We start from the raw sequence: 56,135 nt of genomic DNA on the forward strand, positions 1-56,135 counted from the left end.
TTGGAATGTCGAAGTTGGTCGACAGGCCTCCGGTAACGGTTATCGGGCCTTCTGTAATGCGACTCTTACCCGCCAGGTCATAGGCAATGGACACTTTGGTGGTATAGGTGGCAAAGGAGCTGGCCTTGCTGTCCACAGCCAGTTGCAGGCTGCCGATTTTCCGGACCCAGATCGGAATGATCAGCCTGTCGGGGCCAAAGGATGCAAAGCTGTAGGCTACGGGCAGGGGGATGGTTGCAATCTGGCCATCCTTTGCAGGCAGCGTATGCGATTCCACCGATGACGTATCGCGGTTGGAAATGAACGTTGCCCCGCCTTTGCCGGAAATGCCGTTTTCGCCCAGCAACGTGTTCATGCCACTGGCCGAGCCTGAAAGGGAAAACTTGGCGTTCTTGCTCTTTGCTCCGGCGTTCACGCCGCTGTCGGCCAGGATGACGCTGGTCACCACGCCGAATCCTTCTGCAATCCTTCCATTACTGGCCATGCCGACCTTTTCGGCCTGGGTGTACAGCCAGTCGTATTGGTCATGGATCAGGGCCAGGTCGCTTAACCGCTGTTCGCCATTGAGGGCAAACTCCGAAGCGATCGATTCTTCCTTGCCGAAGGTCCACTCCAGCGTCATATCTGGCTTGACCTGAACGCCCGAGGCGGGGTCCATTACCGTTCCGGATACATTCGCCTTGGTTTCCTTGCGGGAAACGTCTTTGGAACTGATGGCCCAGCGGCGTCCATGCTGAACGTTGGTGACTTGCACGTTCGGGAGTGTTTCGCTGACCAGGGTGAAGTCTCCGGAAGCTGGGTCGATGATGCCTACCGCTCCTGGTTTGATAACCGGATTGAGTGCCCAGTTGCCCCATAGCGTAGAACGGCTGCCGCGTAGCAGGTCGGTATAAAGCCTGTTCCATTTGATGCTCATAGAATCTTCCTCGCCTATCAAGGGAAAGCCTCCGAACGAAGGCGGGAAGAATCTATCCGTGCGCGGTACAGCAGATCAGTTGGAGCCCGTTCCCAATGGTCAGGCCGATTGGCCAAGCTCCACGCCCAGTTGGCGCGACAGGCACGGCCAGCGCTTCCATGCCTCGCCGGTCTGCGGGCTGCTGAGGGTTTCGCGATAGGCCTCCACCGACTCCACGGCGAAACTTTCGTCGTCCAGCATCTCATCCACCGAGTGGTGCACCACCTCATCCAGCTGGTTGGCGAAGGTTTCGCCGATCAAGTGGTGGGCGATCAGGTTGGCCACCGTGGTGTCCACCGGGATCAGAGGCTGCTGGAAGTGGCGGATGTACAAGTCGTTGACCTCCTCTACCAGGCGATGCGCCAGGTAAGCCTCATCCAGCAGGCAGTCGAGGCCCACATGCCCCTGCATCACACTCGGCGGCTGCAGGAAATAGGCCTCGGCAATTTTCAGCACAGGTTTGATCTGGGATTCGATTCCCGCTTCGCGGGCCACGGTGTGAGCGGCCTCCAGCATTTCCGGAACCTGTTCGATATAAGCGCTGACGAAGCGCGCCAAAGTACCCTGGGCGTCCTGCTCAGGCAGTTGGATCGAGGGGTGCAGGTGGGGCAGTTGCAGCTCGAGACGCTCTTTCAGTTGGCCGGTGCGGCTTTCGTGATCGTGGGCTTGGCTTATTTGCTCGCGTACAGCAGCGATGTTCATGACAACTCCAGGGACAAGACGTTTCAAACGGAAGACACTAAATTAGCTCGGTATACCGAATACCTAAGACTCATTTGTTATAAACCACGCAAACGTGTGCGCTCTTGGCTATATTGAAGTGCCATTATTATGCCAGACCCTATCTAGCATGCGCTTTGCGCGGTATTTCACGAATTCGCCCAGTTCATTTCTCCCCTCGCATTGCGTGCCATTGGTCGGTGTCTATACTCGGGTTGAACGTGATTCGTTGATGAGGCCCGTCTGCTTTCGCAGGGGCTCGGTCGTCGAAGCCAGGCAGTCTTGACCGCCGTTCCCGCTTGCCGCAGGCCATGCCTTCGGGACAACAAGAATTAGAAGGGGAACCCGCAATGATGCGACATCCACATGTCTGGATGGGCCTTCTGTTGTGGTCGGTTTTCGGTCAGGCCAACGCCGCCTGGACCGTGAACATGGCGCCAGGGGCGACGGAAGTCTCCAACGCCGTGTTCGACCTGCACATGACCATCTTCTGGATCTGCGTGATCATCGGCATCGTGGTGTTCGGCGCGATGTTCTGGTCGATGGTCCTCCACCGCCGCTCCACCGGCCAGCAGGCCGCGCATTTCCACGAGCACACCTGGGTGGAAATTCTCTGGACCGTGGTCCCGTTCCTAATTCTGGTGGCTATGGCCATCCCCGCCACCAAGACCCTGATCGACATCTACGACGCCAGTGAGTCGGACATCGACATCCAGGTCACAGGCTACCAGTGGAAGTGGCATTACAAGTACCTGGGCCAGGACGTGGAATTCTTCAGCAACCTGGCCACGCCCGCCGACCAGATTCACAACAAGTCACCCAAGGACGAGCACTACCTTCTGGAGGTCGACCAGCCGCTGGTGCTGCCGGTGGGGGCGAAGGTGCGCTTCCTGGTGACTGCCGCCGACGTGATCCATTCCTGGTGGGTGCCAGCCTTTGCGGTCAAGCGTGACGCCATCCCCGGGTTCGTCAACGAAGCCTGGACGCGCATCGAGAAACCCGGCATCTACCGCGGCCAGTGCACCGAGTTGTGTGGCAAGGACCACGGCTTCATGCCGGTGGTGGTCGAGGTCAAGTCCAAGGCCGACTACGACACCTGGCTCGGTGAACGCAAGGCAGAGGCGGCCAAGCTCAAGGAGCTGACCAGCAAAGAATGGACCCTGCAGGAACTGGTCGAGCGTGGCGACAAGGTCTACCACACCACCTGTGTGGCCTGTCACCAAGCCGAAGGCCAGGGCCTGCCGCCGATGTTCCCAGCGCTCAAAGGCTCGAAGGTGGCGACCGGGCCGAAGGAAGAGCATTTGAGCGTGGTCTTCCATGGCCGCCCGGGCACGGCGATGGCCGCGTTCGGCAAGCAGCTCTCGGAAGTGGACATCGCCGCGGTGGTCACCTACGAGCGCAACGCCTGGGGCAACAACAAGGGCGACATGGTGACGCCGAAGGATGTGCTGGCGCTCAAGCAGGCAGAAGCGAAATGAGCCGGGCCATTCGCCGCAGTCAGTGGATTGCAGGAGACAGGACATGAGTGCAGTGATCGACGACCACGCCCACGGCCATGAGCATGCGCATGGCCCCGCCAAAGGCCTGATGCGCTGGGTGCTGACCACCAACCACAAGGACATCGGCACGATGTACCTGTGGTTCAGCTTCATGATGTTCCTGCTCGGCGGCTCGTTCGCCATGGTGATACGCGCCGAGCTGTTCCAGCCCGGGCTGCAGATCGTGGAGCCGGCGTTCTTCAACCAGATGACCACCATGCATGGCCTGATCATGGTGTTCGGTGCGGTGATGCCGGCCTTCGTCGGCCTGGCCAACTGGATGATCCCGCTGATGATCGGGGCACCGGACATGGCCTTGCCGCGGATGAACAACTTCAGCTTCTGGCTATTGCCGGCGGCGTTTCTGCTGCTGGTCTCGACCCTGTTCACCCCGGGCGGCGGGCCGAACTTCGGTTGGACCTTCTACGCCCCGCTGTCGACCACCTACGCCCCGGCCAGCGTGACCTTCTTCATCTTCGCCATCCACCTCATGGGCATCAGCTCGATCATGGGTGCGATCAACGTGATCGCTACCATCCTCAACCTGCGCGCGCCCGGCATGACCCTGATGAAAATGCCCCTGTTCGTCTGGACCTGGCTGATTACCGCATTCCTGCTGATTGCGGTGATGCCGGTGCTGGCGGGCGTGGTGACCATGATGCTGATGGACATCCACTTCGGCACCAGCTTCTTCAGCGCCGCCGGGGGCGGTGACCCGGTACTGTTCCAGCACGTGTTCTGGTTCTTCGGCCATCCCGAGGTGTACATCATGATCCTGCCGGCCTTCGGTGCGGTCAGTTCGATCATCCCGGCGTTCTCGCGCAAGCCGCTGTTCGGCTACACCTCGATGGTCTATGCCACCGGAGCGATTGCCTTCCTGTCGTTCATCGTCTGGGCTCACCACATGTTCGTGGTCGGCATCCCGGTGGTCGGCGAACTGTTCTTCATGTATGCCACCATGCTGATCGCCGTACCCACTGGGGTGAAGGTGTTCAACTGGGTCAGCACCATGTGGGAAGGTTCGCTGACCTTCGAGACGCCGATGCTGTTCGCCATCGCCTTCGTCATCCTGTTCACCATCGGTGGCTTCTCGGGGCTGATGCTGGCAATCGCTCCGGCCGACTTCCAGTACCACGACACCTACTTCGTGGTGGCGCATTTCCACTACGTGCTGGTGCCGGGGGCGATCTTCGGCATCTTCGCCTCGGCCTATTACTGGCTGCCGAAGTGGACCGGGCACATGTATGACGAAACCCTTGGCAAGCTGCACTTCTGGCTGTCGTTCATCGGTATGAACATGGCCTTCTTCCCCATGCATTTCGTTGGCCTGGCCGGCATGCCGCGGCGGATTCCGGACTATAACCTGCAGTTCGCCGACTTCAACATGGTGTCGTCGATCGGTGCCTTCATGTTCGGCGCCACGCAGATCTTCTTCCTGTTCATCGTCATCAAGTGCATCCGCGGTGGCGCGCCGGCACCCGCCAAGCCCTGGGATGGCGCCGAGGGCCTGGAGTGGTCGATCCCCTCGCCTGCGCCTTACCACACCTTCCAGACACCCCCGGAAGTGAAATAGGTATCCGCCCATGAACGGCCAACCGCTAAAACGTCTGGTTCTGCGCCTTCTGATGCTGACGGTAGTGATGTTCGCCTTCGGCTTCGCCCTGGTGCCGATCTACGACGTGATGTGCAAGGCCTTCGGCATCAATGGCAAGACCGGCGGGCAGTACGAGGGCAGCCAGGTCAGCGACATCACGCGTTCGGTGCGGGTGCAGTTCATGTCGACCAATGCCAGCGACATGGTCTGGGACTTCTACTCCACCGCCGACCAGCTCGAGGTCAACCCGGGTGCGGTCAATCAGATGATCTTCATCGCCCACAACCCGACCGACCGGCCCATGAGCGCCCAGGCCATCCCCAGCATCACCCCGGCCGAGGCGGCAGCGTACTTTCACAAGACCGAGTGCTTCTGCTTTACCCAGCAGGTGCTGCAGCCCGGCGAACGCATCGAGATGCCGGTGCGCTTCATCGTCGACCGCGACCTGCCGGCCAGCGTGAAGCACCTGACACTGGCCTACACCTTGTTCGACATCACCGCTCGCCACCCGCCGGTCGCCCACATCGCGGCGCAGGACGTCCAGGGCGCCCGTTAAGGGAAGGAGAACAGCAATGGCAAGTCATGAGCACTACTATGTTCCGGCGCAGAGCAAGTGGCCGATCATCGCCACCATCGGCATGTTCATCACGGTGTTCGGCCTGGGCACCTGGTTCAATGACCTCAAGGCGGGCCACCCCGACTCCCACGGGCCGCTTATCTTCTTCGTCGGCGCGCTGTTCCTGGCCTATATGCTGTTCGGCTGGTTCGGCTCGGTGGTCCGGGAAAGCCGTGCTGGGCTCTATAGCCCGCAGCTGGATCGATCGTTCCGCTGGGGCATGAGCTGGTTCATCTTTTCCGAAGTGATGTTCTTCATGGCCTTTTTCGGCGCGCTGTTCTATGTGCGCGTGCTGGCCGGGCCGTGGCTCGGTGGCGAGGGTGCCAAGGGGGTCGCGCACATGCTCTGGCCCAGCTTCGAGTTCACCTGGCCGTTGCTGCACACCCCAGACCCGAAACTGTTCCCGCCGCCCAAGGAAGTCATCGACCCCTGGCACCTGCCGCTGATCAACACCATCCTGCTGGTCAGTTCGAGCGTGACCATCACCATCGCCCACCATGCCCTGCGGCGTGACCATCGCGGTGCCTTGAAGCTGTGGATGGCGCTGACCATTGTGCTGGGTATCAGCTTCATCATCCTGCAGGCCTACGAGTACCACGAGGCCTACACCAAGCTGGGGCTGACTCTGGGTTCGGGGATCTATGGCGCGACCTTCTTCATGCTCACCGGCTTCCACGGTGCCCACGTGACGCTGGGCACCATCATCCTGATCGTCATGTTCGTGCGCATCCTGCGCGGGCATTTCAACCCTGAGAAACACTTCGGCTTCGAAGCGGCAAGCTGGTACTGGCACTTCGTCGATGTGGTGTGGGTGGGGCTGTTCATCTTTGTATATGTGCTCTAGGGCCCTATCGCCTTTGTGGGAGCCGGCTTGCCGGCGATGAGGCCGGTACAGAGTCAGAAGGGAGCATGAGATACAAGCTGGCCACTGATGAACCCATATGCCACCAGCCCGATGGTCAGGCTGGCCAGGGTGACCCGCACGGTCAATGCCTTGAGTAGGCGGGTCGAGTTTTCATCGTCCTTGACCAGAAACACCAGGCCACTGAACAGGCTGGCAACCGTGGCCAACAGCATCAGGACAATCGCGGCCTTGAGCATGGCGACAACTCCAGGGAGATGCAGAGATGTGGATAAGTATAGCGTTTGACCTGGCGAGCCTCCGATGAGGCCTTTTCGCCCCGGCTGGATACCAACCCTGGTGGTGCTTGCGCTGCTGCCGGGGTTGATTGCACTGGGCTGCTGGCAACTCGGCCGGGCCGAAGAAAAGCGCGCACTTCTGGATACCTATGCCCAGCGCAATGCTGATGCGCCGCTGGCCACCTCCATGCTGCTGCAAGGTGACGACACAGCCTTTCGCCGGGTCCACCTCTACGGCCGCTTCGATGCCGAGCACAGCCTACTGCTGGACAACCGCATGCGTGACGGCCAGGCCGGTGTCGAGCTGCTGCAACCCTTCCACGATCAGCCGAGCGGCTTGTGGCTGCTGATCAACCGCGGCTGGCTGGCATGGCCGGACCGCCGCGTGCCGGTGCATTTCGACACCCCGGCCCAGGCACTGGCCCTGGATGCCTCGGTGTACGTGGAGCCCGGCCGTACCTTCCAGCTACGGCCCGACCCGGAGGGCGGGCAGTGGCCGCACCTGCTGACGGCCATCCACCCTGAACAGCTATGGCAACAGCTGGGCCGCGAAGGTTTTGCCCATGAACTTCGCCTGGAACCTGGCCCGGCCAGCTATCGCCTGGACTGGCCGGTAGTTGCCTTGGGCCCGGAGAAACACCTGGGCTATGCCGTGCAGTGGTTCGCCCTGGCCACGGCGCTGGTGCTGCTCTACCTCTACTTCGGCTGGCACAACAGGAAAAAGGAGAATCACCATGGCCGCCGCCACCACTCCACTGGAAGTGCCTGAACGTCGCAAACCCAAGGCCCGCGGGCGCTTGCAGCTGATCTTGATCCTGCTGGTGGTGCTCGGCCCGATGATCCTGGCCACCAGCATGTACAAGCTCAAGTTCTGGGTGCCGGACGGTCGCAGCTATCACGGTGCGATGATCGGTAACGGTCAGACCCGGGCCGATATCGGCATTGCTGGCGAGGATGCGCGCTGGCAATTGCTGGTCAGCGCACCTGCAACCTGCGCCGAGGACTGCCAGCAACTGGTGTACCTGGCCCGGCAGATCCAGGTCGGCCTGGGCCGTGATGCAAGCCGTGCCAGCCATGCCCTGGCGGCTGCCCAGCCATTGAGTGCGGATTACCAGGCGCTGCTGGGGCGTGAGTATCCGCAGTTGCAGCGCTACACCCTGGATGCCCAGCGATATGAGCAAAAGGTCGGCGAGCCTGGCCCGCAGCTGTGGATTGTCGACCCGCACGGCAACCTGGTGCTGCGCTACGACGCCAAGGTCAACGGCAAGCATGTGCTGGACGACCTGCGCCACCTGCTCAAGCTGTCCAACATCGGCTAGGAGCCTGTCATGGCCAGACCTGGATTTCGCCTCGCTGTGTTCGCCACCCTGCTGGCCCTGCTGGTCGTCTTGCTCGGGGCCTACACCCGCCTGACCCACGCTGGCCTTGGCTGCCCCGACTGGCCGGGTTGCTATGGCTTCATCAGCGTACCCAAGACCGACGCCCAGCTGGCCCATGCCGAATTGCACTTCCCCGAGCACCCGGTGGAAGAAGCCAAGGGCTGGGCCGAGATGGTCCATCGCTACTTCGCCGGCACGCTTGCCGTGGTGATCGCCCTGCTGGCCTTCCAGGCGTTGCGGCGCCATGCCCGTGAAGGCCAGCCATATCGACTGCCGGTGCTGTTGCTGGGGGTGGTACTGGCCCAGGCGGCTTTCGGCATGTGGACGGTGACGCTGAAGCTGTGGCCGCAGGTGGTGACCGCCCACCTGCTCGGCGGCTTCACCACCCTGAGCCTCTTGTTCCTGCTATCGCTACGTCTATCCCGGGCCTTTGCGCCTTTGCCGAAACTGCCCTTGAGCTTGCGGCGAATAGCAGCCCTGGCACTGCTGGTGGTGATCGGCCAGATCGCCCTGGGCGGTTGGGTCAGCGCCAACTACGCGGCCGTTGCCTGCATCGACCTGCCCACCTGTCATGGCCAGTGGTGGCCGGCGGCAGACTTCAGCAACGGCTTTCACCTGACCCAGCACGTCGGCCCCAACTACCTGGGCGGGCAACTGGACAGCGACGCGCGCACAGCCATCCATATCAGCCACCGCCTGGGCGCGTTGATAGTCACCACCGTGCTGCTGATGCTCAGTTGGAAGCTGCACCGCTGTGGCCTGCCAGGCCTTTCGCGGCTGGTGCTGTGTGCCCTGGCGGTGCAGGTGGGGCTGGGCATCAGCAACGTGCTGTTGCACCTGCCGTTGGCCGTGGCCGTGGCGCACAACGCAGGGGGTGCGCTGCTTCTGTTGAGCATGGTGCTGGTCAACTACCGCATCCGCGTGGTCGACAAGGTGCGCGTCGGCATCGGCCAGGGCTGGCGCCTTCGGCCTGTCGCTGGCGTGGCCATCTCCCAACACATGAGGAATGGCTCGTGGCGACGCTTCTGAGTGCGCAACGTGCGGGCTGGCGCGATTACCTCGAGCTGACCAAGCCCAAGGTCGTGGTGCTGATGCTGATCACCTCGCTGGTGGGGATGTTGCTGGCAACGCGCGCGGGCGTCAGCTGGAGCGTGCTGTTGTACGGCAACCTCGGGATCGGCCTGTGCGCGGGCGGCGCGGCAGTGGTCAATCATGTGGTGGACCGGCGCATCGATGCGCTGATGGCGCGCACCCACAAGCGCCCCTTGGCCGAGGGCCGTGTCGAGCCGCTGCCGGCACTGCTGTTCGCCTTGGCTCTGTCGCTGCTGGGCATGACCTTGCTGATGGTGTTCACCAATGCCCTTACCGCCTGGCTCACCCTGGCCTCGCTGCTCGGTTATGCAGTGCTCTACACCGGCTTTCTCAAGCGCGCCACACCGCAGAACATCGTCATCGGCGGCCTGGCCGGCGCGGCGCCGCCCCTGCTTGGCTGGGTGGCGGTAAGTGGCCACATCAGTGCCGAGCCGTTGTTGCTGGTGTTGATCATCTTCGCCTGGACGCCCCCGCACTTCTGGGCCCTGGCCATCCACCGCAAGGCGGAGTACGCCAAGGCCGATATCCCGATGCTGCCGGTGACCCACGGCGAGCGCTACACCAAACTGCACATCCTGCTCTACAGCCTGATTCTGCTGGCGGTGACCCTGCTGCCCTATGCCATCCACATGAGCGGCCCGCTGTACCTGGCCTGTGCCCTCGCACTGGGCCTGCGCTTCCTGCATTGGGCCTGGGTGTTGTACCGTGGCAGCCGGCCGCACGCGGCGATCGGCACCTTCAAGTACTCTATCGGCTACCTGTTCGCGCTGTTCATCGCGTTGCTCGTTGACCACTACCTGTTGCTGAGCTTATGACCCGAACCCAGAAAACCGTCTTCATCCTCGTTGCCGTGGTCGCGCTGATCATGGGCCTGACCGTCAACAAGGTACTCAATGGCCGTAACCAGCCAAACCCTGCCGAGCTGATCGATGCCGGTATCATCCTGCTCCCCCAAAGCCGCACGGTGGCCGATGTGACCATGACCAACCAGGACGGCCAGCCGGTGAAGCTGGACGATCTCAAGGGTAAATGGTCGCTGCTGTTCTTCGGCTATACCTACTGCCCGGACATCTGCCCGACCACCCTGGCCCAGTTGCGCCAGGTGAAGAGCGAGCTGCCCAAAGAGGCTGTGGACCGCTTGCAGGTGGTGCTGGTGAGCGTGGATCCGAACCGCGATACGCCTAACCAGCTCAAGCAGTACCTGGGCTACTTCGACAAGGATTTCGTGGGGGTGGCGGGGTCGATCGAGGATACCCAGAAGCTCGCCAATGCCTTGAGCATTCCGTTCATTCCGGCGGATACCAGCAAGCCGGGGTATACCGTGGATCACAGCGGCAACCTGGCCATCGTCGGGCCAGATGGGCGTCAGCGTGGGTTCATTCGTGCGCCGTTCAACAACCAGAAGCTGGTGGCGCAGCTGCCGGGGCTGGTCAAGCGGGATTGATGTCGTGCCCAAAAGCATCGCCGGCAAGCCGGCTCCCACAGAGAGCGCGCATAGCCAGAGGCTCGCGCTGTACCTGTGGGAGCCGGCTTGCCGGCGATTGGGGGCAACGAATTACTAAGACTTAGAACGCCGGAACCACTGCGCCTTTGTACTTCTCGTTGATGAACTGCTTCACCTCAGGCGAGTGCAGCGCAGCCGCCAGTTTCTTCATGTCTTCCGAGTCCTTGTTGTCCGGGCGGGCAACCAGGATGTTCACGTAAGGCGAGTCGCTGCCTTCGATGGCCAGCGCGTCCTTCTCCGGGTTCAGCTTGGCTTCCAGCGCGTAGTTGGTGTTGATCAGGGCGGCATCGACCTGGGTCAGCACGCGCGGGATGGTGGCTGCTTCCAGCTCGCGGAATTTCACGTTCTTCGGGTTTTCGACAACATCCTTCACGGTCGACAGGATCTTGCTGTTGTCCTTGAGCTTGATCACGCCCTCCTTGTCCAGCAGCAGCAGGGCACGGCCGCCGTTGGTGGCGTCATTGGGAATGACCACGGTAGCGCCCGAAGGCAGCTCGTCGAGCTTCTTGAGCTTGGAGGAGTAAACGCCCAGCGGCTCGATGTGCACGCCGGTCACGCTGACCAGCTGGGTGTGCTTGGCCTTGTTGAACTCATCCAGGTACGGCTGGTGCTGGAAGAAGTTGGCGTCCAGGCGCTTTTCGGCCACTTGCACGTTCGGCTGGATGTAGTCGGTGAATTCCTTCACCTTGAGGTTTACACCTTCCTTTTCCAGCTGAGGTTTGACGAAGTTCAGGATCTCGGCGTGCGGCACCGGGGTGGCGGCAACGGTGAGGTCACCGGCATGGACCGAGAAGGCCGCAACGGCGGCAGCAACAGCAAGCAGCTTCTTCATGAATCACTCCTTGTGAGGGCCGCGACGGCCCCCGAACGGGTCGGCCGGGCCGACCCCATTGGGGTTACTTACGGGAAAAATGCACCACCAGTTTGTCGCCCACGCTCTGCAGGACTTGAACCAGTACCAGCAACAACACCACGGTGACCACCATGACGTCGGTCTGGAAGCGCTGGTAGCCGAAGCGGATGGCCAGGTCGCCCAGGCCGCCGGCGCCGACCACACCGGCCATTGCGGTGTACGACACCAGAGTGATGGCGGTGACGGTGATGGCGGCAAAGATGCCCGGCCGGGCCTCTGGCAGCAGTGCGTTGGTGATGATCTGGCGGGTGGTGGCACCCATCGACTGGGTGGCCTCGATGATGCCGCGGTCCACTTCACGCAGGGCGGTTTCCACCAGGCGTGCGAAGAACGGCGTGGCACCTACCACCAGCGGCGGAATGGCGCCGGCCACGCCCAGCGAGGTGCCGGTGATCAGTACGGTGATCGGGATCATCACGATCAGCAGGATGATGAACGGCAGCGAGCGCAGGATGTTGACCACCAGCGACAGCAGCGCGTACACGCCCTTCTGCTCGAACATCTGGCGTGGGCCGCAGAGGAACAGCAGCACGCCCAGCGGCAGGCCCAGCAGCACGGTGAAGAACAGCGAGCCGAACAGCATGATCATGGTGTCGATGGTGGCCAGCCAGATTTCGGCCCAGTCGACGTTGGCAAAGAAATTCAGGGCATCCATCAACGCAGTACCTCCATATGTACGTCAGCTGCCTTGAAGCGGTCGAACGCCGCTTCCATGTCGCCGCCAGTGACGGCCAGGGTCAGCTGCCCATAGGGCACATCCTTGATACGGTCGATACGCCCGGCGAGGATGCTGTAGTCCACACCGGTTTCGCGGGCCACGGTGCCCAGCAGCGGCGCATAGGTGGCGTCGCCCTGGAAGGTCAGGCGAATGATGCGGCCCGGTACGTGGGCGAAGTCGTCGCGCTGTTCGCTTTCGTCGACCTGCTCGTCTTCCTGGACGAAGCGCTTGGTGGTCGGGTGTTGCGGGTGCAGGAACACCTCCGCTACCGAGCCCTGCTCGACAATCTGCCCGGCATCCATCACTGCCACGCGGTCGCAGACCCGGCGAATCACGTCCATTTCATGGGTGATCAGCACGATGGTCAGTTTCAGCTCACGGTTGATCTCCGCCAGCAGTTGCAGCACCGACGCCGTGGTCTGCGGGTCGAGGGCACTGGTGGCCTCGTCGCACAGCAGGATTTTCGGGTTGGTGGACAGGGCACGGGCGATGCCGACGCGCTGCTTCTGGCCGCCGGACAGCTGCGCCGGATACTTCCTGGCGTGGTCCTGCAGGCCGACGCGGGCGAGCAGTTCGCTGACGCGCTTGTCGATTTCGCTGCGCGACAACTCACCGGCCAGGGTCAGCGGCAGGGCGACGTTGTCGGCGACAGTCTTGGAGGCCAGCAGGTTGAAGTGCTGGAAGATCATGCCCACCTGCTGGCGGAAGCCGCGCAGCTGATTGGCGTTGAACGCGGTGACGTCTTCGCCGTCGACAATGATCTTGCCGCCGGAAGGCTCTTCCAGGCGGTTGATCAGGCGCAGCAGGGTGCTTTTGCCCGCGCCGGAATGGCCGATCAGGCCGAACACCTGGCCGTCTTCGATGGTCAGGCTGGTCGGGTTCAGTGCGGGGATTTCCCTACCGGCGACGCGGTAGGTCTTGTGTACATGTTGGAACTCGATCACGTAGCGAACCTTGTGGGGCGCATGGAATTTGGGGTCAGCGGTTAGCTGGGGTGGCGCATTTTAGCCTTTTCCCATAGTTGTTCTTAGCATTTATTTCGTAATGGACCAATCCATCCGGCATAACGCGACAACCGGTAAAGCTAATTGAACGTAGCCAAAGGCCCTCCAGTCACTACTAGACAAGCCCGAATGGGCACCGCCTGAAGACTGACGAGGAGAGCCGACCATGCCCAGCAAGAAAACGGACGCGCCCAAGCACAGCGAGGCTGGCACCCAGACCCCTGACCGGGCCAACACCAACGCCAAGTTGCAGAGCCTGGAAACCTTTCGCAGCGATGCCACTGGCCAGGCCTTGCGTACCAACCAGGGGGTAAAGGTTGCCGACAATCAGAACAGCCTCAAGGCTGGGGCACGCGGGCCATCGTTGCTCGAAGACTTCATCATGCGCGAGAAGATCACCCACTTCGACCACGAGCGCATCCCTGAACGCATCGTTCACGCCCGTGGTACCGGGGCCCATGGCTATTTCCAGAGCTACGGCAACCATGCTGAGCTGACCAAGGCCGGTTTCCTGCAAGACCCAGAAAAGATCACCCCGGTATTCGTGCGTTTTTCCACTGTGCAGGGGCCGCGTGGCTCGGGTGACACAGTGCGCGATGTGCGTGGCTTTGCCGTGAAGTTTTACACCGATGAAGGCAATTTCGACCTGGTAGGCAACAACATGCCGGTGTTCTTCATCCAGGATGCGATCAAGTTTCCCGACTTCGTGCACGCGGTAAAGCCCGAACCGCACAACGAGATGCCCACAGGCGGCTCGGCACACGATACGTTCTGGGACTTCGTATCGCTGGTGCCGGAGTCGGCGCACATGGTCATCTGGGCCATGTCCGACCGGGCCATCCCGCGTAGCCTGCGGATGATGGAAGGTTTCGGCGTGCACACTTTCCGCATGATCAATGCCGAAGGCGTGGCCAGCTTCGTCAAGTTCCACTGGAAGCCTCGTCAGGGCGTGCATTCGGTGCTGTGGGACGAAGCCCAGAAGCTGGCCGGCAAGGACACCGACTACCACCGCCGTGACCTGTGGGACGCGATCGAGACCGGCGACTACCCGGAATGGGAGCTCGGCGTGCAAATCGTCCCTGAGGCCGACGAGCACAAGTTCGATTTCGACCTGCTCGACCCCACCAAGCTGATTCCTGAAGAGCTGGTCCCGGTGACGCCGCTGGGCAAAATGGTGCTCAACCGTAACCCGGACAACTTCTTCGCCGAAACCGAGCAGGTGGCCTTCTGCCCCGGGCATATCGTGCCGGGCATCGACTTCAGCAACGACCCGCTGCTGCAAGGGCGGCTGTTCTCCTACACCGACACGCAGATCAGCCGGCTGGGTGGGCCGAATTTCCACGAAATCCCGATCAACCGGCCCGTGGCGCCGAACCACAGCAGCCAGCGCGATGCCATGCACCGCATGACCATCGACAAGGGCCGAGCGTCCTACGAACCCAACTCGATCGACGGTGGCTGGCCCAGGGAGACGCCACCCGCCGCGCAGGATGGTGGCTTCGAGAGTTATCAAGAGCGCATCGAGGCACATAAGATCCGCCAGCGCAGTGAGTCGTTCGGCGATCACTTCTCCCAGGCGCGGCTGTTCTTCCAGAGCATGAGCCCGACCGAACAGCAGCACATCATCAAGGCCTACAGTTTCGAACTGGGCAAGGTGGAGCGCGAGGAGATCCGCATCCGTGAGGTGAACGAGATCCTGGCCAACATCGACCTGAAGCTGGCAGCGGCAGTGGCAAGCAACCTCGGGTTACCGGCGCCCAAGCAGGGCACGGTCCAGGTGAAAGGTAGCAAACCCGCGCAATCCAAGGCCTTGAGCCAGATGAACCATCCCGGGGATGTGGGCATCAAGGGGCGCAAGATCGCCGTGCTGGTGGCTGATGGTGTGGATGCTGCGAGTGTGGACAAGTTGGTCAAGGCGCTCGAAGCGCACAGTGCCCGGCCGATGCTGCTGGGGCCGACTTCGGCACCGGTGAAGACGGCTGATGGCAAGCCGCTGAAGGTGGATGCCTCGGTCGAAGGCATGCCATCGATCATGTTTGACGGGTTCGTCGTCCCGGGGGGAAAGGTTCGTTCGATGCGCTGGGTGCCAGTGGCGTGGCCAAGCACTTCCTGCTCGAGGGCTACAAGCATCTGAAGGCGATGGCGCTGGCCAAGGAGGCCAAGGCATTGCTGAGTAGCTTGGGGTTGAAGGAGGACAAGGGGTTGCTGCTGGGAGATGACCAGAAGACGGTGGATGCCTTTGTCAAAGCCGTGGAAGGGCATCGGGTCTGGGAGCGGGAAGCGGCTGCGGAGGGGGTTCCTGCCTGATCGGTGTCGTCTTCATCGCCGGCAAGTCGGCTCCCACAGGGTCACCACAGGTTTGAGGGCCTGTGGGGCTCCCTGTGGGAGCCGGCTTCCGGCGATGGGGCTTTGAACATCACTGCTGATGCGGAACCAGTACCACCTGCGCCGGCATCTTGCGCTGAATCTCGTGCTTCTGTTTCAGCTCGAAACCACTGTCGATCTTGTGCACCCGCTTCTCCAGCAGGTTCTTCAACCAAGGTGCGTCATCGGTACGCGGCACCTGGAACACCACCTCGCACTGGTAATTCACCACGTCCTTGGCAATTTCATCGAGCTGGCGGCGCATGGCGGCAATGTCCGTGGTCTTCAGCGCAATCACCGTGCTCGGTGCAGTCGGGTCGATCACCCGCGCCTTGGGCTTGGCCTCGGCAGCTTTCAAGGCCGCTTCGGCTTTCTCCAGTTCAGCCTTGCGCGCCTGGGTCACGGCGTCACCGCCCGTGACGGCCGGCGCCTGCGGCATCAGCGCACGGGCACGGGCCAGCGCGGTCGCGGCGGCGTTGACATCGCCCTTTTGCAACACGATCTGACTGCGTTTGAGGTAGGCCTCGGCCAATTGGCGCTGGTATTGCTCCAGGCGCGCGTCATCGGGCGACTGGGCCTGCAAGGCGGCCAGCTGGTCTTCGGCGGTAGCCAGCTCATTGCTGGCGATATTTTGTTGCAGCTGCTGCCAGGCATCGGCTTGGGCAGGTGCATCGGCCTGCTCGACCGGCGCGCTGGAACACGCGGCCAGGAACAGGGAAAACGCGGCAACAAGCAGATAACGGGATGCGAACGGCTTCATTCCTGCGACTCTCTATTTGCGCAAAAAGCGAGCAAGTCTACACCCAGGTGCGCACGCTCGAAAACAGGTCTTACAGACCCTTTACCCGTGAAAAGGTTGCAGGGCACGCCGCTGCGTACCCCACTTTTCAGCGTTTTGGCAGGGCCAGGCTCAGCAAGAATAGCACTGCCGCGCAGACCACGATCGATGGGCCGGCAGGGGTGTCCTTGAACCAGGACATGGCCAGGCCACTGCAAACGGCAGTCACGCCGAGCAGGCTGGCGCCCAGCGCCATCTGCTCGGGCGAGCGAGCGTGGCGCTGCGCCGCAGCGGCCGGAATGATCAACAGCGAAGTGATCAACAATACGCCGACAATCTTCATGGCCACCGCGATGACCACGGCAATCAGTAGCATCAACGCCATGCGCAGGGCGGCCACGGGCAAGCCTTCGACCATGGCCAGCTCTTCGTGCACGGTGATCGCCAGTAGCGGCCGCCACAATGCTGCCAGCAGCAGCAACACCAGCGCACTGCCGCCGAGGATCCAGCCCAGGTCACCAGGGCTGATAGCCAGCAGGTCACCGAACAGGTAGGCCATGAGGTCGATGCGCACGTCCTTCATGAAGCTCAGTACCACCAGGCCCAGCGACAGGGTGCTTGGCGCGAGGATACCGAGCAAGGTGTCCGAGGCCAGCGGCTGGCGCTGCTGCAGAGTGACTAGGAGTATGGCCAGCAGCAGACAGCCGACGGTGACCGCCAGCGCCGGGCTAACATCCAGCACGAAGCCGAGGGCCACGCCGAGCAAGGCGGCGTGGGACAGGGTATCGCCAAAATAGGCCATGCGCCGCCACACCACGAAGGAGCCCAGCGGGCCCGCTACCAGCGCCAGTGAAAGGCCCGCAAGCAAGGCGTAGAGAAGAAAATCAGCCATGCTTGCAGTGCTCTCCGTGAACATGGGGGCCAGGGGCAACCACCGAACCGTGCAGGTCGTGGCTGTGATCGTGGTGGTGGTGATAGATGGCCAGGCTCGGGGCGTTCTGGCCGAACAGCTCGACGAAGGCCGGGTCGTTGCTGACCTGCTCGGGGTGGCCCGAGCAACACACGTGGCGGTTGAGGCAGACCACCTGGTCGGTGGCGCTCATCACCAGATGCAGGTCGTGCGAAACCATCAGCACGCCACACCCGTGGCGGTCGCGCAGGCGGGTAATGAGGTTGTACAGCTCGGTCTGGCCGACCACGTCGACGCCCTGCACGGGCTCGTCCAGCACCAGCAGCTGCGGTTCGCGCAGCAGCGCCCGGGCCAGCAGCACGCGCTGCATCTCGCCACCGGATATGGTCTGGATCGGGCTGTCGATCACCTGCTCGGCGCCGACTTCCTGTAGTGCCGAGAGGGCTGCCGCGCGGTCTACACCGGGTACCAGACGGAGGAAGCGCAGCACCGAAAGCGGCAGCGTGGCATCTACCTGGATCTTCTGAGGCATGTAGCCGATGCGCAGCTTCGGTTTGCGCCACACCTTACCGCGGTGTGGCTTGAGCAAACCGAGCACGGCGCGCACCAGCGTGGTCTTGCCGGCGCCGTTGGGGCCGATCAGTGTCACGATTTGGCCGGGCGCTACCGACAGGTCGATGCTGTCGAGCACCGCCTCGCCGCCGAAGTTGACGCCGACCTGCTCGAGCCGGATCAGGGCGTCGCTCATGCCGCCCCCCGGCAGTTGCCGCACAGGCCGACGATTTCCACCGTCTGCGTCTCGACAGTGAAGCCCACGCCCTTGGCGCTGTTGACGATGGCGTCGCTGATGCTGTCCTGCTCAAGCTCGATGGCCACGTGGCACACGCGGCAGATCAGGAACTGGCCATGGTGGGCGTGTTCCGGGTGGCTGCAACCAATGAAGGCGTTGAGCGAGGCGATGCGGTGCACCAGGCCGTTTTCCAGGAGAAAGTCCAGGGCACGGTACACGGTAGGCGGCGCGGCGCGGCGGCCATCCTGCTCGCTGAGCACGGCGAGGATATCGTAGGCGCCCAGCGGCTTGTGGCTCTGCCAAACCAGTTCCAGCACGCGGCGGCGCAGTGCGGTAAGGCGCAGGCCTTGGCGCGCGCACAGGGTGTCGGCTTCGGCCAACGCGCTGTGCACGCAATGGGAGTGGTCGTGGGGACGGTGAGCCAGCGGCGTGATGGACATGGGCAGCGACGGTTCTGGATGGAGACGTTATTATGTTACCTGTTTCTGACGACTCGAGTATTCACCGTGTCCCGATTCCTAGTGCTTTTTGTCGCTTTCATCGCCTGCTCGGCCCAGGCCGATGTACGCGTGCTCACCAGTATCAAGCCTCTGCAGCAAATTGCTGCTGCCGTACAGGACGGCGTGGGCAGCCCTGACGTGCTGCTGCCTCCCGGTGCCTCGCCACACCACTATGCCCTGCGCCCGTCCGATGTGCGGCGGGTGGGTGATGCCGACCTGCTGTACTGGATCGGCCCCGACATGGAGAACTTCCTGCCGCGGGTGCTAGGCAGCCGCAGCAAGCCCACGGTCGCCGTGCAGTCGTTGCAGGGGCTGCAGTTGCGTCACTTCGCAGAGGACAGTCACTCCCACGAGGAAGACGACCACGACGAGCATGACCACGATCACCGCCCGGGTAGCCTGGACGCGCACCTGTGGCTGTCGTCGGCCAATGCGCGGGTCATCGCGGCGAAGATGGCGGCGGACCTGGCGGCGGCGGACCCGGCCAATGCGGCGCGCTACCAGAGCAACCTGAAGGCATTCAGCGAGCGTCTGGATGGACTGGATGCACGCATCAAGGCGCGTGTGGCGGGTATCGCCGACAAGCCCTACTTCGTCTTCCACGAGGCGTTCGACTACTTCGAGTCGGCCTATGGGCTGAAGCACACCGGTGTGTTCAGTGTGGCCTCGGAGGTGCAGCCGGGGGCGCAGCATGTAGCCGCCATGCGCAAGCGCCTGCAGGAAGTGGGCAAGACCTGTGTGTTCAGCGAGCCGCCGCTGCGGCCGCGGTTGGCGGAGACGCTGACGGCGGGGTTGCCGGTGCGGTTGGCCGAGCTGGATGCCCTGGGGGGTAGCGACCCGGTGGATGCCAAGGGGTACGAACGCTTGCTGGAGAAGCTGGGCAGTGACCTGGTGGGGTGCCTGGAGCAGTTGTGATGGCTGGGCTGGCCCTATCGCCGGCAAGCCGGCTCCCACAGGTACCCCACTGTCTGTAGGAGCCGGCTTGCCGGCGATGGGGCCTCTGCGGTCAGAGCGCGAACGGCAAGTGCAACGCCACTTGCTGACGCTGCGCCAAGCGCACCTCGAACTCGCTCGGGTCATGGATCATCACATCCATCCCGGCAAACGATTCGGCCGCGATCAAGCGCGACAGCCAGAAACGCACGCACCCGACCCGCAACATTTCCGGCCACAGCTCGGCCTCGGCTGCGGTGAATGGCCGCAGCGCCGCGTAGGCCGCCAGCAGCGCCTGGGCGCGTGGCACATCGATCGCACCGTGATCATCCAGGCACCAGTCGTTCACGGTGATGGCGATGTCATAGAGCATCGGCCCGGAGCAGGCATTGTAGAAGTCGATCACACCGGTCAGGTGAGTGCCTTCGAACATCACGTTGTCACGGAACAGGTCGGCATGCAGGTTGGCACGCGGCAAGGCCAGGATCTGCGTCTTGTGCGCGGTGATCTCGTCCAGTGCTGGCTGCAGCAGCGCCACCTGTTCGGCGGTGAGGCGTGGCATCAGCTCGGCGCCGGAGGCCAGCATCCAGTCCAGGCCACGGTCAGTCTTGCGTTCGATGACATGGTCACGGGTAGCCAAGTGAATGTGCGCCAGCAGTTCGCCGACCTGGGCGCAGTGCTGGGCGTTCGGCGCCTTGATGTGCTTGCCCGACAGCCGCGGCTGCAGCAGGGCAGGCTTGCCGCACAGCTCGCGCAGGCCGTTACCGTCGCGGTCACGCACGGCATAGGGCACCGGCATGTCGGCGGCGTGCAGGGTGTCGAGCAGCTCGATGAAGAACGGCATGTCTTCGCTAGGGCCGCGTTCGATCAGTGTCAGGACGAACTCCCCCTGTTCGAGGCTGACGAAGAAATTGCTGTTCTCGGTGCCGGCGGCAATGCCCTGGAAGTCGAGCAGACGGCCCAGCTCGTACGGCGCCAGAAAGGTTTCCAGCTCAGGCCGGGTCACGGGGGTGAAGACTGACATGATGAAAAAATGCCCATACGGGCACTTCCGCCGGGAAGTGCCGGGTTGATGTGAACGATACGCGTCAGATTACCACTCGAAGATCTTCCAGGACGGGATCAGCATGTCCGGCTGGTCGGAACGAATGAAATTGCCATCAGAGCCATCAGCGCGTACCAGAAAGTAAGGCTTGCCGTTTTTCGGCGTGATCTTGATCGCATACAGGAAGCCGTTCTGCCGGTATTCCTGGATGGTTTTATCGCCTTCCGTGCGAATGGTCACCTCGGGATCTGCCGAGGGGGCGTCTTCCGCCGCCAGGGTGACGACTGGCATGGTTGCCAACAGGCCGAGCAGTAACAGGCGATTGAGTGTACGCATGATAACCTTGTCCCTTTGTCGTCATTGATCCGGCTATTCTAGCTCCGGACCCGCCGAAAAGGTTGATTCTGCTCATGAGCCAAGCGCCCCTCGTCCTGGTGGACGGTTCCTCCTACCTCTACCGCGCTTTCCACGCACTGCCGCCGCTGACCACTTCCAAGGGCATGCCCACCGGCGCGGTCAAGGGTGTGCTGAACATGCTCAAGAGCCTGCGCAAACAGTACCCGGACAGCCCGTTTGCCGTGGTGTTCGACGCCAAGGGTGGCACCTTCCGCGATGCCATGTTCGCTGAATACAAGGCCAACCGCCCGAGCATGCCAGACGACTTGCGCGTTCAGGTCGAGCCGCTGCACGCCAGCGTCAAGGCACTGGGTTACCCGCTGCTGTGCGTCGAAGGTGTGGAGGCTGACGACGTGATCGGTACCCTGGCGCGCAGCAGCGCGGCCCTGGGCCGGCCGGTGATCATCTCGACCGGTGACAAGGACATGGCGCAGTTGGTGGACGGCCACATTACCCTGGTCAACACCATGACCGGCAGCGTGCTGGACGTGGCCGGCGTGCACGAGAAGTTCGGTGTCGGCCCGGAGCACATCATCGATTTCCTCGCCCTGATGGGCGACAAGGTCGACAACATACCCGGTGTACCTGGCGTTGGCGAGAAGACGGCCGTTGGCCTGTTGACTGGTATCGGCGGTGGTCTCAGCGACCTGTACGCCAACCTGGACAAGGTACCGGCCCTGGCCATCCGTGGCGCCAAGACCCTGCCCGCCAAGTTGGAAGAGCACCGCGACGCGGCGTTCCTGTCCTATGAGCTGGCGACCATCAAGGTCGATGTGCCGCTGGATGTCGAAGTGGACGCGCTGCTGTGCGGCGAGCCGGACCGCGAAGCCCTGCTGGCGTTGTACACCGAGATGGAATTCAAGAGCTGGATCGCTGACATCCAGCGCGAAGCGGCCAAGGCCGGCGATGACATCGCTCAGGTCGAGGAGCCTGCGGCCAAGGTAGAGCCGAAGTACGAGACCATCCTTGACCAGGCCCGCTTCGACGCTTGGGTCGAAAAACTGCGCCAGGCGCCGCTGTTCGCGTTCGATACCGAAACCACCAGCCTCGATGCGCAACAGGCCCAACTGGTCGGCCTGTCGTTCGCGGTCCAAGCGCATGAAGCAGCCTACGTTCCGCTGGCCCATGACTATGAAGGCGCACCTGTTCAACTGGACCGCGAGGCCGTATTGCTGGCCCTGAAGCCATTGCTGGAAGACCCGGCCAAGGCCAAGGTCGGGCAGAACGCCAAGTACGACATCAACATCCTGGCCAATGGCACGCCGGCCATCGAGATGCGTGGCGTCGCCTACGACACGATGCTCGAATCCTACGTGCTCAATTCCACCGCCACCCGCCACGACATGGACAGCCTGGCGCAGAAGTACCTCGACCACACCACCATTGCCTTCGAGGATATCGCTGGCAAGGGCGCCAAGCAGCTCACCTTCAACCAGATCGACCTGGATAAGGCCGGCCCCTATGCCGCCGAGGACGCCGACATCACCCTGCGCCTGCACCAGGCCCTGCAAGTGCGCCTGGCCAAGACCCCGAGCGTGCAGCCGGTACTGATGGACATCGAGATGCCGCTGGTGCCGGTACTGGCCAAGATCGAGCGCCAGGGTGCGCTGGTCGATGCCGCACTGCTGCAAGTGCAGAGCGGTGAGCTGGGGGTGAAGATGGCGGAGCTGGAACAGCGCGCTTATGCCCTGGCCGGTGAGGAATTCAACCTGGGTTCGCCCAAGCAGTTGGGCTCGATCCTCTACGACAAGCTGGGCATGCCGGTATTGAGCAAGACTGCCAAGGGCCAGCCATCCACTGCCGAAGCCGTGCTCGACGAGCTGGCCGAACAAGGCTACCCGCTGCCTGAGGTACTGATGCAGTACCGCAGCCTGAGCAAGCTCAAGAGCACCTACACCGACAAGCTGCCGGGGCAGATCAACCCGCGTACCGGGCGTATCCACACCTCGTACCAGCAGGCGGTGGCCGCCACCGGGCGCCTGTCGTCGAGCGACCCGAACTTGCAGAACATTCCGATCCGTACCGCCGAAGGCCGACGCATCCGCCAGGCCTTCGTTGCCAGCCCGGGCTACACGTTGCTGGCGGCGGACTATTCGCAGATCGAGCTGCGCATCATGGCGCACCTGGCCAAGGATGAAGGCCTGCTGCATGCCTTCCGCAATAACCTGGATGTGCACCGCGCCACTGCTGCCGAAGTCTTCGGCGTCGCCCTGGAGGCGGTCACCACCGACCAGCGTCGCAGTGCCAAGGCCATCAACTTCGGGCTGATCTACGGCATGAGCGCCTTCGGCCTGGCCAAGCAGATAGGCGTCGACCGCAAGCAGTCCCAGGATTACATCGACCGCTACTTCGCACGCTACCCGGGTGTACTGGCCTACATGGAGCGCACCCGCGCCCAGGCTGCCGAACAAGGATTCGTCGAAACCCTGTTCGGCCGTCGCCTGTACCTGCCAGACATCAACGCCAAGAACCCTGCGCTGCGCAAAGGTGCCGAGCGTACGGCGATCAACGCGCCGATGCAGGGGACCGCGGCCGACATCATCAAGCGGGCCATGGTCAACGTCGACAACTGGCTCAGCCAGAGCGGCCTGGATGCGCGTGTCATCCTCCAGGTGCACGATGAACTCGTGCTAGAGGTGCGTGAAGATCTGGTCGATCAGGTGAAAGATGAAATTCGCGGGCACATGAGCAGCGCCGCGCAACTGGATGTGCCGCTGCTGGTCGAAGTAGGTATTGGCGCAAATTGGGACGAAGCTCACTGATTGAGCTTGGAAAGCTGTGTAGGATCTGCGGCGAGATGACGCGGATCCTGGCATGGCTCGATGCCATTAGTTCGGGAGTTTCATGAAACTATCGCAAATAGTTTTCAGGGCTTCGGAACTAAAGTGGTGAAGCGGGACTCAGAGTAACTGAATGGCTGGTGAAGCCTTTCGATGCTCCTATGTTGTGTTAAGTGTTGGCAGATACCCGGACCCCGCCCTAGCGGTCCGGACTTGAACCCCGAACTTCCCCCTCCCCATACGAAGTCCGGGGTTTTTTTTGCCTGGAATTCATGGGCTGGTGCTCATGGCCCAATCGCCGGCAAGCCGGCTCCCACAGGGTCAGATTGCGCACCCGTGGGAGCCAACTTGCTTCAGGCCACCGGCTTGTCTTCCAGCTCCATCCAGTCGGCCAGTACCTTGTAGGCCTCTTCCAACCCCAGCCGCTTGGGTGCAGAGAACAACTGGATGGTCACGCCATCACCCCAGCCCTTGCGAATTTCCGACTGCACCTTGAGCAGGGTGTTCTTGCCCGCGCCGTGGGTCAGCTTGTCGGCCTTGGTCAACAGGATGTGCATCGGCATGCCGCTGGCCTTGGCCCAGTCGAGCATCATCTTGTCGAAGTCGGTCATCGGATGGCGCACGTCCATCATGAGGATTACACCGCGCAGGCACTCGCGGCTGCCCAGGTAGGCTTCCAGGTGACGCTGCCAGTGCTGCTTGAGCGGAATCGGGACTTTTGCATATCCGTAGCCCGGCAGGTCGACCAAACGCCGTTCATCGTCCAGACTGAAGAAATTCAACAGCTGGGTGCGCCCTGGAGTTTTCGAAGTACGCGCCAGGCTGGCATGAGTCAGGGTATTGAGGGCGCTGGATTTGCCGGCGTTGGAACGGCCGGCGAAAGCCACCTCGTAACCCTGGTCGTCTGGGCATTGTTCGACCTTGGCTGCGCTGAGGGCGAATTTGGCTTTCTGGCAGAGGCCGAGGATGGGGTTCTTGACTTGCATGGGATATCCGATGTGGGTGTTGCCAAAGCCTAGGCCGGCAAGCGGTGTCGTTTCCGTTTGGATGGCGGAAGTATATAATGCCCCAGTTTTTGTGTGCTCATTCTCCCAGCGAAGGAGAACGGGCATGGGGTGTCGAACAATAGCTCGCGCATCAGAACGCAGCGCGTCCCCCAACCCTGTCAGGTCGTTCCGCATGGCGAAATGGCTGCTTGCTGTCGGTATGTTCCTGCCGTTTTTCAGCGCACAGGCTACACAGGATCCCGAGGCGTTGTACAACCGCACATGTGCGGCCTGTCACGCCGGGCAGTTGCCACAGGCACCCAAACGGGGTGACCGGGCAGCGTGGGAGCCAAGGCTGGCGAAAGGCATGGAGGTACTCCAGACGCATGTTACCCAGGGTTTCAAGGCTATGCCGCCGCGTGGATTGTGCATGGACTGCAGTGCCGAGGACTACCGTTTGGTCATCCTTTGGATGAGCGGCAGTCCCGATACATAACATTTCACCCTTAGCCGTGTTGGATTAGCTGATGAACAAACTAGTCGTGAGTCTGCTGTTGACCATGGGTGTCGCCGGTGCAGCCACTGCTGCTGACCCCATCAAAGGCGATGCCGCCGCCGGCCAGGCCAAAACGGCCGTTTGTGGGGCCTGCCACAACCCCGACGGCAACAGCCTGGCGCCGAACTTCCCGAAACTGGCCGGCCAGGGCCAGCGCTACCTGGAGAAACAGCTGCACGACATCAAGTCGGGCAAGCGAACCGTGCTGGAAATGACCGGCATGCTGGCCAATTTCAGCGACCAGGACCTGGCCGACATTGCCGCCTACTTCTCCAGCCAGAAAGGCAGCGTGGGGGCCGCCGATCCCAAACTGGTCGAGCGAGGCCGCGCGCTATTCAACGGCGGTGACCTGTCCAAGGGCATGCCGGCCTGCATCGGTTGCCATTCGCCCAACGGCGCAGGGATCGCCCTTGCCGGCTTCCCGCACCTGGGCGGCCAGCATTCGCAGTACGTGGCCAAGCAGCTCACCGACTTCCGGGAAGGCGACCGCACCAACGATGGCGATGCGGCCATCATGCGCAGCATCTCCAGCAAGCTGAGCAACCATGACATTCAGGCGCTGTCGAGCTACATCCAGGGCCTGCATTAACATTCGGTTAATGCATCGTCGGTAATGATGAAAGGGCGGCGCGGACCGCCCTTTTTTCTGTCCGCAGCCGGTACACTACAGAACTCGGGCCCTTCCCGACCTGTCTGAAACACAGGTCGCGTCGAGGCGACCAATGACTGCTCAGGAGTAAAGCATGCGTAAACTGATTCTCAGCGCTGCGCTGGTCGCTGCCAGCGTATTCGGTATGACTGCCGCCCAGGCCGCGGAGCCTGCCACTGCCGGCAAGGAATACATCGAGCTGAGCAACCCTGTTGCGGTATCCAAACCCGGCAAGATCGAAGTGGTCGAGCTGTTCTGGTACGGCTGCCCTCACTGCTACCATTTCGAGCCGACCATCAACCCATGGGTGGATAAACTGCCTGAGGACGTCAACTTCAAACGCGTACCCGCCATGTTCGGCGGCCCGTGGGATGCCCACGGCCAGATGTTCCTGACCCTCGAAGCCATGGGCGTTGAGCACAGCGTTCACGCAGCCGTCTTCGATGCCATCCAGAACCAGCACAAGCGCTTGATCAAACCTGACGAAATGGCCGATTTCCTCGCCACCCAAGGCGTCGACAAGGACAAGTTCCTCGCTACCTTCAATTCGTTCGCCATCAAAGGCCAGGTCATCCAGGCCAAGGAACTGGCCAAAAAGTATGAAGTCACCGGCGTACCGAGCATGGTGGTCAACGGCAAGTACCGCTTCGACCTGGGCACCGCCGGTGGCCCGGACGGCGTGCTGAACGTAGCCGACCAACTGATCGCCAAGGAGCGCGCCGCTAAGTAAGCGGCGAACCCCATGCGCCGTTTCCGATCCGCGCGTGGCATTGGCCTGCACCAGCCGCAGGTCAACGAGCATCACCTGCAGGCCCCTGGCCTGCCTGAGGATGGTCGCCTGCGGCTGCTCAGCTTCAATATCCAGGTCGGCATCAGCACCGAGCGCTACCGCCATTACCTGACCCGCAGCTGGCAGCACCTGCTGCCGCACATTGGGCGCGCAGGCAACCTGCAGAAGATTGGCGACCTGCTCAGCGACTTCGACCTGGTAGCCCTGCAGGAAGCCGATGGCGGCAGCCTGCGTTCTGGCTACGTCAACCAGGTGGAACACCTCGCCCACCTGGGCGCATTCCCCTACTGGTACCAGCAGCTCAACCGCAACCTGGGGCGCTTCGCCCAGCACAGCAACGGTGTGCTCAGCCGCCTCAAGCCACAACTTCTCGAGGATCACCCCCTGCCCGGCCCCGCCGGCCGCGGTGCGATCCTGGTACGTTTCGGCGAAGGTGAAGACGCGCTGATCGTGGTCATGATGCACCTGGCATTGGGTGCCAAGACCCGTGCCCGGCAACTGGCCTATATCCGTGAGCTGATCGGTGGGTACCGCCATCAGGTGCTCATGGGCGACATGAACACCCATGCGACCGACCTGCTTGACCACTCCCCCCTGCGCGACCTGGGCCTGATCGCCCCTCAGGTCGAAGCGACGTTCCCCAGCTGGCGCCCCCAGCGCTGCCTGGACCATATCTTGCTCAGCTCGAGCCTGACCCTGGAGCGGGTCGAGGTGCTGGCGCAGCCGATTTCCGACCACCTTCCGGTCGCTGTAGAGATCCGATTGCCTGATGCACTGACTGTGGATACGCTGCCGGTCTTGCGCTAGATCAGCTAACGCCTCTTGCACCCTCAAGTGTTCGAGGTGCGCGCCGACAGCGTTTACTCACGTCCCACAGATGCATCACCCGTCGCGGATCCAGGCATGACCGAAGAAGCCGAGCGCTGGAAAGAAAAGTACCTGAAAAGCATCGAGCAGCAGGAAAAGCTCGAGCGTCGCTGGGCAGCGCGCCTCGACTTGCTGCGTCGAGGCCTGGTGCGCAGTTCCCTTGCCGCAGAAGGCAGCGACAAGGTCGTCGACCAATGCATGAAGGAAATGCGCGAGGTCATCCGGACCGACAACATGGACGCCGGCCTCGCCGGGCTGATCCCGCGCCTGGAAAAGGCTGTGCTCGACTCCGAGCAGCGCCGCGAAACGCGCATGAACCAGGTCAGCGATGCACTGACCGCGCTGGTGACCCAGCTACAAGGCCTGCCGCTGCCCGGTGAGGTTTCCCGCCCGCTGAAGAAGCTGGCAAAGAAACTCGATAGCGGTGTCAGCCAGTCGCGCGAACTGCCCCCGTTGCTGGGTGAGCTCAGCGGGCTGCAGGGGCGTGCACTGTCATCGCTGGGCAAAGCGGATGAACATGCCAGGCCAGGTCTGCTGCAACGCTTGTTCGGTAACCGTGAGGGCGAGCCTCAGGAACCGAGCGATTCCGATCCTGCGCCTATCACCGTCGACGCAGAGGTTGAAACAGCGCAGAAGCCCTTGCCGGACGGCCCTGTTCTGGTGGACCTGCCGCCCCGAGATGTCGATGAGTTAAGCCCGCTTGCTGGTCCTGCGTCGGATGAAACTGCCCTGCCTGCGCCCGAGCCGGCGGTTGTGGAGCCACCCGCGAAAGCCGAGCCTGAGCCAGAGGTACAGGCGCCTGGCTCGGAAGCGGAGCCAATCGCACTATCGCCAACGCTGCCTGAGGCCCCGACAGCCGAAACTCAAGCGTTGGCGAACCTTGAGGAAGCCTTTGGCGAAGACGGCCCCTATTCCCTCCCGGACGCCGTCGAGCCGCCCTACAGCCAAGTTGCGGCGCACATTGAGCAGACACTGATCGGCCTGCTTGATGACCTCAGCCTGCCCGAGCGCCACAAGGCGCAGGCAATGGCGATGCGCGAGCGGGTGGCGCGCGGGCTGAACTGGTACGAACTGATACCGGTGCTCGATGACCTGGCTGTGCTCATGCTTGCCATCACCGACAGTGGCCAGCACGAGTTCGAAACCTACTTACAGCAGCTCAATGAACGTCTGGAAAGCTTCCAGAGCCATCTGCACGAGGCCAGTGCCGGCCATGCCGACAACAGTTCCGCCGCCCGCGAGTTGGACAGCCAGTTGCGCGAGCAGGTGGACGGCCTGCAGAGCAGCGTGCAGGGCGCGGTCGATGTGGACAGCCTCAAGCACATTCTGGAAAACCGCCTGGAAGGCCTGTTGGTCACGATGGACGACCACCAGCAGGAGCGCGACCGCCGCGAACAGGAGCTGGCCGGGCGTCTGCAAGGCCTGGCTGAACGTGTCGCGAGCATGGAGCAAGAAGCTTTGGGCTATCGCGAGCATCTGGAAGAACAGCGGCAGAAAGCCCTGATCGACCCGCTGACCGGCCTGCCCAATCGCGCCGCCTGGAGCGAGCAGGTCGAGCGCGAGATGCTCGACTGGCAGGAACATGGCGGCCACCTGGCGATGGCGATTCTCGACCTGGACCACTTCAAGCGCATCAACGATGGATATGGCCACCTGGCCGGCGACAAGGTGCTGAAGATTGTCGCCGACCAGCTGCGCAAACGCCTGCGGGCGCGGGATTTCATCGCTCGTTTCGGCGGTGAAGAGTTCGTCGTGTTGCTGCCGCAGACCTCACCTGCGGCCGCAGCCCAGGTTGCCGAAGGACTGCGCGCCGCGATCGAGGCCTGCCCGTTCCACTTCAAAGGCGAGCGCGTGGTCATCACCACGTCAATCGGCCTGAGCACATTCCGCGCTGGCGAGCGCGGCGATCAGGTGCTCAAGCGTGCCGACGCGGCGCTCTACCGGGCCAAGGACCAGGGCCGTAACCGGGTGGAACAAAGCTGATCGGGTGGGCCGGCTGCGCATAAGTTATGCTATTGCGTTACTGGCTCATCACCTTGGCTTCCCCCCAATGAAAGCGCTGTTTTCCGCATTGTTGCTGATCGTTCTAGCCGGCTGTTCAACAGGCCTGCGGATCGATCGCAGCCATCCCTCGGCCAACCAGGATGAACGTATCCAGTTCGTTGTCCTGCATTACACCAACGCTTCGCTTGAGCGATCGCTGGCGCTGCTTACCCACGGTGAAGTCAGCGCCCATTACCTGATTGGCGACGGCCCTGCCACGGTCTATCAACTGGTCGACGAAAACCGCCGTGCCTGGCATGCCGGTGACAGCCAGTGGCAGGGCCGCACGTGGCTGAACTCTAGCTCCATCGGCATCGAGATCGTCAACCCTGGGTTCGACGATACCCCCAATGGCCGTGTGTGGTACCCCTACACCGAGGCGCAGATCCAGTCGCTGATCGCCTTGCTCAAGGACATCGTCAAGCGCAACCACATCGAGCCCCGGCATATTATCGGCCACAGTGACATCGCACCGTTGCGCAAGCTCGATCCAGGGCCATTGTTCCCGTGGAAGCGCCTGGCCGAAGCCGGGCTTGGTGTGTGGCCTGAAGCCAACGCCGTTGCCCGGCAGCAGGCCTATTTCAGCGCCAACCCGCCGAGCATCGGCTGGTATCAGCAGGAGCTGGCACGCTTTGGCTACGCTATAGAACAGACGGGGCAGCTCGATGTTGCCACGCGCCATGTCATCGCGGCCTTCCAGATGCGGTTCCGCCCACAGCGCTTCGATGGCACGCCTGATGCCCAGACCGCGGCGATCTTGCACGTGCTCAACCGCACGCGCTAAGTCCTCCGCCCAACGGCCAGGCCAATCCTCAATCCAGTTGCTATACCTTGTATATCAACTGGATGCTGCCCATGTCGGCCCTAATAACTGCACTGCGCCAATTTTTTTACCGACCCTGGATGCTGGCCACCTTGGCAGCCGTGGCCAGCGCCGCAGTCTTGCTCACCGCCAGCATTGGCATTGCCCTGCAACAAATGAAGGAAAGTGAGAGCGCGCAGATGAACGCCCAGGGCGAGCGCTTTCTCGACCGTCTGGAGCAAGTGTTCGGCCAGCTGCGGGAGGGCGTCGATGATCTGCAGGCTCAGCCGCTGCGAGGTTGCAGCCCGGCGATGCTGGCATTGTTGCAACAGGTGGGGCTGGGCTCTCGGTTCATCTACGAGGCGGCCTACGTCGACACCAATGTCGCCTGTTCCAATCGCGGCGGCGCCAGGGCCTTTGTCCCCACCCGTGCACCCGATATTCAGGGCCCGACCTACAGCTACTGGCTCAACACCACCACCGAACCCAATGAAAACCTCGCCGCGCTGATGCTCGCACGCGGCAATTTCCTGGTTTCCACCTCGCGCGGGCACCTTACCGATGTGGTCGACTTGCCCCCGGGTGGCAGCCTGCTGGTCGTGCTCGACAATGGCACGCGGGCGATTCCTGTGCTGGGCCCGCCCCAAGTCTGGCCACCGGCCAATAGTTGGCCACCTGCAAGCAACAATTCGCTGTTTGAACTGCACGATCGGCTTGTCTATCGCATGCAGACTAAGTCACCGGACTACCAGCTCGTGCTGATCGCACCGCGGGCAAGCCTTCCGCTGAAGATGAACGGCATGCTCTGGCTGCTGTTCCCCGGCAGCGTGCTGGCGGCGTGCTGCATTGGCTGGCTGGTGCTGCAACTGATCCTGCAGCGCCGCTCGATGAGTTCGGAGCTGCAGAATGCGTTGCGCCGTGGCGAGTTGCAGGTGCTTTATCAGCCGATCATCGAACTCGACAGCCGGCGTTGCGTGGGCGCCGAGGCGCTGGTGCGCTGGCGACGCCCCGATGGCACGCTGACCAGCCCCGACCTGTTCATTCCGCTGGCCGAGAATACTGGCCAGATAAGGCAGATCACCGACTTTGTCCTGCAACGCGTTCTGGAGCAGCTAGGCCAGTTATTGCGCTCGCACCGCAACCTGTACATCTCGGTGAACCTGGCCGCCTGCGATGTGATGGCGCCGCGCATCGGCCGGGTAGCCGCACGTTTGCTGGCGCTGCACCGGGTCGCAGCTAGCCAGATTGCCTTCGAGGTGACCGAGCGCGGGCTGATCGATGTGGTGGTGGCCCGTGACAATCTGCAAGCGCTGCGCGCCGTGGGGCACCAAGTCTTGATCGATGACTTCGGTACCGGCTATTGCAGCTTGGCCTACCTGCAGACCTTGCCGGTGGATTGCCTGAAGATCGACAAGGCCTTCATCGATGCCCTGGGGCATGATGCTGCCAGCAGCGGGGTCGCACCGCACATCATTCGCATGGCTCATGACCTGCACCTGCGGGTGATTGCCGAAGGTATCGAGTGCGAGGCCCAGGCGGTGCTGCTCAATAGCGAGGGGGTCAATTACGGGCAGGGATGGTTGTTCGCTCACCCGCTCAATGCCCGACAATTCGCCGAGCTGGTGACGCGCGGGCGGCAGGTCAGGCGCCAGCGCATCGATGACGAGCCTTGAGCAGGCGGCTCAGACCGGCAATGCCATGTAGAACTGTGTTCCCTGCCCCGGCCGCGAGAATACGCCCATGCGCCCACCGTGCAGCTGCACGATTTCCTTGCACAGCGCCAACCCCAGCCCTGCACCGCCCTTCTTGCGCCCAACCTGTACGAATGGTTCGAAGATCCGCCCCTGTTGCCCATAGGCAATGCCTTCGCCGTTGTCCTCGACGCTGATGATCACCCGCTCTGCATGTCGCCGTGCATGCAGGCGTATGCACCCGCCGCTGGCGGTATGGCGAATGGCGTTATGCAGCAAGTTGTCGAGTACCCGGTCGAGCTGGGCGATATCAGCCTGAATCCGCGGCAACGGCAGGTCCAGCTCCTTGAACAGTTCGATCTGCTTGGCTGCGGCCGGCTCGCTGAAGCGCGACTGGGCACGCTCCAGCAACTCGTCGATGGCGCAGGGCGCGAGGTCGAGTTTCTGCAGCCCACTTTGGTAGCGCGAGAAGTTGAGCAGGTCGTTGATCAATTGTGTCAGACGCTGCATTTCCTCGCCGATGGTGTCCAGCAGATCGCTCTCGCGTGCCTCCGGAGGGAATTTGATGCGCTCGCGCAGCAGGCCGAAGGCCATGTGCATGCCGGTGACCGGTGTGCGCAGCTCGTGGGAGGCGCGCAGCACGAACTCGCTGCGCACGCGTTCGAAGGCGCGTTGTTCCGTGACATCGTGCAACACCATCACTGCGCCCAGGATCGGCCCTTGCGGGTGGCTGACCGGGGTCAGGCTGTAGGTCAGCAGGCGCGATTCTTCATCGACGTCGATGCTTAAGTCGTCTGGCGGGCGATCCAGGCTGCCGCCGCGCAGCACCTGGCGCAGTTGCTGCTCCAGCTCCGGGCGCTGCAGGGCTTCGGCCAGGCCGGTGCCGACACGGCTGTCGCTCCAGCCCAGCTGGCGCTGGGCAACCGGGTTGAGGTGCTCGAGGCACCCTTGGCGATCGATGATGAGCAAACCGTCGTCGATGCTGTCGAGCACCGCTTGCAGGCGCTGCTGGCCGGCCAATAGCTCATCGACATTGGTTGCCTGGTGCTTGCGCAAGGCGTCGGCCATCAAGCCGAAGCGGCGGGTCAGCTGGTTGAGCTCGATGGCCTGGGTCACGGGCAAGGTGACGTCGAAGTTGCCTTGGCCAAGCTGGTCGGCCGCTTTGGCCAAGGCCTCGATCGGTTGGCCGAAGCGACGGGCGATGTTGTGCGCAGTAATGAAACCAAGCACCAGGACGACCAGGCCCATCAGGGCGAGCACGCCACTGACCAGCATCGCTCGGTCACGTGTGACTTCCTCGCTGCGGGTGATCTGGTCCAGGGCTTGCTTGTGCGAGTCGATCAGGTCGATGCGGACCTGGTTGAAGGCGGCGCCCAGTGGTTGGTCGACGCCCATGCTGCGTGCCGGTGCCGGGCTGTCGTGATAGGCCTGGAGGAAGGCTTGGTAGTTGCTGCTGGCCTTGCTGAAGCCCGTGCGCTCGCCACCCTGCTCCAGCCCATGGTGAAGCAGGCTCTGGAAGCTCTGTTGCAACGCCTGGAGGCTTTCCGGGGCGGTATCCTGGTCGAGGATCAGTGTCAGCTGCTCTCCCAGATTCTGCCGCAACTTCAGACCCGTCTCGAGGGCTTGGGTGGTTTCGTGCACCGATTGCTGCTGCACGGTGGCCATCTGCAGCACACTCACCAGGCCCAGCATCAATCCTAGCAAGGCCACCGTGACCAGCGCCGAAATACTAAGGAAAAGCCGCGTACGCAGCTTCATCTGCCATCTCATAAGTTGTACTGCTTGCGTTTGCGGTAGAGCGTCGAGGCATCGATGCCCAAGGTCTTGGCCGCCTGGTCGAGGGTGTCGCTGGCCGCGAGCACTGCGCCGATGTGGGCGCGTTCGAGCTCATCCAGGCTCAATGCTGCGCCAACCCGAGGCGCATTGCTGGCGGGCTGCTCGCCCATGCCAAGGTGGCTGATCTCCACCCGTTCCTGCGGGCAGATGATGCTGGCCCGTTCGATCACGTTGCGCAGTTCGCGGATGTTGCCCGGCCAGCGGTAGTTGAGCAGCGCGGCGCGAGCCTCGTCGCTGAAGCCTCGGGCCGGTCGGGAATATTCTTTGACGAAGCGGGCCAGGAAGCGGTCGGCCAGGGTAAGGATGTCATCGCTGCGTTCGCGCAGTGGCGGCAGGTGCAGGGTGATGACATTGAGGCGATACAGCAAGTCTTCACGGAAGCGACTTTCGCGCACCATTTCCTCAAGGTTGAGGTTGGTTGCCGCGAGAATGCGCACATCGGCGCGGCGGGTCACCGGGTCACCTACCCGCTCGTACTCCTTGTCTTGAATGAAGCGCAGCAGCTTCGGCTGCAACGCGAGGGGAAAATCGCCGATTTCGTCCAGAAACAGTGTGCCACCGTCGGCCTGGCTGACCCGCCCGAGCGTGCTCTCGCTGGCACCGGTAAAGGCGCCGCGAGTATGGCCGAACAATTCGCTTTCCATCAGCTCGGCATTGAGCGACGGACAGTTGATGGTCACACAGGCCTTGCGCGCCCGTTTGCTCCAGCCGTGGATGGCCCGGGCCAGTTCGCCCTTGCCCGTGCCCGACTCGCCGAGGATAAGAATGTTGGCGTCGGTGGTCGCCACTTGGCGTGCGGTTTCCAGCACCGCCATCATCGCGGGGCTGTGCGAATCGAGGCCATCCTTGGGTTTGCGCACTTCACCCTCAAGGGCTTCCAGGCGTGCAGACAGCTGCCGGACCTCCAACTGCTTGGACGTCGCCAGCCGCAGTTGGTCAGGGCTGCAAGGCTTGACCAGGTAATCGGCGGCGCCCGCCTGTATGGCATCGACTGCGGTGTCGATCGCCGAATGCGCGGTGACGATCACCACGCGCATCCAGGGCGCCTGGATACGCATCTGCGCCAGTACATCCAAGCCGTTGTCTTCGCCCAGGCGAAGGTCGAGGAAGCACAGGTCGAAGACTTGGCGCTGCAACAGGGCTTCGGCCTGCGCGGCACTGTTGGCGGTGGCCACGCTGTAGCCTTCGTCTTCAAGGCAGTAGCGGAAGGTGCGCAGGATCGCGGACTCATCGTCCACCAGCAGAATGCGGCCTTGGTTGTCCTGGGCGGATTCCATTTTCCTGAGCTCCTTAGGGTCGGTCTTCAATTAGTGTGGGGAAAATCGGGCAAGTTGCATGGTCAATTCTGAAGGATTCTGTCCTTTGCATGCTAGCCAATGGCCAAACACCGCTGTAAGCCACGATATCTCGATGATTTTCTTAGAGCTTGGCGATGGCACATTGGTTGCGACGATTTATGGATTTTGCCCACAAAAAGGAGTGCAGCCATGCCTTTTTCCATTCGAATGACCGCGTTGACGGTCAGCCTCCTGTCCATTTGCACCTCGGCCATGGCCGACCCGATCAAGGACGCCCGCCTTGAAGGCGCTTTGCAAACGGCGCTTTCGCTGAATCAGATGCTCAACCCGTTTCGAATCGATGTCGAAGTCGAAGGGCCGAATGTGCGCCTGTCCGGCGAAGTGGAGAATGAGGTCGAGCGCCAGTTGGCAGAGCAGGTAGCACTCGCCACCCGTGGCATCGAGCAGGTCGACAACCAGCTACGGGTCAATGCCCAGCTGGTCGAGCGCCCTCTGGAGTTGCGTGCTTATGCCCAGCGCTTGAGCGATGCCACCCTGGCGGCCGTGATCCGCGCGCGGCTACTGTGGAGCCGGATCACCGAAAAGGCCGCTATCGAGGTGCAAAGCAGCGATGGCGTGGTAACCCTGCGTGGCAAGGTCGACAACGCCGAAGCCAAGGAGCTTGCAGGGGTTATAGCGCGTACCACCGACGGCGTGCACCTGGTCAACAACCTGGTCAGCCTGGACACAGTGGCCATGGCCAAGGCCCGGGAAACCCCAGTCGATGCACCCACGGGGCCGCAGCCCAGTGATGGTTGGGTAGTCGACAAGATTCAGAACAGCTTCCGCTTCAGCCGCAATCTGGATGGGTTGAACATAAAAGTGGCCAGTGATGAAGGCATGGTCAGGCTTTCCGGCGAGGTGGTCAGCAGCGAGCAGAAAACCATTGCTGTGGAAATTGCCCGGCAGATCATCGGCGTGAGGGGCGTTGATGCCGACCTGCTGAAAGTGGCTACAAAGGTCGAGGGTTGAATCGTGCAATTCGCACGACCTCAAGTGGGCCATCGTGCAGGATACGTCCTTAGATGCTACGTGATATTTATATAAGCTATTGATTTATAAGGATTTTATTTTGAAGAAACGGCTGGCACGCAGGCTGCAATTACCTGTTCAGGTTTGAATAGAAAAATTACAGCAGGAGAACCGGCATGAACCGCCAAATCGTCAACCGCTCGCAAAATGTCGCACTCCCCCTGCGCCAGATCCTGTTGCTGGGGATGGCGATGCTGCTGACGTTGGCTGCCGGCCTCTTTTACTACAGCGTGCAGACCGCCCGACTGGCTGACCAGGTCGCCGCGCAAACTGCGTTGCTGACGCACATTCAGTCAACGCGTGCCAATACCTTGGTTAAGGCAGCCCAACCGCTGCCGACTGCCAATACCTCGCCGGCCACTGTGGAAAATGTCGTGCCTCAAGAACGCTGGGTGTTCTGACAGGCAGGCCGGAACGTTTTCAAAAAAGAAAGGAGACGCATCATGCTTAGCTGGGCTATCACTTTCCTCATCATCGCCATTGTCGCTGCCGTACTTGGCTTCGGTGGTATCGCTGGCGCCGCCACGGGTATCGCGAAGATTCTCTTCATTGTCTTCCTGGTCCTGTTCGTAGCCTCCTTCTTCTTTGGACGCAATCGAGGTTGAAGATGAGCAGGAAGCTTTGCACGGCCCTGGCTACCGCCCTGCTGTTGGGGGGTAGCGTGGGGGCCATGGCGGCCAATGACGGCCAGGTCCGAGTCGACCAGTTGCTCGGTTCGGACCCCGAATACCGGGAAACCTGGCAGGACGCGATCAAAGGCGAGGAACGCCTGCCCGACTGGGTGATCAATCTCACGGGCAGTGCCCAGGAGCAGATGTCGGCGGTGACGGAAGACGGCGACAAGTACCTCGTGGGCCCGTTATGCGAGTCCCAGGACAACTGCACCTACAAGCGCCTGATCGTGGCGTTCAGTTGGGACAAGGATGATGCCTACGGCATGCTCGTAGAGGTGCCCGAAGGCCTGCCCAGTGACAAGTCGCCGACCCGTCACGCTCAGTACCGGTGGCTGGGCAAGCCGGACGACGGCATGAAGGCTATGTTGCAGGAGCAACTCAAGCGCGATCCGAAGTGGTATTGAGCATAACGGACCAGCGGTCGCGCGCTGTCATTTAATAGAAGCGGAACCTTTCTATCTTTCTTGCTTCTATGATGCGCCGCCCCGAGGAGGGGCGACACATGACCAAGGGGTCGGGCTGTTCTGATTGTTGCAGGATCGGAGTGGCCTAGGGGTACAGGGAGTGCCTCCAGCATTGGGCCGGGTCAGGAAAAGGCAGAATCGGAAGCTTCAGGTCAGGGTGTGATTTATCCCACACTATTCAGGCCTGGCTTCCGAGGCGCCATCCTCTCTTTTATGTCTTCCTTTCAGGAATTCTCTGTCAGGACACATTTTGTCTTGACCGTACATCCATTTTTTTTCGTTCAATCGAGCGGTCGCGCAAGCGGCATTTCCGCCATTCGGATTGTCGAACAAGCCATCTCTGCCAGCCATTACGCCCTGCCATATATGCCGAAAAATGGCGGTTTGGCCTTGTTCGGGATTCCGAACGTTATAAATCAATAACTTGCGAGTGCCTCATTTTGACGCAGATCAGTATGCGCAATCGGTATGGGGTATACGCTTCCGGCATTAGATTTCATCCTTTCCCATCGCAATAGTTGCCGCCTTTTCGCTGGCCCGAGCGCTCAGTCGCTCGCTCGCGGTATCCCTACATGGGGTCTCCGGACGGAAGCTGCAAGCTGCCCGTGACGTTGCCAACGGCTCTGTTACGCGCTTTTCCGGTCGGTGCCCGTGACCACTAGAACAAAGGGTAAAGACATGAAGAAGGCAAAACTGAGCCTCGCCTGGCAGATCGTCATTGGTCTGGTCCTGGGCGTTGCAATCGGCGCGCTGCTGAACCACTTCAGTGCGGAAAAGGCATGGTGGATCAGTAACGTCCTCCAGCCTGCCGGTGACATCTTCATTCGCCTGATCAAGATGATCGTCGTCCCGATCGTGATTTCGTCGCTGATCGTGGGCATCGCCGGGGTTGGCGACGCGAAGAAACTGGGCAGCATCGGCCTGAAGACCATCATCTACTTCGAGGTGGTGACCACCATCGCCATCGTCGTCGGCCTGGTGTTGGCCAACCTGTTCCACCCGGGCGCCGGCATCGACATGAGCACCCTGGGTACGGTCGACATCTCCAAGTATCAGGCCACTGCGGCCGAGGTGCAGCATGAGCATGCCTTCATCGAGACCCTGCTCAACCTGATCCCGTCGAACATCTTCGCGGCGCTGATGCGTGGCGAAATGCTGCCGATCATCTTCTTCTCGGTGTTGTTCGGCCTGGGCCTTTCCAGCCTGCAGGCAGACTTGCGCGAGCCGCTGGTGCGTACCTTCCAGGGCGTGTCGGAGACCATGTTCAAGGTCACCCACATGATCATGAACTACGCCCCGATCGGCGTCTTCGCCCTGATTGCCGTGACCGTGGCCAACTTCGGCTTCAGTTCGCTGCTGCCGTTGGCCAAGCTGGTACTGCTGGTGTACTTCGCCATCGCCTTCTTCGCCTTCATGGTGCTGGGCCTGGTGGCGCGCCTGTTCGGCTTCTCGGTAATCAAGATCATGCGCATCATGAAAGATGAGCTGATCCTCGCCTACTCCACCTCCAGCTCCGAGACCGTGCTGCCTCGCGTGATCGAGAAGATGGAGAAGTACGGTGCGCCGAAGTCGATCTGTTCGTTCGTGGTACCGACCGGCTACTCGTTCAACCTCGACGGTTCGACCCTGTACCAGAGCATCGCGGCCATCTTCATCGCTCAGCTGTACGGCATCGACCTGTCCTGGAGCCAGCAGCTGCTGCTGGTGCTGACCCTGATGGTCACTTCCAAAGGTATCGCTGGCGTGCCTGGCGTGTCCTTCGTGGTCCTGCTGGCCACCCTGGGCAGCGTCGGTATCCCGCTGGAAGGCCTGGCCTTCATCGCCGGTGTCGACCGCATCATGGACATGGCGCGTACCGCCCTGAACGTGATCGGCAATGCCCTGGCGGCCCTGGTGATCGCCCGTTGGGAAGGCATGTACGACGCTGCCAAGGGCGAGCAGTACTATGCCTCGCTGATGGCGGACAAGAAGGAAGCTGCAGTGGTTGGCGAAGTAGCCAAGCGCTGAGCCTGATGCGTTGAACAGAAGACCCCGACTTGTCGGGGTTTTTTGTTGTCTGCAGGGGCCTCATCGCCGGCAAGCCGGCTCCCACAGGTACTGCACTGAACCTGAGACCGGTGCCATACCTTGTGGGAGCCGGCTTGCCGGCGATGAGGCCGGTACAGGCTAAACCAGTTATCATTCAGGCATTTTTCAGGGGGGAACACACGGATGCTCAACGGCCTTTGGCTCGGCTTTTTCCTGGTGGCGGCCGTCTCCGCCCTGGCCCAATGGCTGGTCGGCGGTAACGCCGGTATCTTCGCCGCGATGGTCGAGAGCATCTTCGCCATGGCCAAGCTGTCGGTGGAGGTCATGGTCCTGCTGTTCGGCACCCTGACCCTGTGGCTGGGTTTTCTCAAGATCGCGGAGCAGGCCGGCATCGTCGAATGGCTGGCCAAGGTGCTGGGCCCGCTTTTCGCCCGGCTGATGCCCGAGGTACCGCCCGGCCACCCTGCCCTGGGCTTGATCACCATGAACTTCGCGGCCAACGGGCTGGGCCTGGACAACGCCGCCACGCCGATCGGCCTGAAGGCCATGCGCGCCCTGCAGGAACTCAACCCCAGCAGCACCACGGCGAGCAATGCGCAGATCCTGTTCCTGGTGCTCAACGCCTCTTCTCTGACCCTGCTGCCGGTGACCATCTTCATGTACCGGGCTCAGCAAGGCGCCACCGACCCTACCCTGGTGTTCCTGCCCATCCTGCTGGCCACCAGCGTGTCGACCCTGGTCGGCCTGCTCTCGGTGGCGGTGATGCAGCGCCTGCGCCTGTGGGATCCGGTGGTGCTCGCCTACATGATCCCCGGTGCGCTGCTGCTGGGCGGCTTCATGGCGTTTCTCGGTACCCTGTCGGCTGCGGCGCTGGCCAGCCTGTCGTCGATCCTCGGTAACCTCACCCTGTTCGGGGTGATTACCCTGTTCCTGGTGATCGGTGCGCTGAAACGGGTGAAGGTGTACGAAGCGTTCGTGGAGGGCGCCAAGGAAGGGTTCGACGTGGCCAAGAGCCTGCTGCCCTACCTAGTGGCAATGCTGGTGGCGGTGGGCGTGCTGCGCGCCTCCGGGGCCCTGGAGCTGCTGCTGGACGGTATTCGCCACGCGGTGAACTGGCTGGGCATGGACACCCGTTTCGTTGAAGGCCTGCCGACCGCGCTGGTCAAGCCGTTCTCCGGTAGCGCCGCACGCGCGATGCTGATCGAGACCATGCAGACCCACGGTGTGGACAGTTTCCCGGCCTTGGTGGCGGCGACCATCCAAGGCAGCACCGAGACCACCTTCTACGTGTTGGCCGTCTACTTCGGCGCGGTGGGTATCCAGCGTGTGCGCCACGCCGTGGGCTGTGCCTTGTTGGCCGAGCTGTGCGGGGTGATTGCAGCCATCTGCATCTGTTACTGGTTCTTCGCCTGAGCCTGCGCGCCCTGGGCGATGGTCCAGTCGATAACCTGCGCGGCCAGTTGGTCGCTGGCCGCGCCAAAGCCTGCGACCACTGCAGCCACCTGCGGGCCGGCCAGAGGCTGGTGCACTTCGAAGCGCTTGCTGGCGAGAATGCGCTGACTGCGCCCCTGCACCAGGCGCGCGTCGTAACGGACCACTACCTCCACTGCGCCCCCTGAGCGGTACTCGCTCTGGAACGCCTGCAGTTCGCCCACCAGCTCGTAGTCGGCCTGCAGGTTGCTGTCGTCGGCGCTCAGGCGCTGTACACGGCCGTCACGCTGGAACCCATCGAGCAGGCGGTTGCGCACCAGCAATGGCGTCGGGTCGCTCCAGCGCGTGCCCTTGTAGCTGCTGACCACGTCGCCCTGGGGAATCACGGCGATGCGCGGGCCGGCCAGCACTTCGCTGGCCAGCGGCTTGTTCAGACGCAGTGACCAGTCCACGGGTGTTGCGTTTCGGCTGGCCTGGTTGACCGGCAGGCGGTAAATATCCACAGGTTCGGCCTGGGGCAGGATCGAGCAGGCGGTGGCCAGGCTCAGGCTGGCTGCCAGGGCCAGCAGGCGCAGCGACGGATTCATGGCTGGAACTCCTTGGTGTTGTCGCGGCCAAGCAGATAACCGCTCGGGTCGGCCTCCAGGCGCCGGGAAATGCCCTTGAGCGAATTGAGGGTTTCGCGCAGTTCGCGGATGGCCGGAGTCAGCTGGTTGAGCCCCTGGGCGCCATCGTCGATCGATTGACGGTTGTCCTGCAGCAGGCTGTTGATGGTCGCGGTGCTTTGCGCCAGCGATTGCATGGCCTGCTCGGCGCTGTCGATGGCTTGCCTGCCCTGGGTGCCGAGCAGGCCGTTGGCGTTGCGCATCAACGACTGGGTTTCGGCCAGGGTGGCATTGGCCTGCTTGCCGACCTGCGCCAGTTGCTCGATGGCCGCGCCGATGCCGCCCTTCTGGTTGGCGAAGGCATCGGTGGTCTGCTCGAGGTTGGCCAGGGTGTTGCTCAGGCGCTCGATGTTGCTGTCGGAGAACATCTGGTTGGCGTTGTGCAGCAACAGGTTGATGTTGGTCACCAGGTCGCTGCTGTCATTGAGCAGGCGCGAGATCGGCGAGGGTGAGGCGACGATCACCGGCAGATGCCCATCCTTGCTCTTGAGCTCGGGGCTTTGCGGGGTGCCGCCGCTGAGCTGGATGAACGAGTTGCCCGTCACACCCGCTAGCGTCAGCTTGGCCTGAGTGTCTTCCTTGACCGGTGTGTCGCCGCTCAGGCGTACCCTGGCCAGCACCCGGCGCGGATCTTTGGGGTCCAGGCGCAGGCTGGTCACATCGCCCACCTTGATACCGTTGTATTGCACCGGGCTGCCACGGGACAGGCCCGAGACGGCCTCGTTGAAGATCACTTCGTAGTCCTTGAAGGCGTCATCGACGCTGGACTTGGTCAGCCACAGGCCGAATAGCATGGCACCGACCACCACCACCACGGTGACCAGGCCGATGAGAACGTGATGAGCTCGGGTTTCCATCGTTCAGCGCTCCTGCCCGGCACTGGCGGCAGCCTGCTCGGCCGCTCGCCCGCGTGGGCCGTGAAAGTATTCGTGAATCCACGGGTCGTCGGTTTGCTCGACTTCGGTCAAGGGGCCGGCGACCAGTACTTTTTTCTGTGACAGCACGGCGACACGGTCGGTGATGGTGTAGAGGGTGTCCAGATCGTGGGTGATGAGGAATACGCTCAGGCCCAGAGCATCGCGCAAGGTCAGGATCAGTTGGTCGAAGGCGGCGGCGCCGATCGGGTCGAGGCCGGCAGTGGGTTCGTCGAGGAACAGGATATCGGGGTCCAGGGCCAGCGCTCGGGCCAATGCCGCACGCTTGATCATGCCGCCCGACAACGAGGACGGATATTTGTCGGCAGCCGACAGCGGCAGGCCCGCCAAGGCTAGTTTGACCCCGGCCAGGTGCTCGGCATCGTCGCGCGACAGGCCGGCATGTTCGATCAAGGGCAGCGCCACGTTCTCGGTGACGGTCAGCGACGAAAACAGCGCCCCCTTCTGGAACAGCACGCCGAAGCGCCGTTCGACCAGCGAGCGTTGCTCTTCACCCAGGCTGGCGAGGTCTTCACCGAAGACCTTGATCAATCCTTCGTTAGGCCGCCGCAAGCCGATTATGCTGCGCAGCAGCACCGACTTGCCGCTGCCCGAGCCACCCACCACGGCGAGGATCTCGCCTCGGTACAGGTCCAGATCAAGTTGTTCGTGCACGCTCTGGCTGCCGAAGCGGTTGCAGATGCCGCGCGCCTCGATCACCGCTTCCCGGCCCGTCACCAGCCCATCTCCATGCAGAACATGGCCGCCACAGCATCCAGCACGATGACCACGAAAATCGACTGCACCACGCTGGAGGTGGTGTGAGCGCCTACCGACTCGGCGCTGCCGCTGACCTTGAAGCCTTCCAGGCAACCGATGGCGCCGATCAGGAAGGCGAAGAACGGTGCCTTGGCCAGGCCGACCAGGAAGTGCTGCACGCCGATGTCGCTCTGCAAAAGCGAGAGGAACATGGCCGGTGAAATATCCAGGGTCAGGGCGCACACCACCGCGCCGCCGACGATGCCGCAGATCATTGCCACGAAGGTCAGCAGGGGCAGGGATATCAACAGCGCCAATACGCGCGGCACCACAAGCAACTCGATGGGGTTCAGGCCCAGGGTGCGGATGGCGTCGATTTCTTCGTTGGCCTTCATCGAACCGATCTGCGCGGTGAAGGCACTGGCGGTACGGCCGGCCATGAGGATGGCGGTCAGCAACACGGCGAATTCGCGCAGGAACGAGAACGCCACCAGGTCGACGGTGAATACCGTCGCACCGAACGCGGCCAGCACCGTGGCGCCGAGAAAGGCCACTACCGCGCCCACCAGAAAGGTCAGCAAAGCGACGATGGGGGCGGCGTCGAGCCCCGTCTGCTCGATGTGTGCGACCACCGGTGTGACGCGCCAGCGGTGGGGCTGGAACAGGCGACGCACCAGAGTTTCCAGGATCAGGCCAACGAAACCGAGCAGCTGCATGCTGTCTTGCCACAGCGTGCCGACCGCGCAACCGATGCGTTCCAGCAGTTGCAGCAGCACGTTGCGCTCGGGAGCCTTGACCGGGATGCAATAGTCCTGCACCGAGCTGTAGACGGTTTTCAGCAAGGCGCGGCTGGCTTCGGGCAGGTCGTTGGTACAGTGCGACAGGCGCTCGGTACCGAGCAGCTCGGCCAGCAGAGCGGCACCCGCCGTATCCAGGCGGCCCAGTTGGCTGAGGTCGGCGATTGCGTCGCTGGTGGATTGCGCGCGTAGCTGCTCGCTGTCGCGCCTGAGGCTGGCGTAGTGGGCCAGGGTCCAGTCACCGGCGATACGCAGGCAGGCCGGCTGGCAACTGGTGTCCAGGGTGGCGCTGGGAGTGGTCATAGGCTCCATGCATCTGACTGCGCGCGGGGGCGTAGAGGCTGATCATAGCGCAGCGAGTTCGTCTTGGCCCTATCGCCGGCAAGCCGGCTCCCACAGAGACAGCGATGGGCTGCAAAGCAGCCCTTCGCAATCACCCCGCCGCAGCGTCGTCGACCACCGCGAAGCGCAGCACCCCGATCACCTGCCCATCTTCGGTCAGCACCCTGACCTGCCACTTGCCCACCGGATTGGGCGGGAAGTTCTGCTTGTGGGTCCAGGCCCGATACCCTTCCTTGCGCCCGCCATGGATATCCAGGGCGATGCGGTCTACCTCCTGGCCGTCCTTCTGCCACACATGGTAGATGCGTTCGTTGAGCCCCCGCGGTGCGTTGATGGCGGTATAGGCGTACAAGCCGCTGCTGCGGATGCGGCTGGCGGCGATTTCGTCCAGTGACTTGCCGGGCTGGCGATTGAGCACCTCGGTACTGACGGCCACCTCGGTCATCCACAAGGTGGCGGGCGGCACCCAGGAACGCAGCAGCCAGCCGCCGCCACCGACGGCCAGGGTCACCAGCACCAGTGCCACTGCGCGACGCCAGGTGCTGACCGGGAAGCTGCTGACCAGGCTGGGGAACGACAGCGCCATTGCCGCGATCAACGCCAGCTTGAAGCTTTGTGCGGTGGTCAGGTGAAGGATGATCGGCAGCGCGGTGAGCAGCGCCGCGAACAGCGTCAGGGTATGAAACGCCAGGAACAGCCAGCGCCGTGGGGCCAGCCACTTGTAGTACAGCGGGTCGATGATCGAGATCAGGCCGGCGGCACCGAGCAGGCCGGTGAACACCAGCTGGCTGCTGTTCCAGGTCGTGGTGATGAAGAAGAACGGCAAGACGAAGAACAGGCTTTCCTGGTGGATCATCTGCGTCGCGTAGCGCAGCAGCGGCTGCGGGATCTCGCGCTTGAACGTGCGGGCGAACAGGCCGGTGAGGGTGTTCTCCAGCATCAGCCAAACCCAGCTGACCAGCATGAGGACGGCGACCCAACTGGCCAGGCCGGCCTGGCGATCGACCAGGATGAAGCTGCCGATACCGGAGAGGAAACCACCGAGCGCGATGATGCCGGGATAGCGTTTGAGCAGTTCGATGATGCGCTGGACGATCGGGGGTATAGGGGGCATGGGGCTGCAACAGGATTATGAGGGGGCTGTGCCGGCCCTATCGCTGGCAAGCCAGCTCCTACATTCAGGCAGGTTGATGCCCCTGTGGGAGCCGGCTTGCCGGCGATAGGGCCGGTACTGGCAAAAGGATACCTCCGATCTACCGCTCCCGTGTAGCGCCACTGGGTCGATCAGGCGCATGACGTCGCCAGCGCAGCAGCCCCGCAGCCAGGATCAGCCCCAAGACCAGTGCCACCCAGCCATACAGCTCGTCATACCCGAGAAACGGCCGCTCGATCCGCACGTAACCTTCATCCTTGAGCAGATCCTTCAGCGCAGCGTTGGCCTGCGCCAGGGTGACCTGGCGCAGCTTGCGCGCCGGGTCGGTGAAACGGCCGTGGGTATAGTCGTTGAGCGCGCCCCAGTAATAGTCGGCCAGCGCGCTGTTGCCCTGGGTGCTCCAGCTTTCCTTGGCAACGGCGGCATCCTTGATGCGGGCGAAGGTATCCGGATCGAGGCCTTCCTTGCGCAAATGGTCGAACAGTTGCTGCATGACCTTGATCGCGCCATCGACATCGTCGCGTTCAAGGTCGGCATTGAAGCTGAGGATGCCGCTGTCACCAAAGCTTTCGCGCTGTACCGACGGCCCATAGGACAGGCCGTTGCGCAGGCGCAACTGGTCGTACAAGGCCCAGTCCAGGTAGCGCGAGAGCAAGTCGAGGGTCTGCTGATGGTCGTTGTCCAGTACCGGCTCGATGAACAGCCAGTGCAACTTGGCGCTGTCACCCAGCACGCCCCGGGTCAGGTAACGACGTCGTTCGGCTTGCTGACTGATGCTTTCGAGGGTACGACGTTCTTCCGGTTCGGTGGCGGGCAGTTCGCCGAAGGTGCGGTCCAGATAGGCCGGCAGCAGGCGATCGAGGCCCCCGACCATGATCAGGGTCATGTTGTTGGCGGCATACCAGCGGTCACGCAGGGCCTGCACCTGCTCCAGCGTCATGTCGTCGAGGTTGGAGCGCTCGGGGCATTTCAGACCCAGCTCGGTGGCCAGTTGGTCGCTGGCGGGGTGGCCGATGTCCTGGCGGTCGAGCCAGCGCTGCAGGTGACCATAGTGGCCGCCATCCTCGCGTTCGATGATGCGCTTGGCGGTGGCCAGGCTTTTGGCGTCGATGCGGGTGTCGCGGATCACCGCCAGCAGCAGGTCGAGTACCTTGCGCTGATTGCGTGCTGGCGCTTCGATGACGAAAGTGGTGTCGGCGCTGCTGGTGTAGGCGTTCCACTCCCCGCCCAGCGACTGCAGGCGCTCTTCCAGGCCGCCCTCGCCGGTGTCGTCGATGCCGGCGAACAACAGGTGCTCGAGCAGGTGTGGCAGCTCCTTCTGCTCGCAGTCGAAGTCGTCCAGGCCAACCCCCACCACCAGGCGAATCGCGACATGGTCCCGTTCATAGCCGGATTTGAGGATCACCTGCAGGCCGTTGGGCAACAGGTAGCCCTCGACCCGCGAACGATCGAGGGCAAGTGTGGGTAGGCTGCAGATCAGCAGGCAAACGAACATCAGGCAACGCATGGGCGAGCTCAAGTCTCCGGGAATGCGAGGTCAGGACAGGCGGGCTTCGTCCGGCACCGTGTCGAGCATCAGCCCGCCGGTGTCCGAGCCACCCAGTACCACATAGGCACTGCTGCAGAACAAAGAGTTCAACCGCTTCATGTCGGCGATCAGCTCCAAGTGTAGCGAACTCGTCTCGATACTTTGCACCACCTTGCGTTGAAGACGGCTGACATGAGCGTGGGCCAGGCGCCGTTCCTGGGCGCGGAAGCGACGTTTTTCGCGCAGCAGCAACTGGGCGCTCTCGGGGTCGGCACTGAGGAACACCGACAGGCCCAGGCGCAGGTTGGCCAGCAGTTGCTCCTGAAGGCCGGTCAACTCCTCCAGGCCGACCTGGGAAAACTCCCGACGCTGGCTGGTCTTCTGCTGCTGCACCTTGCGCAGCATACGTTCTATCAGGTCGCAGGCAAGCTTCAGGTTGATCGCCAGCTCGATGATTTCAGCCCAACGCCGATTGTCCTGGTCACTGAGGTCTTCCCGGGGCATTTGCGCCAGGTACAGCTTGATCGCGCTGTACAAGGCTTCGCCGTCTTCGGCCAGGGCGCGAACCTGTTGCGGCAGGGCGGTCTGCGTGCCGCGCAGGGCGCCGAGCATGGCTTCCAGAAGGCTATCGACGATATCGCCCAGGCGCAGGGTTTCACGGGCGGCGTTGGCCAGGGCCAGGCTGGGCGTGGTTAGCGCCGAGGCATCGAGGTGGCGTGGCCGAACCTGGCCGTTGCCGTTTTCACGTTCGGGCAGCAGGCTGTTGCACAGGCGGCCCATGGGTTTGACCGTGGGCAGCATGATCAGGCAGCGCAGCGTGTTGTAGAGCAGGTGGAAGCCGATGACCAGCTCTTGCGGGCTGAAACTCAGGGTGTCCATCCACTCCACCAGTGGGTGCAGTACCGGGATGATCAAAAGCAAGCCGATCAGCTTGTACAGCAGGCTGCCCAACGCCACGCGCCGGCCTGCGGCGTTCTGCATGCTGGTGCTGATGAACGCCAGCAGGCCACTGCCAATGTTGGCGCCGACCACCAGGCCGATGGCCACCGGCAAGCTGATCACTTCGGCGCCGGCCAGGGTCGCGGTCAGCAGTACTGCGGCAAGGCTGGAATACGTGATCATGGCGAACAGCGCGCCGACCAGGGCATCCAGCAGGATATCGCCGGTCAGCGAGGCGAACAGTACCTTCACGCCTTGGGCATGGGTGATGGGCGCGGCGGCCTGCACGATCAACTCCAGGGCGAGAATGATCAGGCCCAAGCCGATGGCCACGCGCCCTAGCTGGCCGGCGCGTGTCTGTTTGCGCGAGAGAAAGAAGATCACGCCCAGGAACACCAGCAGCGGCGACAGCCACGACAGGTCGAAGGTGAGCACCCGCGCCATCAGGGCCGTACCCACGTCGGCGCCCAGCATGATCGCCAAGGCCGGCGTCATGGCCATCAAACCCTGGCCAACGAAGGACGTGACCAGCATCGCGGTGGCGTTGCTACTTTGCACCACTGCGGTGACCACGATGCCGGCAATGAAGGCCAGTGGCCGCCGGTTCATGTTCTGGCTGAGCACTCGGCGCAAGTTGGAACCGAACACCCGCAGGATGCCGGTACGCACGATATGCGTGCCCCACACCAGTAACGCCACGGCGGAGAGCAGGTTGAGCAGGGTCAGCATGGTCTAGCCCCCCTTTTATCCGGGCTCCAGAAGCGGAGCCAATGGGTGAAGCCGTGAGCCTGGCCCGGGGGTGGGTGTTTTTATCCAGTGCTCACTCAAGCTTTAGTTGTTTTGCGGACCTCGCGCCAGCTTGGCACGCTCCGCAAGTATTTGAAATATTTCCGTCATGAAAGCTTCGACACGAAAAAGGGCCCCGAAGGGCCCTTTCTTGCAGCGCTTGCCGGGCTTATTGACCCGGAATGTCCTTGCGCAGTTTCACCGGGTCGTGCTCCTTGCCCGCCTTGCGCGCCAGGGCGGTACGCATGCGGATGTTGATCGCTTCCACCGCCAGGGAGAAGGCCATGGCGAAGTAGACGTAGCCCTTCGGTACGTGCACGTCGAAGGATTCTGCGATCAGCACGGTACCCACGACGATCAGGAAGGACAGCGCAAGCATCTTCAGCGAAGGGTGCTTGTCGATGAAATTGCTGATGGCACCGGCGCACAGCATCATCACCAGCACCGCCACGACGATCGCAGCAATCATCACCGGCACGTGCGAGACCATGCCCACTGCGGTAATCACCGAGTCCAGCGAGAACACGATGTCGATGATGGCAATCTGGATGATGGTGTAGAGGAACTTGCCACCTGCGCCCTTCGGCTCATCGGCGCTTTCGTCTTCGCCTTCCAGGCCGTGGTAGATCTCCTGGGAGCTTTTCCACAGCAGGAACAGGCCACCGAAGAACAGAATCAGGTCGCGCCCGGAGATACCCTGCCCGAAGACCACGAACAGGTCGGCGGTCAGGCGCATGACCCAGGTAATCGACAGCAACAGCATGATGCGGGTGACCATTGCCAGTGCCAGGCCGAAGATCCGGGTGCGCGGCTGCATGTGCTTGGGCATGCGGCTGACCAGGATCGAGATCATGATGATGTTGTCGATACCGAGAACGATCTCAAGCGCTGTAAGGGTAAAAAAGGCAACCCAGATTTCCGGGCTGGTCAGCCATTCCATGTGTATTCCTTCGAACGGTAAAGGCGAAACGCCCGCACAGGGGCGCTTCGCGTTGCGGTGATGCGTACTTGATTAAAGACTACTGAACAGCGGGAAAATGCCCATCAGCAGCGCGGCGGCCATTATGCACAGGCAGACCAGCACTGCCCACTTGAGGGTGAAGCGCTGATGGTCGCCGAATTCGATACCCGCCAGGGCTACCAGCAGGTAGGTGGAGGGTACCAGCGGGCTCAGCAGGTGTACCGGTTGCCCGACGATCGACGCACGGGCCATTTCCACCGGGCTGATGCCATAGTGGCTGGCGGCTTCCGACAGCACCGGCAGCACGCCGTAGTAGAACGCATCGTTGGACATGAAGAAGGTGAACGGCATGCTGACGATCGCGGTAATCACTGCCAGGTAAGGGCCCAGGGCTTCCGGGATGACCGCAAGCAGGCTTTTGGACATCGCCTCGACCATGCCGGTACCCGACAGGATGCCGGTGAAGATGCCTGCAGCGAAGATCAGCCCGGTTACTGCCAGCACGCTGCCGGCATGGGCGGCGATACGGTCCTTCTGCTGCTGCAGGCAGGGGTAGTTGACGATCATGGCGATACTGAAGGCGATCATGAACAGCACCGGCAGAGGCAGCAGGCCGGCAATCAGCGCGACCATCAGTACGGCGGTCAGCGCACCGTTGAACCACAGCAGCTTCGGTCGACGAGCTTCCGGGAACTGCGAAACGCTGATTTCGCTGTGGTCGATGTCGTCGGTGGGCAGGTGCAGTTCACCCAGGCGGGCACGTTCGCGCTTGCCGTACATGTAGGCGATGGCCAGGATTGCGATGACGCCGAACAGCATGGCCGGAATCATCGGTACGAAGATGTCCGACGGGTCCACGTGCAGAGCACTGGCAGCGCGAGCAGTCGGGCCACCCCAGGGAGTCATGTTCATCACCCCGCCGGCGAGGATGATCAGGCCGGCCATGATCCGCGGGCTCATGCCCAGGCGGCTGTACAGCGGCAGCATGGCAGCGCAGCAGATCATGTAGGTGGTGGCGCCGTCACCGTCGAGCGACACTACCAGGGCCAGCACGGCGGTGCCGACCGAGACTTTCAGCGGGTCGCCCTTGACCAGCTTGAGGATCTTGCGCACGGCCGGGTCGAACAGGCCAGAGTCGATCATCAGGGCGAAATACAGGATGGCGAACATCAGCATCACGCCGGTGGGCGCAAGCTTGCTGATGCCTTCGAGCATCATGGGGCCGATCTTGGCGGAAAAACCACCGAACAGGGCGAACAGAATCGGTACCAGGATCAGCGCGATCAAGGCCGACAGGCGCTTGGTCATGATCAGGTACATGAAGGTGATGACCATGGCAAAGCCGAGGAAGGTCAGCATGGCAGTACTCCAGGCGTGGCGCGGCGAAAGGAATGACTATTCGGGCGGATCAGCGCGTGGGGCGCTGCGCAGGGAGCAAGCGGAGAGAGGCTGCAAAAAGGCGGGCACAGGAAAACATCGGAATCACCATTGTTGTTGTTGATTGGGCCGGGCGCGGATAAATCCGGGTGCCCTGGCTGACCGGTCTGCTGCCGGTAGTGGGGGCTATCCTAGGGGGACAAGCTTTCAGCCAGCTTTCGCCGCGAAAAGGGCGACAGGAGGTAGTAATGCCGGATGTAACCGAGGGAGGCTGCCACTGCGGCGCCTTGCGCTATCGGCTTCAGGGCGAACTGACGGACGTCGCCCACTGTCATTGTTCGATCTGCAGACGGGTCAGCGGAGGGTTGGTGGTGACCTGGCTTACCGTACCCCGCTCAGGCTTCCGTTGGATGGCTGGTCGGCCGCAGTGCTATGTGGCCCCGGCCAGCTGCAAGCGCTATTTCTGTGGGGAATGCGGGGCGCACGTGGCGTTGGTGACTGACCACAGCCCTGGCAGTATCGATGTGACGGTTGGGACGCTGGACCATCCCGAGCAGGTGCGGGCGGTGCGGCATATCTGGACCAGCAGCCGCTTGCCGTGGCTGCATCTGGATGAGGAATTGCCGGGAGAGGCCGAGGAGCAGCAGTAGGCATGGTGCTGTGCTTTCGGGCCTCATCGCCGGCAGGCGTTAAGGCAACTCCAGGCCCCCCGCCGCCTTGTGCAGCGCACGCAGATGCTCACCGACCATCTTCACATTGGCCTCGACCGCAGCAATCTCCTTGGCCCGCGAAGGTTCCAGAAGCGCCCTCACCTCTTTGTCCAGGTCGGTGCTCAACCTCAGCAACTGAGCCTGCCGCTCACTGCTGACCTTCTCCAGGTGCTTGCGCTCGTCCGGCTGAGGCAACCCGTACCCTTTGGCCTCGAGCAACTCCGCCGGGCGGCTGAGGAAGCCGCTGTTGGCAAGCATCTGCTGCAGGGTGCTGTTGGCCTTGTCGATGCTGCCGTCCTTGAGCGCGGCGGCATTCAGATAACGCTGCTTCACTTCGTCCTGGGCCAGCAGCAACTGCCTGCGCAGGCTGGCCTGCTCCAGCAGCAGCAACGCGGCGCTGGTACGCAGGTTGGCCTGGGCGAACCACCCACGGCGTTGCTCGGCATCCAGCTCCAGCCAGTCCTCGACCTTGTCCTGCTTGATCGGCAACTGCTGCTTCAGCACCTCGAACATGGCCTGGTAACGGTCACGGTAGGAGTCGAAACGGTAGCCCAGGCGCAGGGCTTCACGCGGGTCGTCGAGCACGCTGGTGTCGGCCAGCCCCCTGCCCTTGAGCACCTCCAGCAGGCCGTTGGGCATGATGCTGTCGAGGTCGTTCAGGCGCGGGTTGCCGGTACCGCTGCGCAGCAGCTTCAACGACTCCACCGCACAGTTGTTGGAGAGGAAGTAATAGTTGCCGTCGTAGCTCCAGTGCATCTCGGCGGCCTGGCGCACCAGGTTCTCGATCTCCTTGCGGTCAAGCTTCAGGGGGATCGACGCGAGGCTGCGCAGTTCGGTCTTGGTGTACTCGTCGATCACCTGGTTAAGGGGCAACACGAACAGCCGCGACGGATAGGCGCCGACCAGGCCGTCCCAGCTCGAGAGCTGCACGTCGTTGACGAAGGCGCGGTATGACAGCACCAGGTGCTGGTCGAGGTCCAAGCGACAGTCCGGCCCGCGTGGCCGGCCGGGTTTGCAGATGACCAGGCGCAGCATGCTGTGGCCCCAGCGGCTGACCCAGTTCTGGTTGGCTTCGGCCAACAGGTAGTCCACTTCATAGACCCGCTCGGGGTCGATCTCGCCCAGCGGCTGGCGGGCGAAGTCACTGCCGGCATTGAGGAACGGCAGGCCTTTGGCACAAGTATCCTGCTGCGGCGCCCAGCCGAAGTGGTCACGCAGGTATTGGTTGAGTGCGGGGCGCCGGCAGCCGTAGCTCGGGTCGAGGAGGAAATACTCCATGTTGACCGCGATGAATTCCTTGGGGCTGCTCAGCTCATAGCTGTCGGGGCTGCGAACGAACTGGCCGTTGTGCTGCTCGCGCTCGCCGCGCCGGCCGACGTACTGCTGCCAACCGGCCAGGTCGAGCAAGCGTGGGTCGTCGCTGAGGGTGAAGCGGCGCTCGGCCTGGCCGCGGCAAGCTTCCGGGAGGCCGATCTTGCCCAGCGTGCCTTGCTGGCGCATGCAGCGGGTGATAATCGAGCGTTCGGCGCTAGGCCAAAGCCGCGCGCGGTCATAGATGTGGGTGAGTTCGTGCAGCACTGTGGCCAATAACTCTTGGCGGACAGTGCCGTGGGGGCGGTTGGTACGTTGCTGCGCGGCGCTGCCGTCGACCAGGCTCGGTAGCAACCGACGGTTGAGCTCCAGCGTCGAAACCAGGGACGCCTGGCCATAGGCATCGGGCGGCATCTTGTCGGTCCAACTGACCTGGATGCGCCGGTCCAGTTGCTGCTTGAAGCGTGGCGGCAACTTGCTTGACGCTTCATCAAGCAGGGCTTGAGTGGCTTGAACCTGTTGCGGGTCGAGGCCGGACGCCTGCAGTTCGAGCTGCAGGTCGGCCAGGGCGGGCGTGCCCAGCAACGCTATGGCGCAGCCAAACAGCCAGGCACGCACGCGCGTCACAGCGCAAGAATGGCTTCGGCCAGCACTTGGTCGCTGGCGCCACGTGCCTCAGGTACACGCTCGCGCAGGGTGTCGAAGGCCGCCTCCAGTTGCGCACCGCGGATGTCGCCGTTGCTGGCGACGAAGCTGGCAGCGTCGTCATGGGCTTCACGCACGACTTTTGAATCGCGAATCGAGGTGGTGGTGTCAGAGGTAAAATCGATCGAGCGACCAAAGGCACGCACGATGATGTTGCTGGTGGCCACCAAGGTCTGTGCCTGGGCCAGGTCGGCCAGCAACAGCATGCCGAGGGAAGCGGCGATCAGCGGTTTACGCATGGAGCATCTCCGAAAAATACAGGGAGTCAGGTGTTTTTATTGGACGAGAATTGCTTGCGCCAGTTCAAGGTCGCCGACGGAGTGCCGAGCACAGCCTTGGCGCAGCGAATCGAGGGCCGCCTCCAGGCGCGCGCCGCGGATCAGGCCATCGCTGGCGACGAATGCGGCTGCATCGTCACGGGCCTGCCTGACCAGCTTGCGGTCGAAGGGAGCGGTCGTCACCTGGCTGGTGACGTAGCCTGTGATTACCAGGCCTTGAGTAGTGGTGTCCATGGCATGGGCATTGCCCACGGCAGCGACGGCGAACAGCATCGGCAACAGATAACGCATAGGCTACTTACGACTGCGACAGGGGCGACCAAGGCTAGAACGAATGCGCCGGCCAGAGCCAGCGCATTCGTTTTACAACCTGTTATCAGAGCACCAGGATGGCCTGGGCCAGCTGGGCATCGCTGGCTTGCAGAGCCGGCATGGTCGAGCGGATGTGCATGAAGGCACTTTCCAGCTTGGCGCCGCGAATGGCGCCTTGGCTGCCGACGAAGCTGGCGGCATCGTCACGGGCGGCCTGGACGATCTTGTCGTCACGGAACGACGAGGTCAGGTCGGAGGTGGCATCGGTGGAAGCAGCAAAGGCACGTACTACGGCATCGGTCGTGACGACGAAGCTGCTGGCGTTGGCGGTGCCGGCCAGGCCGAGCAGCAGGGCGGCGCCAATCAGGTGTTTGCGGGACATGGTCGTGGACTCCTGGTAAAGGGTCGGGTGAATCTGCTTATCGGACGTTCACACGGTTCGTCACGGTACTTGGACAACTGGTTTCTACCAGACTGCTAAGCCAAGCGTATCACGCGGCGGTATTTCCAGATGTTTATGAGCAACGCGGATATCAACTGTACTGGTTGTTATATGCCTATATAGAACTGTACCTATAGTTGCCCAAACGCTCTACCTTCGGGCTGAGCAATAAAAAACCCGCTGCAGCGTCCTGCAACGGGTTTGGGTATTCGCGGTGCCAGCCAAGGCCGGCGAACCGGAGCTTAGCGCCAGAACGGCTTGCTGAGCTCTTCGTAACGCTGAGACTCGCTGATACCGGCGTCGGCCAGCAGGCGGGAGTCCAGGCGAGCCAGTTGGCGACGGCTAGCCATGCGGCGCTGCCACAGCAGCAGGGTCGACAGGGCGCGCAGCGGCAGCGAGGCGTTGGATTGCTGGGCGTTGCTTTCAAAAACCAGACCGGAACTGAGGGTACGTTCCATGATGCTTCATCCTTCCGCTTGTGGCGGGATTAGGTAGTGATTTAACTGGTGCCCATGATCCTCCTCTGTTGTCCATAACAGTAGATACAGTTTGGTTGAAAGACGATGGCTCAGTTAACTGTGTAACCCTACTGTTGCACTCGAAATTGGCGCAACTGTACTGGTGCGCACTATTGTGGTGCTTTTTGAAAGGAGAGGAGGGATTTTGAGGGAAGTGACTGGAGCAGATACCAGTACAGTAGAACAGTTTTTTGATTGGGTAATGAGAGTTGACTTGCTGGCCCTATCGCCGGCAAGCCGGCTCCCCCAGGGAGCTGCAGCGCTGGCCTTGAGCGCAGCGCATGACTGTGTGGGAGCCGGCTCGCCGGCGACAGGTTTTACGCGGATCAGCCAGCCAGCATGCGGCCGCCTTCTTCCAGGTTCTCGTGCCAGCTCAACGCCTCGCGCAAAATGTGCGGGGTGTGGCCGCCACGCTGGCAGGCGCGCTCGAAGTAGTCATTCAGCGCTGCGCGATAGTCTGGGTGCACACAGTTATCGATGATTGCCCGTGCGCGCTCGCGTGGCGCCAGGCCACGCAGGTCGGCCAGGCCTTGCTCGGTCACCAGAATGTCCACGTCATGCTCGGTGTGGTCCACATGGCTGACCATCGGCACTACGCTGGAAATCGCACCGCCCTTGGCGATCGACTTGGTGACGAATACTGCCAGGTGGGCGTTGCGGGCGAAGTCGCCCGAGCCACCGATGCCGTTCATCATCCGCGTGCCGCAAACGTGCGTGGAGTTGACGTTGCCGTAGATGTCGAACTCCAGTGCCGTGTTGATGCCGATGATGCCCAGACGGCGC

At 62.4% G+C, this 56,135-nt stretch carries 55 protein-coding genes and 1 pseudogene (2 of these 56 cut by a window edge); 26 read left to right on the forward strand and 30 right to left on the reverse strand.

Annotation, left to right across the window (positions count from 1 at the left end; genetic code table 11):
* Both KU43P_RS00285 and KU43P_RS00290 read right to left on the reverse strand, forming a co-directional pair.
* Positions 1-916, reverse strand: partial view of a hypothetical protein gene (locus KU43P_RS00285; protein WP_317660536.1) — the 5' portion only. It extends 173 nt beyond the left edge of the window; the window shows 916 of its 1,089 coding nt (coding positions 1-916); the start codon lies at positions 914-916; the stop codon falls past the left edge of the window.
* A 99-nt stretch (positions 917-1,015) separates the two neighbouring features.
* Positions 1,016-1,657 carry a hypothetical protein gene (locus KU43P_RS00290; RefSeq protein WP_317660537.1) on the reverse strand — a complete coding sequence of 214 codons (642 nt, stop codon included), beginning with the start codon at positions 1,655-1,657 and terminating at the stop codon, positions 1,016-1,018.
* Between the two features lie 368 nt (positions 1,658-2,025).
* Between KU43P_RS00290 and coxB the strand changes: the two genes are divergently transcribed.
* From coxB to KU43P_RS00310, 4 genes are read left to right on the forward strand one after another with little or no spacing between them, the layout of a single operon-like run.
* Positions 2,026-3,153, forward strand: coding sequence for a cytochrome c oxidase subunit II (coxB, locus tag KU43P_RS00295; protein WP_317660538.1), 1,128 nt, complete (start codon positions 2,026-2,028; stop codon positions 3,151-3,153).
* A 43-nt stretch (positions 3,154-3,196) separates the two neighbouring features.
* Positions 3,197-4,786, forward strand: coding sequence for a cytochrome c oxidase subunit I (ctaD, locus tag KU43P_RS00300; protein WP_317660539.1), 1,590 nt, complete (start codon positions 3,197-3,199; stop codon positions 4,784-4,786).
* Positions 4,787-4,796: 10 nt separating this feature from the next.
* Complete coding sequence (locus KU43P_RS00305) at positions 4,797-5,363, forward strand: cytochrome c oxidase assembly protein (RefSeq protein WP_317660540.1); 567 nt, start codon at positions 4,797-4,799, stop codon at positions 5,361-5,363.
* 16 nt (positions 5,364-5,379) lie between these two features.
* Positions 5,380-6,267: a cytochrome c oxidase subunit 3 gene (locus KU43P_RS00310; protein WP_317660541.1), complete on the forward strand. Its 888-nt coding sequence runs from the start codon at positions 5,380-5,382 to the stop codon at positions 6,265-6,267.
* 53 nt (positions 6,268-6,320) lie between these two features.
* On the opposite strand, the gene KU43P_RS00315 is transcribed toward KU43P_RS00310, so the two are convergent.
* Positions 6,321-6,524 (reverse strand): twin transmembrane helix small protein, encoded by a 204-nt coding sequence (locus tag KU43P_RS00315; protein ID WP_016394254.1) that lies wholly within the window; start codon positions 6,522-6,524, stop codon positions 6,321-6,323.
* Between the two features lie 64 nt (positions 6,525-6,588).
* Here KU43P_RS00315 and KU43P_RS00320 point away from each other — a divergent pair, with 64 nt between their 5' ends.
* The 5 genes from KU43P_RS00320 to KU43P_RS00340 are packed head-to-tail and all read left to right on the forward strand — an operon-like array spanning position 6,589 to position 10,478.
* Positions 6,589-7,332 carry an SURF1 family protein gene (locus KU43P_RS00320; RefSeq protein WP_317660542.1) on the forward strand — a complete coding sequence of 248 codons (744 nt, stop codon included), beginning with the start codon at positions 6,589-6,591 and terminating at the stop codon, positions 7,330-7,332.
* Positions 7,298-7,882, forward strand: a complete 585-nt coding sequence (locus KU43P_RS00325) for a hypothetical protein (RefSeq protein WP_317660543.1) — start codon at positions 7,298-7,300, stop codon at positions 7,880-7,882. The genes KU43P_RS00320 and KU43P_RS00325 overlap by 35 nt, the downstream gene beginning before the upstream one ends.
* Before the next feature lie 9 nt (positions 7,883-7,891).
* Positions 7,892-8,971 carry a COX15/CtaA family protein gene (locus tag KU43P_RS00330; protein WP_317660544.1) on the forward strand — a complete coding sequence of 360 codons (1,080 nt, stop codon included), beginning with the start codon at positions 7,892-7,894 and terminating at the stop codon, positions 8,969-8,971.
* Positions 8,956-9,849 carry a heme o synthase gene (gene cyoE, locus KU43P_RS00335; protein WP_317660545.1) on the forward strand — a complete coding sequence of 298 codons (894 nt, stop codon included), beginning with the start codon at positions 8,956-8,958 and terminating at the stop codon, positions 9,847-9,849. The genes KU43P_RS00330 and cyoE overlap by 16 nt, the downstream gene beginning before the upstream one ends.
* Complete coding sequence (locus KU43P_RS00340; RefSeq protein ID WP_317660546.1) at positions 9,846-10,478, forward strand: SCO family protein; 633 nt, start codon at positions 9,846-9,848, stop codon at positions 10,476-10,478. The genes cyoE and KU43P_RS00340 overlap by 4 nt, the downstream gene beginning before the upstream one ends.
* A gap of 121 nt (positions 10,479-10,599) precedes the next feature.
* Here the strand turns inward: KU43P_RS00340 and KU43P_RS00345 are convergent, their stop codons facing one another.
* The 3 genes from KU43P_RS00345 to KU43P_RS00355 form a co-directional block, all read right to left on the reverse strand.
* Positions 10,600-11,370, reverse strand: a complete 771-nt coding sequence (locus tag KU43P_RS00345) for a MetQ/NlpA family ABC transporter substrate-binding protein (protein ID WP_317660547.1) — start codon at positions 11,368-11,370, stop codon at positions 10,600-10,602.
* Between the two features lie 64 nt (positions 11,371-11,434).
* Complete coding sequence (locus tag KU43P_RS00350) at positions 11,435-12,106, reverse strand: methionine ABC transporter permease (RefSeq protein WP_176515961.1); 672 nt, start codon at positions 12,104-12,106, stop codon at positions 11,435-11,437.
* Entirely contained in the window at positions 12,106-13,113 is a 1,008-nt protein-coding gene (locus KU43P_RS00355; RefSeq protein ID WP_317660548.1) for a methionine ABC transporter ATP-binding protein, read from the reverse strand. The genes KU43P_RS00350 and KU43P_RS00355 overlap by 1 nt, the downstream gene beginning before the upstream one ends.
* Positions 13,114-13,339: 226 nt before the next feature.
* On the opposite strand from KU43P_RS00355, the pseudogene katE reads away from it, so the two are divergent.
* Positions 13,340-15,480 (forward strand): annotated as a pseudogene (katE, locus tag KU43P_RS00360) (catalase HPII).
* A gap of 109 nt (positions 15,481-15,589) precedes the next feature.
* Here the strand turns inward: katE and KU43P_RS00365 are convergent.
* The 4 genes from KU43P_RS00365 to zur all read right to left on the reverse strand — a co-directional run bounded on the left by KU43P_RS00365 (position 15,590) and on the right by zur (position 18,455).
* On the reverse strand, positions 15,590-16,297 hold the full coding sequence (locus KU43P_RS00365) for a PA5502 family lipoprotein (protein WP_317660549.1): 708 nt from the start codon (positions 16,295-16,297) through the stop codon (positions 15,590-15,592).
* Positions 16,298-16,424: 127 nt separating this feature from the next.
* Positions 16,425-17,207, reverse strand: coding sequence for a zinc ABC transporter permease subunit ZnuB (gene znuB, locus KU43P_RS00370; RefSeq protein WP_317660550.1), 783 nt, complete (start codon positions 17,205-17,207; stop codon positions 16,425-16,427).
* Positions 17,200-17,973, reverse strand: coding sequence for a zinc ABC transporter ATP-binding protein ZnuC (gene znuC / locus KU43P_RS00375; RefSeq protein ID WP_317660551.1), 774 nt, complete (start codon positions 17,971-17,973; stop codon positions 17,200-17,202). The genes znuB and znuC overlap by 8 nt, the downstream gene beginning before the upstream one ends.
* Entirely contained in the window at positions 17,970-18,455 is a 486-nt protein-coding gene (gene zur, locus KU43P_RS00380) for a zinc uptake transcriptional repressor Zur (protein WP_317660552.1), read from the reverse strand. The genes znuC and zur overlap by 4 nt, the downstream gene beginning before the upstream one ends.
* Before the next feature lie 18 nt (positions 18,456-18,473).
* On the opposite strand from zur, the gene KU43P_RS00385 reads away from it, so the two are divergent.
* Positions 18,474-19,430 carry a zinc ABC transporter substrate-binding protein gene (locus KU43P_RS00385; protein ID WP_317660553.1) on the forward strand — a complete coding sequence of 319 codons (957 nt, stop codon included), beginning with the start codon at positions 18,474-18,476 and terminating at the stop codon, positions 19,428-19,430.
* 91 nt (positions 19,431-19,521) lie between these two features.
* Here KU43P_RS00385 and KU43P_RS00390 read toward each other — a convergent pair whose 3' ends face one another.
* Both KU43P_RS00390 and KU43P_RS00395 read right to left on the reverse strand, forming a co-directional pair.
* Complete coding sequence (locus KU43P_RS00390; protein ID WP_317660554.1) at positions 19,522-20,472, reverse strand: homoserine kinase; 951 nt, start codon at positions 20,470-20,472, stop codon at positions 19,522-19,524.
* 69 nt (positions 20,473-20,541) lie between these two features.
* A complete protein-coding gene (locus KU43P_RS00395) occupies positions 20,542-20,829 on the reverse strand; it encodes a DUF2782 domain-containing protein (RefSeq protein WP_015268476.1) in 288 nt (95 codons plus the stop codon).
* Between the two features lie 74 nt (positions 20,830-20,903).
* Here KU43P_RS00395 and polA point away from each other — a divergent pair, with 74 nt between their 5' ends.
* Entirely contained in the window at positions 20,904-23,651 is a 2,748-nt protein-coding gene (gene polA, locus KU43P_RS00400; protein WP_317660555.1) for a DNA polymerase I, read from the forward strand.
* 371 nt (positions 23,652-24,022) lie between these two features.
* Here polA and yihA read toward each other — a convergent pair whose 3' ends face one another.
* On the reverse strand, positions 24,023-24,655 hold the full coding sequence (gene yihA, locus KU43P_RS00405) for a ribosome biogenesis GTP-binding protein YihA/YsxC (protein ID WP_016394236.1): 633 nt from the start codon (positions 24,653-24,655) through the stop codon (positions 24,023-24,025).
* Positions 24,656-24,848: 193 nt separating this feature from the next.
* Here yihA and KU43P_RS00410 point away from each other — a divergent pair, with 193 nt between their 5' ends.
* From KU43P_RS00410 to KU43P_RS00440, 7 genes are all read left to right on the forward strand, one after another.
* Positions 24,849-25,151, forward strand: coding sequence for a c-type cytochrome (locus KU43P_RS00410; RefSeq protein WP_317660556.1), 303 nt, complete (start codon positions 24,849-24,851; stop codon positions 25,149-25,151).
* A gap of 31 nt (positions 25,152-25,182) precedes the next feature.
* The gene (locus tag KU43P_RS00415) at positions 25,183-25,800 is read left to right on the forward strand and encodes a c-type cytochrome (RefSeq protein WP_317660557.1); all 618 of its coding nucleotides are present in this window, start codon (positions 25,183-25,185) and stop codon (positions 25,798-25,800) included.
* 154 nt (positions 25,801-25,954) lie between these two features.
* Entirely contained in the window at positions 25,955-26,590 is a 636-nt protein-coding gene (dsbA, locus tag KU43P_RS00420; protein WP_317660558.1) for a thiol:disulfide interchange protein DsbA, read from the forward strand.
* 12 nt (positions 26,591-26,602) lie between these two features.
* Positions 26,603-27,457, forward strand: coding sequence for an endonuclease/exonuclease/phosphatase family protein (locus KU43P_RS00425; RefSeq protein WP_317660559.1), 855 nt, complete (start codon positions 26,603-26,605; stop codon positions 27,455-27,457).
* Positions 27,458-27,553: 96 nt separating this feature from the next.
* A complete protein-coding gene (locus tag KU43P_RS00430; protein ID WP_317660560.1) occupies positions 27,554-29,500 on the forward strand; it encodes a diguanylate cyclase in 1,947 nt (648 codons plus the stop codon).
* A gap of 67 nt (positions 29,501-29,567) precedes the next feature.
* The gene (locus KU43P_RS00435; protein WP_317660561.1) at positions 29,568-30,344 is read left to right on the forward strand and encodes an N-acetylmuramoyl-L-alanine amidase; all 777 of its coding nucleotides are present in this window, start codon (positions 29,568-29,570) and stop codon (positions 30,342-30,344) included.
* A gap of 71 nt (positions 30,345-30,415) precedes the next feature.
* On the forward strand, positions 30,416-32,035 hold the full coding sequence (locus tag KU43P_RS00440; protein ID WP_317660562.1) for an EAL domain-containing protein: 1,620 nt from the start codon (positions 30,416-30,418) through the stop codon (positions 32,033-32,035).
* A gap of 9 nt (positions 32,036-32,044) precedes the next feature.
* Here KU43P_RS00440 and KU43P_RS00445 read toward each other — a convergent pair whose 3' ends face one another.
* Both KU43P_RS00445 and algB read right to left on the reverse strand, forming a co-directional pair.
* Positions 32,045-33,823 (reverse strand): KinB sensor domain-containing domain, encoded by a 1,779-nt coding sequence (locus tag KU43P_RS00445; protein WP_317660563.1) that lies wholly within the window; start codon positions 33,821-33,823, stop codon positions 32,045-32,047.
* Positions 33,820-35,166, reverse strand: a complete 1,347-nt coding sequence (algB, locus tag KU43P_RS00450; RefSeq protein WP_317660564.1) for a sigma-54-dependent response regulator transcription factor AlgB — start codon at positions 35,164-35,166, stop codon at positions 33,820-33,822. Before algB ends, KU43P_RS00445 begins: the two co-directional genes overlap by 4 nt.
* A 210-nt stretch (positions 35,167-35,376) precedes the next feature.
* Here algB and KU43P_RS00455 point away from each other — a divergent pair, with 210 nt between their 5' ends.
* The 6 genes from KU43P_RS00455 (at position 35,377) to KU43P_RS00480 (ending at position 40,837) form a co-directional block, all read left to right on the forward strand.
* Positions 35,377-36,198: a BON domain-containing protein gene (locus KU43P_RS00455; protein WP_317660565.1), complete on the forward strand. Its 822-nt coding sequence runs from the start codon at positions 35,377-35,379 to the stop codon at positions 36,196-36,198.
* Between the two features lie 176 nt (positions 36,199-36,374).
* On the forward strand, positions 36,375-36,659 hold the full coding sequence (locus KU43P_RS00460) for a hypothetical protein (protein WP_317660566.1): 285 nt from the start codon (positions 36,375-36,377) through the stop codon (positions 36,657-36,659).
* 42 nt (positions 36,660-36,701) lie between these two features.
* The gene (locus KU43P_RS00465) at positions 36,702-36,863 is read left to right on the forward strand and encodes a DUF1328 domain-containing protein (RefSeq protein ID WP_176515913.1); all 162 of its coding nucleotides are present in this window, start codon (positions 36,702-36,704) and stop codon (positions 36,861-36,863) included.
* 2 nt (positions 36,864-36,865) lie between these two features.
* Complete coding sequence (locus KU43P_RS00470) at positions 36,866-37,336, forward strand: inhibitor of vertebrate lysozyme family protein (protein WP_317660567.1); 471 nt, start codon at positions 36,866-36,868, stop codon at positions 37,334-37,336.
* A 738-nt stretch (positions 37,337-38,074) separates the two neighbouring features.
* Complete coding sequence (gene gltP, locus KU43P_RS00475; protein WP_317660568.1) at positions 38,075-39,403, forward strand: glutamate/aspartate:proton symporter GltP; 1,329 nt, start codon at positions 38,075-38,077, stop codon at positions 39,401-39,403.
* A 204-nt stretch (positions 39,404-39,607) separates the two neighbouring features.
* Entirely contained in the window at positions 39,608-40,837 is a 1,230-nt protein-coding gene (locus KU43P_RS00480; protein WP_317660569.1) for a nucleoside recognition domain-containing protein, read from the forward strand.
* Here KU43P_RS00480 and KU43P_RS00485 read toward each other — a convergent pair.
* The 9 genes from KU43P_RS00485 to KU43P_RS00525 all read right to left on the reverse strand — a co-directional run bounded on the left by KU43P_RS00485 (position 40,819) and on the right by KU43P_RS00525 (position 51,058).
* The gene (locus KU43P_RS00485) at positions 40,819-41,442 is read right to left on the reverse strand and encodes an ABC-type transport auxiliary lipoprotein family protein (RefSeq protein WP_317660570.1); all 624 of its coding nucleotides are present in this window, start codon (positions 41,440-41,442) and stop codon (positions 40,819-40,821) included. The genes KU43P_RS00480 and KU43P_RS00485 overlap by 19 nt on opposite strands.
* Entirely contained in the window at positions 41,439-42,377 is a 939-nt protein-coding gene (locus tag KU43P_RS00490) for an MlaD family protein (RefSeq protein ID WP_317660571.1), read from the reverse strand. Before KU43P_RS00490 ends, KU43P_RS00485 begins: the two co-directional genes overlap by 4 nt.
* A 3-nt stretch (positions 42,378-42,380) precedes the next feature.
* Positions 42,381-43,172: an ABC transporter ATP-binding protein gene (locus KU43P_RS00495; protein WP_317660572.1), complete on the reverse strand. Its 792-nt coding sequence runs from the start codon at positions 43,170-43,172 to the stop codon at positions 42,381-42,383.
* Entirely contained in the window at positions 43,169-44,302 is a 1,134-nt protein-coding gene (locus KU43P_RS00500) for an ABC transporter permease (RefSeq protein ID WP_317660573.1), read from the reverse strand. The genes KU43P_RS00495 and KU43P_RS00500 overlap by 4 nt, the downstream gene beginning before the upstream one ends.
* Before the next feature lie 121 nt (positions 44,303-44,423).
* Positions 44,424-45,446, reverse strand: coding sequence for a DUF5924 family protein (locus KU43P_RS00505; RefSeq protein ID WP_317660574.1), 1,023 nt, complete (start codon positions 45,444-45,446; stop codon positions 44,424-44,426).
* Positions 45,447-45,585: 139 nt separating this feature from the next.
* Positions 45,586-46,992 (reverse strand): M16 family metallopeptidase, encoded by a 1,407-nt coding sequence (locus tag KU43P_RS00510; RefSeq protein ID WP_317660575.1) that lies wholly within the window; start codon positions 46,990-46,992, stop codon positions 45,586-45,588.
* Positions 46,993-47,022: 30 nt separating this feature from the next.
* Positions 47,023-48,681 (reverse strand): Na/Pi cotransporter family protein, encoded by a 1,659-nt coding sequence (locus tag KU43P_RS00515; RefSeq protein WP_317660576.1) that lies wholly within the window; start codon positions 48,679-48,681, stop codon positions 47,023-47,025.
* Positions 48,682-48,907: 226 nt separating this feature from the next.
* Positions 48,908-49,678 (reverse strand): TerC family protein, encoded by a 771-nt coding sequence (locus KU43P_RS00520; RefSeq protein WP_317660577.1) that lies wholly within the window; start codon positions 49,676-49,678, stop codon positions 48,908-48,910.
* Between the two features lie 72 nt (positions 49,679-49,750).
* Positions 49,751-51,058, reverse strand: coding sequence for a CitMHS family transporter (locus KU43P_RS00525; protein ID WP_317660578.1), 1,308 nt, complete (start codon positions 51,056-51,058; stop codon positions 49,751-49,753).
* A gap of 266 nt (positions 51,059-51,324) precedes the next feature.
* Between KU43P_RS00525 and KU43P_RS00530 the strand changes: the two genes are divergently transcribed.
* On the forward strand, positions 51,325-51,726 hold the full coding sequence (locus KU43P_RS00530; protein ID WP_317660579.1) for a GFA family protein: 402 nt from the start codon (positions 51,325-51,327) through the stop codon (positions 51,724-51,726).
* Positions 51,727-51,765: 39 nt separating this feature from the next.
* On the opposite strand, the gene KU43P_RS00535 is transcribed toward KU43P_RS00530, so the two are convergent.
* The 6 genes from KU43P_RS00535 to KU43P_RS00560 all read right to left on the reverse strand — a co-directional run.
* On the reverse strand, positions 51,766-53,724 hold the full coding sequence (locus KU43P_RS00535; RefSeq protein ID WP_317660580.1) for a DUF4105 domain-containing protein: 1,959 nt from the start codon (positions 53,722-53,724) through the stop codon (positions 51,766-51,768).
* Positions 53,721-54,041: a DUF2388 domain-containing protein gene (locus tag KU43P_RS00540; RefSeq protein ID WP_317660581.1), complete on the reverse strand. Its 321-nt coding sequence runs from the start codon at positions 54,039-54,041 to the stop codon at positions 53,721-53,723. The genes KU43P_RS00535 and KU43P_RS00540 overlap by 4 nt, the downstream gene beginning before the upstream one ends.
* Positions 54,042-54,077: 36 nt before the next feature.
* Complete coding sequence (locus KU43P_RS00545) at positions 54,078-54,371, reverse strand: DUF2388 domain-containing protein (RefSeq protein WP_317660582.1); 294 nt, start codon at positions 54,369-54,371, stop codon at positions 54,078-54,080.
* 85 nt (positions 54,372-54,456) lie between these two features.
* Positions 54,457-54,774 carry a DUF2388 domain-containing protein gene (locus KU43P_RS00550; protein WP_317660583.1) on the reverse strand — a complete coding sequence of 106 codons (318 nt, stop codon included), beginning with the start codon at positions 54,772-54,774 and terminating at the stop codon, positions 54,457-54,459.
* 302 nt (positions 54,775-55,076) lie between these two features.
* A complete protein-coding gene (locus tag KU43P_RS00555) occupies positions 55,077-55,292 on the reverse strand; it encodes a DUF1127 domain-containing protein (protein ID WP_176515874.1) in 216 nt (71 codons plus the stop codon).
* Positions 55,293-55,678: 386 nt separating this feature from the next.
* Positions 55,679-56,135, reverse strand: the 3' end of a protein-coding gene (locus KU43P_RS00560; RefSeq protein WP_317660584.1) for an acetyl-CoA hydrolase/transferase family protein. 1,037 nt of this gene lie beyond the right edge of the window; the window shows 457 of its 1,494 coding nt (coding positions 1,038-1,494); the start codon falls outside the window, past its right edge; the stop codon is at positions 55,679-55,681.

Source organism: Pseudomonas sp. KU43P, from assembly GCF_033095865.1.
Classification (GTDB): Bacteria; Pseudomonadota; Gammaproteobacteria; order Pseudomonadales; family Pseudomonadaceae; genus Aquipseudomonas.

Coding starts and splice junctions, on each gene's coding strand:
- KU43P_RS00410 (WP_317660556.1), top strand. CDS start 24,849: ATGGCGAAATGGCTGCTTGCTGTCGGTATGTTCCTGCCGTTTTTCAGC.
- KU43P_RS00515 (WP_317660576.1), bottom strand. CDS start 48,681: ATGCTGACCCTGCTCAACCTGCTCTCCGCCGTGGCGTTACTGGTGTGG.
- KU43P_RS00520 (WP_317660577.1), bottom strand. CDS start 49,678: ATGGAATGGCTGACCAGCCCGGAAATCTGGGTTGCCTTTTTTACCCTT.
- KU43P_RS00305 (WP_317660540.1), top strand. CDS start 4,797: ATGAACGGCCAACCGCTAAAACGTCTGGTTCTGCGCCTTCTGATGCTG.
- KU43P_RS00435 (WP_317660561.1), top strand. CDS start 29,568: ATGAAAGCGCTGTTTTCCGCATTGTTGCTGATCGTTCTAGCCGGCTGT.
- KU43P_RS00445 (WP_317660563.1), bottom strand. CDS start 33,823: ATGAGATGGCAGATGAAGCTGCGTACGCGGCTTTTCCTTAGTATTTCG.
- KU43P_RS00350 (WP_176515961.1), bottom strand. CDS start 12,106: ATGGATGCCCTGAATTTCTTTGCCAACGTCGACTGGGCCGAAATCTGG.
- KU43P_RS00320 (WP_317660542.1), top strand. CDS start 6,589: ATGAGGCCTTTTCGCCCCGGCTGGATACCAACCCTGGTGGTGCTTGCG.
- KU43P_RS00550 (WP_317660583.1), bottom strand. CDS start 54,774: ATGTCCCGCAAACACCTGATTGGCGCCGCCCTGCTGCTCGGCCTGGCC.
- KU43P_RS00465 (WP_176515913.1), top strand. CDS start 36,702: ATGCTTAGCTGGGCTATCACTTTCCTCATCATCGCCATTGTCGCTGCC.
- KU43P_RS00530 (WP_317660579.1), top strand. CDS start 51,325: ATGCCGGATGTAACCGAGGGAGGCTGCCACTGCGGCGCCTTGCGCTAT.
- KU43P_RS00490 (WP_317660571.1), bottom strand. CDS start 42,377: ATGGAAACCCGAGCTCATCACGTTCTCATCGGCCTGGTCACCGTGGTG.
- znuC (WP_317660551.1), bottom strand. CDS start 17,973: ATGAGCGACGCCCTGATCCGGCTCGAGCAGGTCGGCGTCAACTTCGGC.
- KU43P_RS00430 (WP_317660560.1), top strand. CDS start 27,554: ATGACCGAAGAAGCCGAGCGCTGGAAAGAAAAGTACCTGAAAAGCATC.
- KU43P_RS00365 (WP_317660549.1), bottom strand. CDS start 16,297: ATGAAGCCGTTCGCATCCCGTTATCTGCTTGTTGCCGCGTTTTCCCTG.
- KU43P_RS00460 (WP_317660566.1), top strand. CDS start 36,375: ATGAACCGCCAAATCGTCAACCGCTCGCAAAATGTCGCACTCCCCCTG.
- polA (WP_317660555.1), top strand. CDS start 20,904: ATGAGCCAAGCGCCCCTCGTCCTGGTGGACGGTTCCTCCTACCTCTAC.
- KU43P_RS00425 (WP_317660559.1), top strand. CDS start 26,603: ATGCGCCGTTTCCGATCCGCGCGTGGCATTGGCCTGCACCAGCCGCAG.
- znuB (WP_317660550.1), bottom strand. CDS start 17,207: ATGGCTGATTTTCTTCTCTACGCCTTGCTTGCGGGCCTTTCACTGGCG.
- algB (WP_317660564.1), bottom strand. CDS start 35,166: ATGGAATCCGCCCAGGACAACCAAGGCCGCATTCTGCTGGTGGACGAT.
- KU43P_RS00440 (WP_317660562.1), top strand. CDS start 30,416: ATGTCGGCCCTAATAACTGCACTGCGCCAATTTTTTTACCGACCCTGG.
- KU43P_RS00395 (WP_015268476.1), bottom strand. CDS start 20,829: ATGCGTACACTCAATCGCCTGTTACTGCTCGGCCTGTTGGCAACCATG.
- coxB (WP_317660538.1), top strand. CDS start 2,026: ATGATGCGACATCCACATGTCTGGATGGGCCTTCTGTTGTGGTCGGTT.
- KU43P_RS00315 (WP_016394254.1), bottom strand. CDS start 6,524: ATGCTCAAGGCCGCGATTGTCCTGATGCTGTTGGCCACGGTTGCCAGC.
- KU43P_RS00500 (WP_317660573.1), bottom strand. CDS start 44,302: ATGGAGCCTATGACCACTCCCAGCGCCACCCTGGACACCAGTTGCCAG.
- ctaD (WP_317660539.1), top strand. CDS start 3,197: ATGAGTGCAGTGATCGACGACCACGCCCACGGCCATGAGCATGCGCAT.
- KU43P_RS00290 (WP_317660537.1), bottom strand. CDS start 1,657: ATGAACATCGCTGCTGTACGCGAGCAAATAAGCCAAGCCCACGATCAC.
- KU43P_RS00470 (WP_317660567.1), top strand. CDS start 36,866: ATGAGCAGGAAGCTTTGCACGGCCCTGGCTACCGCCCTGCTGTTGGGG.
- KU43P_RS00345 (WP_317660547.1), bottom strand. CDS start 11,370: ATGAAGAAGCTGCTTGCTGTTGCTGCCGCCGTTGCGGCCTTCTCGGTC.
- KU43P_RS00385 (WP_317660553.1), top strand. CDS start 18,474: ATGGAGACGTTATTATGTTACCTGTTTCTGACGACTCGAGTATTCACC.
- gltP (WP_317660568.1), top strand. CDS start 38,075: ATGAAGAAGGCAAAACTGAGCCTCGCCTGGCAGATCGTCATTGGTCTG.
- KU43P_RS00415 (WP_317660557.1), top strand. CDS start 25,183: ATGAACAAACTAGTCGTGAGTCTGCTGTTGACCATGGGTGTCGCCGGT.
- KU43P_RS00510 (WP_317660575.1), bottom strand. CDS start 46,992: ATGCGTTGCCTGATGTTCGTTTGCCTGCTGATCTGCAGCCTACCCACA.
- yihA (WP_016394236.1), bottom strand. CDS start 24,655: ATGCAAGTCAAGAACCCCATCCTCGGCCTCTGCCAGAAAGCCAAATTC.
- KU43P_RS00455 (WP_317660565.1), top strand. CDS start 35,377: ATGCCTTTTTCCATTCGAATGACCGCGTTGACGGTCAGCCTCCTGTCC.
- zur (WP_317660552.1), bottom strand. CDS start 18,455: ATGTCCATCACGCCGCTGGCTCACCGTCCCCACGACCACTCCCATTGC.
- KU43P_RS00390 (WP_317660554.1), bottom strand. CDS start 20,472: ATGTCAGTCTTCACCCCCGTGACCCGGCCTGAGCTGGAAACCTTTCTG.
- KU43P_RS00310 (WP_317660541.1), top strand. CDS start 5,380: ATGGCAAGTCATGAGCACTACTATGTTCCGGCGCAGAGCAAGTGGCCG.
- dsbA (WP_317660558.1), top strand. CDS start 25,955: ATGCGTAAACTGATTCTCAGCGCTGCGCTGGTCGCTGCCAGCGTATTC.
- KU43P_RS00480 (WP_317660569.1), top strand. CDS start 39,608: ATGCTCAACGGCCTTTGGCTCGGCTTTTTCCTGGTGGCGGCCGTCTCC.
- KU43P_RS00540 (WP_317660581.1), bottom strand. CDS start 54,041: ATGCGTAAACCGCTGATCGCCGCTTCCCTCGGCATGCTGTTGCTGGCC.
- KU43P_RS00340 (WP_317660546.1), top strand. CDS start 9,846: ATGACCCGAACCCAGAAAACCGTCTTCATCCTCGTTGCCGTGGTCGCG.
- KU43P_RS00545 (WP_317660582.1), bottom strand. CDS start 54,371: ATGCGTTATCTGTTGCCGATGCTGTTCGCCGTCGCTGCCGTGGGCAAT.
- KU43P_RS00325 (WP_317660543.1), top strand. CDS start 7,298: ATGGCCGCCGCCACCACTCCACTGGAAGTGCCTGAACGTCGCAAACCC.
- KU43P_RS00505 (WP_317660574.1), bottom strand. CDS start 45,446: ATGCCCCCTATACCCCCGATCGTCCAGCGCATCATCGAACTGCTCAAA.
- KU43P_RS00485 (WP_317660570.1), bottom strand. CDS start 41,442: ATGAATCCGTCGCTGCGCCTGCTGGCCCTGGCAGCCAGCCTGAGCCTG.
- KU43P_RS00525 (WP_317660578.1), bottom strand. CDS start 51,058: ATGCTGACCTTCCTCGGCTTTGCCATGGTCATCACCTTCATGTACCTG.
- KU43P_RS00555 (WP_176515874.1), bottom strand. CDS start 55,292: ATGGAACGTACCCTCAGTTCCGGTCTGGTTTTTGAAAGCAACGCCCAG.
- KU43P_RS00330 (WP_317660544.1), top strand. CDS start 7,892: ATGGCCAGACCTGGATTTCGCCTCGCTGTGTTCGCCACCCTGCTGGCC.